Source organism: Aneurinibacillus sp. REN35, from assembly GCF_041379945.2.
GTDB lineage: Bacteria > Bacillota > Bacilli > Aneurinibacillales > Aneurinibacillaceae > Aneurinibacillus.
The window spans coordinates 1-57,671 of the sequence record NZ_JBFTXJ020000017.1 but is presented as its reverse complement, the minus strand read 5'-3'; the positions used below and the strand labels follow the sequence as shown (position 1 = coordinate 57,671).

Sequence of the window (57,671 nt, the reverse complement as noted above, 5' to 3'; positions counted from 1 at the left end):
TCAGCACAAGCAGCACAACCACCCTTTTTATAAACATCCCCTCCAGCATCCTTTTTTATAAAATGATACGTCCCGCCCGCCTTATTATACGAAAGACATTTGTGCATCTCGTGTGGTATTTGTGAAAGAAGTGTGAGGCCGTACATCCATACGTGGGCGGTTATGGACGCACTTCAATGTCCGTCTTATCCATGCTGTGCATGCCGCGAGCCGTCACATGGTACATAACGTAATAGGAGCCGGATGCTGTAAACGTATGCTCGATGGCGTACGTTCCCTCTTCGGTCTTTTGCGCAGGAATCATCTGCACATTCTTTTTATCGCCCTGCCCGATCTCGAACTTCACTTCCTCCGCATCGCTGACAGGTGCTCCATTTTGTGTAACGACAACAGAAATGCGCACCGCTTTATTGACGTTGACCGCCGCAGGGTCCAGCTTCAGTGACACGGCGATCGGCATCGGCTTTTGTCTCTCCTGCGGCTGCGCATTCTGACCGCAGCCGGACAGCAGCGTCATAGCGAAGATCAGTACCACACTCATCATCATGCTTGCCTTTTTCACTTCACATGCTCCTTTCCTATTCATCTAGCAGTGCCAGCATATCTTCTACAATTCTGTCGTTGTCCATACCGTCTCCCATCTGATATATGGCACGAATGTTTCTCTCTTTATCTACAAGAAACAGTTCATTGGAGTGGGTAAGCAATCCGTTTCCCTGATCCTGTACATACAGTTTGAACCCATCAAGCACTTGCTTGGTTTGTTGTGGTGTGCCGCGTAGAAACGTCCAGCCATCCGGCTGAATATTACGCGCCGCCGTATACTTCTGCAGCACATCTTCTGTATCGTTTTTCGGATCAAATGTAATGGTAATAAGATCTGCTTCCTTACCTAGCACTCCCTCTTCCTTTAATTTTTGTTGAATACGAATTAAGTTCAAGTTCGTCGTCTGACAAACATCAGGGCAGCGCACATAATGAAACGAAACTAGGCGAACGCTTCCTTCTGATTTATCAAACGAAAACGGCTGACCATACATGTCCTTCATCGTAAAAGCCGGTGCCTTCTCAATGACAGGAAGGGTACGATACCCTCCAAAGTTTTGATACAGTATGATGGCAATTACCGCAATAATTACTAATGAAGCAAGTACAGCAAATCGGTTGTGCAGTATTTTCCCCTTCATTCTCTCTTACTCCTTATATTTTTGTTATCTACATGACAAATGGTAGTAAATAAATGTGTGCAACTTGTGCGGAAGTTATGGCAGATTGGTGAATACGAAAAAAAATCCCCGTTTTCTCGAAACGGGGAAGAGGTTTATGATTTTTTACGTAGTAAAAATACAACAAGACCGACAACCAAGAGGGCAATAATAATAAAGCCAGCCATAAAGGAAGAGGTTCCTTTATCACCTGCACTATTTTCAGTATCTGCATTTGAAGGCTGCGGCGTCGGTTGCTCTTGCTGCTGCGACTGTTCCGGCTCTTCGGTCGCCTTCGGCTCGGTCGGCTTTTCTTGTGGCGCTGCCTTCACTTCAAAAGAAAAGGCGCCGCGCAGGGAATGTCCATCCTCACCAATGTTCATCCACTCCACTTTATACTTGCCATTCGGGAGCGGCTTGTCCAGCGTCGCTTTTAGCGATTTGCCGCTGGCTTGAACATCGCGCACCGCGAATGTTTGTCCCTGTTCATTTTTAACTTCCAGCTTGCTGACACGCTCAATACTGGCGCTGAATTGTACAGCAATTTCCTGCACTTGCTTTGTTACAACTTCTCCATTCTGCGGCGAACTGCTTTCAATACGGGAATGCGCAAAGACCTGTGAGGTCATCAGCATCAGCAGAAAGACAGTGAAAAACACTGTTTTCTTCATGATCTCCAACTCCTCTTTTGCTAATTTGTATAATTTTCATGTTTATTATACTAATAACATGTGTGTAAACTGTGAAATCGTATGTACCACACTTTTTGCTTTTCTAATATTATCATCATCCTTGACTATTCTAACACGAAAACCTACACTTAAAGTGTAGAGACGAGTTCGTGTATAGGCGGCGAACGATTTTATACAAAATAAGGTGATATACATGGGCATGATTTATTTAGCTTTTGGCACAGCCGGAGCCATTCTACTGATCATTATCGTCGGTCTCATTATCGGCTTTATTCTCAGCCGGAAAGATAAGAAAAAGCAGCGACCTGAGCAATAAGACTGCTGCTGTGTACGCTACAATCACAACTGTATCAACACGTCATGTTTTCTAGGGTTCCGCGATGCTATCATCGGCCTGGTCCGAGAGAAAACTCACGGCCGCGCCGTGCCACGGAGGGATAAAAGCCCGGGAGATTGCCTTGTGTACAAGGACATCTCCCGGGCTTTTTATCGATCTGATTTATGTAGTACAACAGACAAATCATCTTGAAAGGAAAAACACCATATGAATTGGGAATGGACAAAAGTTTTTATTGCTGCATTTTTTGAAGTATTTTGGGTGGTCGGACTTAAGCACGCCAATGATATATGGACATGGCTCGGAACCGGGATCGCAATCCTTATCAGCTTCTACCTTATGATTATGGCCGGTGAAAAACTTCCGGTTGGTACGGTCTATGCGGTTTTCGTTGGCCTAGGAACCGCTGGCACTGTGTTTTCTGAAATTGTTTTCTTTGGTGAGCCGCTCAAAACCGCAAAGCTGCTCCTTATTCTTCTGTTACTAGTCGGTGTTATTGGTCTGAAAATGGTGACGAAAGAGAACGAACAGCAGCCTAAAGGAGGTGCTTCATAATGGCCTGGATCTATCTTATCTTCGCCGGAATCTTTGAGATGACGGGCGTTGCTATGATCAATAAATTGCACAGGGACAGAAACTGGCAGGCATTCGTAATGATGCTGGCCGGATTTAGCGCTAGCTTTTTGTTCCTTGCATTGGCTATGAAGACACTGCCAATGGGAACCGCCTATGCCGTCTGGACAGGAATTGGCGCAGCGGGGGGCGCTATTCTTGGGATGTTGCTGTACGGGGAGTCAAAAGACTGGCGCCGAATGCTGTTCATTCTTTTGGTTCTTGGTGCAGCTGTCGGCTTGAAGTTGATTTCATAACATAGCGCTTAAAAAGTAAAGCCGCTTGAACCGGCGGCTTTACAACGTTTTTACATACCGGGCTGAAACGTCTTACAGTCCGTTTCTTCTGTTGTAGAAGCCTGCTTGCCTTTGTGGCTTACTACATAGATTTCATCTGCATTGCATCTGTTTCCATTTCCCCAATACGTACAGTTATTTACTTCACAAAGCACATCTTTTTCCATAGTTATCCACCTCCTTTAAAAAAGGCGCTTTTCCCTATGATACTTGTCCATACAAACGTCCCTCCCTATACATAAGATGTTGTATGTCGCATGACAGGAGGTGATTGTTATGCGTCGTCGCCCTGTACAAGTCGTTACACTGAGACCTGGTCAAAGTGTAGTGTTTCGCTGCAGAAACCGAATCGTAGTTGTTCGCTGCCGTCGTCATCGCAGCCACTAGACAGCAAAGGCCGCTCCCTCTTTTGGGACGGCCTTGTACATAATTTTATTATGCTTTAAAAGATATCATTCTAAAGGGTAGTCATATACCTTCCAGCCAGGAGCATTTCCCCCGGTCTTATCATATAGGGATTGGGCAGTACTATTGTCGGCTGCTGTTAATAGTCGAACCAACGGATATCCTTTTTCTTTTGCCAGTTGAATTGCCGATGTTAATAACGCTTCACCAATCCCCTTTCTCCTGTGTTGCGGATCTATAAATAGATCGTTCAGTAGGGCTATTTTCTGCATGCGCGTTGTGCTCCAAATCGCATTTACCGTAGTAAAGCCAAGTAACCTTCCATCCTCTTCTGCGACTAACTGAAACCCCTCCTCTGGATGATGTACGAGATGCGTAATCATTTCTTTTATTCTCTCTTCAGGTGGAATTGGTCGCTTGTAAAACGCAAGGTATCCATAGAGTAAAGAAGTCAAACCAGAAACATCCATGAGTCGTGCCTTGCGAATTGCAACTTCTGACATATCTTTCTCCTCCTCAATTCTTCAAGTTTTCTGCTTGTGTAATCATGTAAGCAAATCCCACGCCAAATCAAACAGCGTAAAAAACAGCCGACTCCATACAAAACAAGTCAAAATCGGTTGAATCACAAGTCAAAAATGAATCCTCTCAATCATTATTAATAATAATTTCAAATAAGCATTTATTTCTTATTGGTTTTCGATATTATTATGTACATGAAGGATAGATAAATGATGAGGTGATGAAGGTATGAGTTCACATAATAATAGACTTACGACAAGCTGGGGAGCCCCTGTTGGTGATAATCAGAATTCCATTACGGCCGGATCACGCGGTCCAACACTGATCCAGGATGTGCATCTTCTTGAAAAGCTGGCGCATTTTAACCGCGAGCGTGTGCCTGAACGTGTCGTTCACGCCAAAGGTGCCGGGGCGCATGGTTATTTTGAAGTAACAAATGACGTATCGAACTATACGAAGGCCGCATTTCTATCTGAGGTTGGAAAACGTACACCGGGGTTTGTCCGCTTCTCCACGGTAGCGGGTGAAAACGGCTCTGCCGATACCGTGCGTGACCCACGTGGATTCGCTGTAAAACTCTATACAGAAGACGGAAACTATGACCTGGTCGGCAACAATACACCCGTGTTCTTCATCCGAGATGCGATTAAATTCCCTGACTTCATTCATACGCAAAAACGCCATCCGCAAGCGCATTTGAAAAACTCGGATGCGGTATGGGATTTCTGGTCACTGTCCCCTGAATCGCTGCATCAGGTAACCATTCTTATGTCTGACCGCGGCATTCCTGCCACGTTCCGTCATATGCACGGCTTTGGCAGCCATACATTCAAATGGGTAAATGCGGAAGGCGAAGCGGTCTGGGTAAAATACCACTTCAAGACACAGCAGGGCATCCAAAACCTTAGTGCGGATGTCGCCGCAAAAATCGCCGGTGAAAACCCAGATTACCATACGGAAGACTTATTTAACGCCATTGAAAATGGGGATTACCCGGAGTGGAACAGGCAACGTTTTCTCCCGGAACACTCGTACCCGGCATTGATGTTTCACCTGACAAAATGCTGCAGGGTCGCCTCTTCGCCTATGCGGATGCACACCGCTACCGTGTCGGTGCAAACCACAACGCCCTTCCGATCAACCGTCCGAAGGTTATGGTGAATAACTATCAGCGCGACGGACAGATGCGCCCGGATCATAATTATACCGTCTCTTAAGCGAAGAAGAACGCATCCGCCTTGTGCAGACTATCGTTGACGCCATGAAGCCGGTCACAAGGGACGAGATTAAGCTGCGGCAAATTCAGCACTTCTATAAGGCTGATCCTGAATATGGAGCACGTATTGCAGAGGGACTTGGCCTGTCTGTCCCTGAGATGGTCTAATTCCCCACTGAAAAACAATAAAAAACAGGTACCCAATAAAAGAAACGGGTACCTGTTTTTATAGTAGGAAGCTAGACAACAAGAAGAGGTACTTTTTCATCTACCACCGCTAACAGTAATTGTTTCCCCCACAATATAATTGGATGCATCTGATGCAAGGAAACAAATCACCTCTGCTATTTCTAATGGAGTTGCAGCACGTTTCATGGGAACAGAGGCCACTAATCGTTCGAGACGATTATCATTAGGAGCAAATTTGTCATGAAATGAGGTTTCAACCATTCCAGGAGCGATTCCATTTACAATAATCCCATGCTCAATAAATTCCCTGGACATCCCAACCGTCATCGTATTTACTGCACCTTTTGTTGAAGCATAGTGGATGCTTTCACCTGCCCCTCCAATACGGGCTGCTGCCGAAGAAAGATTAATGATTTTGCCGTTTTTTCGCGGAAGCATGTCCTTTAATACTGCCTGTGAGCAAAAGAGAACTCCTTTAACATTCAATGCATATGTCTCATCCCAAAGCTCCTCATCTATATCCATGAATGCGCTTTGTCTAATGCCTCCACCTGCATTATTTACCAGCACATGGACGGCTCCGTAAATTGAAACAACTTCTTGAACCATTCTTTCAACTTGGTCTTTCTTCGTAACATCCGCTTGGATTGCCGTACACTCCCCTCCCTTTTCTTGAATCGTTTGCATCGTTTCGTTTGCTCCCTTTTCGTTTGTATGGTAGTTAATAACCACTTTTGCACCTTTGGACGCCAGCAGTTCTGCTGCCGCACGTCCAATTCCAGAACTCGCTCCCGTAATAACGACAACTTTCCCGTACAAATCCTGCACAATGCCCCCCCTATTTTAGATGCGATTCAGATCGTATTACTATTATATAAGAGGGGCTCTGATTATTGTTACTTTTTACTCACATACTCCATAACATCTACGGCCGCTTGATATTCCTGCTGAAGCACTTCTGGTAGCTTTTCTATTTCAATCGGACCTGCACTTGGGTCAATACCACTCTGTGCCATCACTTTTTCATGCGTCATTAACGCGTCAATATAGCGCTCATATTCCTGCGCTGTCAGTACATCCCGGCTCGATTTTTTACCATTTAACTTATCAAAATACGGCAGCACAGCCAGCAGTGCCTGCTTGATCTCCTCTTTTTTCACCTCACCGATGCGATCGTAGTCAATATTCCCGTATGGATCCCCATAGTTGACTTTAGCTGTGCTGATTACTTTAAGGAAGCGTTTAAACTCTGCATACTCTTCTGCTCCCAGTTCTCCCTTTGCCTGGGACAGCTTCGCATTAAACAGCATGTACCCTTCCATTGTTATGCTTGCAGCATGCTTCTTCACATTCTCAAACGAACCATATAACTCATCGGCCAGTAAGGATTGGTACGCAAATGCACTCGTCGGAATAAGTAGGGCTGCGGCTAAAATGCCCGCTACCATGCGTTTCTTCATTTTTTTCTCTCCTTTGCTGAATACAATATTGTTCATTACTTTTTCTTTTAATTCAGGGGGCGGAACAATACCCTCTGCTCTTTCATGCATGATTTTCTGCAGGCAGTTATCGGGATTCATGAATATTCTCCACCCTTCGCAATAAAATTTGTTCATTTTCCTGTTTCTGCCGCAGCTTTTTTAACGCGGCGTTAATCCTTGATTTTACGGTCCCTATCGGTATATCCAGGATAATAGCGATCTCTTCCTGTGAATGATCATGTAGATAACGAAGGATAATCACCTGCTTCAACTTATAGGGCAGCAGATCAATCGCGGTACGCAAGTGCTTGTTGGCCAGCTTATTAATCACATCGTTTGTGAAATCACTTTCCATTGGCTGCGGCTGTAGTTCTGCTTTTTTGGCGATGCGAAACCGCATCCATCTCTTCCTTCGATAGGCGCTTACCTGACGCATGACAATCCCCATCAACCACGGAAGAAAAGAGCGTGTCTGATCAAAGCCAACCAGTGAGCGGTATAGTTGAATATAAATATCCTGTATCACATCCTCCACATCAGATTTATCCTCAATCAGGAAGTGGACGGCTTTATAGACGCGGTCAATTGTTTTTTCATATAACTCACCATATGCTTCACGTTCTCCTATAAGCGTGCGTGCGATGAGTGTGCGGTATTCGTTTTGTTCCTCCATCCGTCATTCCTCCTTACGCTCTACACCTCTATATTGGCACGAAAGAAGGATCGCGTTCGCTTTTTTCACAAAAAAATGCCCATTCCGCAAAAATAAATACGAAACGGGCAAAGAAACGATAGGAGCTGTCGTTTTATTGCAGGATTAAAAAAGAAACTTTTCCTGTATCACTATAGATTACGTGACTGGCGCCTAAGCTATAGTAAAGTGTGCTGAGCCGTTTTTTGTTGGGCGTTACAAGATAGCGGCAGCAGGCTCCCTACGTTGATATCTCTTACCCTGATGATCGATTCATATCCGCATGCCCGGAAATACGCTTCGTCCTCTTCTTCATGCACCAGTGCTAAAAACGGCTGACCTACATCCTGCAGCTTCCGTAGAAATACTTCACCACCCCGGTTCGACGTACAGACAAGCACATATTCATGGCGACCCACGATAGCCCTATTCATCCTTTTCTCTCCTTTTATATCATCGATATTTCATGATGAAACAAAAAACCTGCGGTCTCTCACACGATCCCCATACCAATCGATAATCAATCGGCATCGGAATCCCACAAGAGTCCGCAGGTATACGTAACACCGGGCGCTTTGTCCGATCCCTGTGTTCAGTCTTCCTGATGAATCTATCCAACCTCTTTTATTCTCAATTCCTTTTCTAGATCACAATCAAGAATAAATACTTCGATCTGCTCTCCTAGCTTCGTGCTAATATCGCTGTGGCTGGAGATGACCTGACATCCGGTAATACCGGAGATGATCACTTTCGTCTTTTCACTGTTGGATTCACGCAGAATCCGCCGCATCTCTTTAACAAGCGGCTTCCCGCTCTCGATGCACACCAGCGCCTTCTCCTCCTGGGTCAGCACTTCCTTGAGCCGGATCATAACCATGTCTTTAATAATATATGTTTTTGTTTCTTTCGGCCCTTTGCCGAGAATTTCGCGCAAGAATTTAATATAGGCTTCACTGATTGCTGCTTCCATTTTGCTTTTGCTTGACTGCGCCATTCTCTTCCAAAACTCCTTTGTTTTTATCTTTATTTGAAGTACAAAAAAGCCGTACGAAGAGGTCTCTTCATGCGGCTTTTGCTAAGCACAGCAAAGAAGCTGTCATGGTATCACAACAACACCCTCCTCTCTCTACACGCTTACGAGGTTAGCTGACGGATTCGGACGTGAGAGTCGCCCTACTCGGTCTCCCGAGATTCACCCCATACGGCACTGGCTGTACTATGCGCCGCGATTGGTTCCCCCGCTCCCTATTGGGACTCAGCGATCAAGCTGGAAATTTTTATTCAGTTAGCTGAAGTTGAAATCATCTTACGTCCGGCTTGAATCTTTTGTAAAGGAATAAATTTTAAAATATAACAGGCTTTATCAAATTATATCTTCTCTATTCTTATTTTTTCTCGATTTTACGCTCTTTATCTTATTTTTTCATATGCGTGTTATACCATGCACAAGCAGCTTGTTCTAGCTCATCCATGTGTTCGATAAAGCTGTGTGCAGCCCCTTCTATGACCATCAACTCAGAGTTTTTTGGCAAATACATAAGCGCACGACTTGACCGCTCCAGCAGTAGCTTCTCTTCTGCATCGCTCTCATGATTGCCATGGATCAGCAATACCGGACACGCAATCGGCTGCAAGAGGGATGCCTGGTCAATCTTCGCAAAATCATGAAGCATTTGCTGATCAAGCCTAATGATTCTTCGCACCCCTTCTTCCCTGTGTACCGTAATCAAGCCGTACTTTTCTAATTCATACATTTGTTCTTTTGTAAAATAGTCATCCCACTCGTACTGCATTGCGTCGGTTAAGGCGCCGGATAATACCATGGTTACGATATCTCGCGTATAACCTCGAAGACAGATTAAGCTGCCGAGACTATGTCCATATAGTGCAATCCTCTCATATCCTCTTCCTTTGACAAAGTGCATCGCCGCTCGCAAATCATCCACCTGCTTCTCTGCTGTGATGATCTCGTCCTCGCTTTCACCGCAGCCGCTGAAATCAAAGGCAAGCGCAGCATAACCGGCATGGTTAAATGATGCTGCCAGCCGCTCAAACCGTCCTCTTGATATTTTATCTGACATGAATCCATGAGCCATGATAATGATTGATCTTGATTCTGCCGGATATAAGTGTCCGACTAACATTTTATTACGTACATTTGTGAAGACAACTCGCTCCAATACCATCACTCCTTACTACACATACAAGTAAACACGAGAAATTGAAAGAGAAAAAGAGATTGCGTGTGAATATGTTTAATTTTACCGCTTACTTATCCACTATTGTCTAAAAAAAGTGGATTTTCCTTCGTATTTCCCGTTTTATTTTTTAATTCTTCTGCTCGTATAATAAAGCACATACAGCAACTGCATATCTGGCCTAGTTCCGAATCACTCGGAAGCGGAGGACCCAATCTTTTGGGGTTAATCCTTACACTTGTAAGGAGGGATGAGAGTTACTCTTTCGCCATCCTACCCGTCAGCTAACTTCGTCGGCTAAAGCGAGGGAGGTCTAAAGACCGCCTATTTGAGGAGGTTTTTTTGTTGCCGCATTACGGAAACAAAGAACCCCTTCAAGATACTTGCAGGTCTTTTTGTTTTGCCATAATTTCATAGCACTGTTTTGATGAAGAAGAACAGGTGGACAGAGTGTAGGCCCGCACCCGGGGTGATGGGCAGGCATTCCGTAGACCGGTGACGCTTTTTCTCCGACAGATAACCGCAAGCAAGCCATTAGGCCGGCAAGCGTTGGTGTTTCGTTGATCCTTTTCTTGGATTGACTGCACAGCGCTCGTCCCCTGGCTCTCTTTCCCTATGCGGTTCATCGGATAAAAGCGGCATCGGTCTATTTTTTTTGCGGATATGTAGGAGAAAGGGGGCTTTCGTTATGTTTAATGATGTTGTGATCATCGGAGTATTCATATTGTCATTTTTACTTTTCATCGGTTTTACAGAATTCTGTGACCGTACATGAAGGAGGTGAATGAAGTGGGCATGATCCTGCTGATTGCTTTGGCTATGATTTTGTACTTATGCTTTGTTCTTATCAAACCAGAAAAATTTTAATGTGATGTCTTTATATTTAGGAGGCTCGCCAATGAGTACAGGAATTCTTCAGGTAGCTGCTACACTGCTTCTGATCATCCTGCTGGTAAAACCGGCAGGCAGCTATCTCGTTCGCGTATTTGATTATGAAAAAACAACGCTAGACCGAATATTCGGTCCCATCGAACGCCTCTTCTATCGCGTGATGGGTGTTCGTGAGACCGAGACAATGAACTGGAAACAGTATGTAACTGCGATGCTGCTCTCTAACTTCGTTATGGTGCTGCTGATGTATGCCGTACTTCGCCTGCAGAAGTACCTGCCGCTTAATCCAGACGGCATCGACAATATGCCAAGCGCGCTTGCCTTTAATACCGCCGCTTCGTTTATTACCAACACAAACTGGCAGGCCTACAGCGGTGAGAATGGGCTTTCGTATCTATCGCAAATGCTTGCGATCACATTCCCGATGTTTACATCGGCAGCGACCGGTCTGGTCGTGGCAATCGCCTTCATTCGCGGAATCAGCGCACGCCAGATACATCTTGGAAACTTCTATGTGGATCTGGTTCGCTCGCTGTTCCGTGTGTTTCTTCCGCTTTCCCTAATCGTGGCCCTATTTCTCGTATTTCAGGGAGCGCCACAAACACTCGATAGCGCCCAGACAACAACAACCATCGAAGGTGCACAGCAGACGATCACACGCGGCCCGGTCGCTTCGCTTGAATCCATTAAGCATATCGGAACAAACGGCGGGGGCTACTTCGGTATGAACGCCTCCCATCCGTTCGAGAATCCGACGCCGCTGACCAATCTGGTGCATATTCTCTGCATGATGCTTGTACCGACAGCTCTCGTCTATGCCTTTGGTGTCATGATCAAAAACAAGCGCCAGGGTTGGACGGTATTCGCCACCATGGCAATCCTGTTTCTTATGATGCTCTCTGTCGTCTTTCTTTCGGAATACAAAGGGACACCGGCCCTGGATGCACTAGGCATCTCCGGCAACATGGAAGGCAAGGAGGTACGATTTGGTTATTCCCAATCCGCGCTGTTCACGACGGTAACGACAGCGGCCACAACGGGATCTGTCAACAACATGCATGACTCTCTTACACCGCTGGGCGGGCTGGTGCCACTTGCTCAGATGATGCTTAACAACGTCTTTGGCGGTGACGGTGTCGGCCTATTAAACGGATTGCTGTACGTTATTCTGACGGTCTTTATCTGCGGATTAATGGTCGGTCGTACGCCAGAATTTCTTGGCAAGAAAATCGAAGGCAAGGAAATCAAGCTGGCTTCCATCGCACTGCTCGCTCATCCGGTCATTATTCTGGTGCCGACCGCTATCGCGTTCCTGCGGCCTGAATCCATGGCCTCAATCCTTAACCCCGGCTCGCACGGCATCTCTGAAGTGCTGTATGCTTTTACATCTGGAGCCGCAAATAACGGATCGGCATTTGCAGGTCTTAGTGCGAATACGAACTTTTACAATATGGCAATCGGGCTTGTCATGCTGTTTGGTCGCTACATCTCGATCGTGGCTCTGCTGGCGATTGCAGGCTCACTGGCCGCCAAGCGTCTGGTTCCGGCAACAGCCGGGACATTTCGGACCGATTCAGCACTGTTTACGTTTATTCTGTTGGTAATGATTCTTGTGATCGGCGCACTTACCTTCTTCCCTGCTCTTGCGCTCGGGCCGATCGCAGAACATTTGAGCATGTGGAAATAAGGAGGATGCTATATGGGGAGTAAGCAGAAAAAAATGCTCACAAGTGAGCTTGTCACGCAGGCAATCGTTGACTCATTTAAAAAGTTACATCCATTTGTGATGATCAAAAACCCTGTCATGTTTATCGTCGAAGTGGGTACATTCATTACGCTCATTCTTTCGTTTGCACCGGATGCATTCGGTGCAAGCACGGTAAGCCGCGGGTACAATGTTTCCGTTTTTCTCATTCTCTTGTTTACTGTGCTGTTTGCTAATTTTGCGGAAGCATTGGCGGAAGGCCGAGGCAAGGCACAGGCGGATACGCTGCGCAAAACCAAAGCAGATACGATGGCTAAGTTGCTGCAAAAAGATGGCAGCACCAAGGAAGTAGCATCGACCGAGCTTCGCAAAGGAGACATCGTCCGAGTTGATACCGGAGATTTGATCCCTTCGGACGGCGAAATCATCGAGGGTCTCGCCTCCATTGACGAATCGGCCATCACTGGGGAATCCGCCCCGGTGATTAAGGAAGCCGGCGGCGATTTTTCTTCTGTTACCGGCGGTACACGCGTCGTCTCCGACTATATTATCGTAAAAGTGACGACGGACCCCGGTGAATCGTTCCTTGATCGCATGATCTCACTTGTCGAAGGCGCTTCGCGTCAGAAGACACCGAATGAAATCGCACTGACCACACTGCTTGCTGTGCTGACCCTTATCTTTCTTATCGTCATTATTACGCTTGTACCATTGGCTAACTACCTACATGTACAGCTTGATGTTGCGACGTTAATCGCTTTGCTTGTCTGCCTCATTCCGACGACAATCGGCGGCTTATTGTCCGCGATTGGCATTGCCGGTATGAATCGCGTGACACAATTCAATGTATTGGCCATGTCAGGAAAAGCTGTGGAAGCGGCTGGCGACATTGACACAATGATCCTTGATAAAACTGGCACCATCACATTCGGAAATCGCATGGCAGCCGAATTCATCCCAGTAAGCGGCCTGTCCGAGCGGGACATTACGTTTGCCGCACTGCAATCATCCGTCAAAGACGAAACGCCTGAGGGGCGCTCCATTGTTGATTTGGCGAATCGTCTTGGGAGCGATTGGGGCGAGCCGAACTACAGCCAGGCTGAGGTGATCGACTTTACCGCAGAGACCCGCATGTCCGGGCTTGATCTACCCGACGGAACCCGCATTCGAAAAGGGGCCGTAGATGCCATCAAATCGTATATAAGCGCACAAAGCGGAAGTGTCCCTATGGATCTTGAAGAAAAGGCTGCACGCATCGCCAAGGCAGGTGGTACACCGCTGGCTGTAGCGGTGAATAACCGAATTATTGGTTTGATTCATTTGAAAGATACTGTCAAACCGGGATTAAAGGAACGCTTCGCTGAGCTTCGGGCAATGGGTATCAAAACCGTCATGTGTACAGGTGATAATCCACTCACCGCTGCGACCATCGCTCAAGAAGCCGGTGTAGATGAATATATCGCTGAAGCAAAACCAGAAGATAAAATCGAAGCCATCAAGCGCGAACAGGCTCAGGGTAAATTGGTGGCAATGACCGGGGACGGCACGAATGATGCCCCAGCGCTTGCTCAAGCGGATGTAGGACTTGCGATGAATTCCGGTACGATGGCGGCGAAGGAAGCGGCCAATATGATTGACCTTGATTCCGATCCGACGAAGCTGCTGTCGGTTATCGAAATCGGCAAGCAGTTGCTCATTACGCGCGGCACGCTGACCACGTTCTCCATCGCTAATGACATCGCCAAATACTTTGCCATCATTCCGGCGCTGTTCATTCTCGCTCTGCCGCAATTAGACGCACTGAACATCATGCATCTCGCATCGCCGCAATCCGCTATTTTATCGGCGCTGCTCTTTAATGCAGTGATCATTCCTCTGCTCATTCCAATTGCGATGAAAGGTGCCAAATACAAGCCGATGAGCGCCAACCGCCTGCTGGGCCGAAATCTATTCATCTACGGCCTTGGTGGTGTAGTGGTTCCGTTCATCGGGATCAAACTCATCGATATGATCATAACCGTCTTTATATAATTCGACAAAAGGAAATGAGGAGAAGATGATGAAGTCATTACTTGTCGCCCTACGCTCATCTATCGTGCTGATGCTTATATGCGGCCTGTTCTATCCGCTTCTTACCACCGGCATTGCACAAGTTATATTCCCACACCAGGCACAGGGAAGCATTGTTGAAAAGGATGGAAAGGCAGTGGGTTCAGAGCTGTTGGCCCAAGAATTTACATCACAAGGATTGTTCCATCCACGCCTGTCCGCCGCATCCTACGACCCGACCGCTTCGGCAGCTACCAATATCGCTGTAGCTTCTGAAGACTATATCAAGGGAATACAAGAAGCAGCCAAGACTGCAAGTAAAGAAAACGCGGCCCTATCCGGAAATATTCCTGCCGATCTGCTGACAACGTCCGCATCCGGCTTCGATCCGCATCTCTCACCGGAAGCGGCCAAAGCGCAGATTCCACGCATTGCTAAGGCTACCGGCATGAGCACTCAAGCGCTTGCGGCACTCGTTGACGAACATACTGAGGGCAGGCAGCTAGGTATTTTCGGTGAGCCGCGTGTGAATGTACTACACTTGAATATCGCTCTGCAAAAGCAGGGCAAACAATAGAAAACAAGCCGCAGGCTGCACTCAGCCTGCGGCTTTTGGAGGTTTAGGCTATGCGTCAGGAAGGCAAAAAAAAGACGCCGGAAGATTTCTTACAAATGATTGAAAAAGAACAGCACGGCTATTTGAAAATTTTTATCGGCGCTGCTCCCGGCGTAGGTAAGACCTACATGATGCTTAAAGAAGGCAACGAAATGCTCGAGAAAGGCATCGATATTGTCATTGGCCTAATCGAGACACACGGCCGAGTGGAAACGGCCACACAGATTGGGAAGCTGCCGATTTTCCCATTAAAAAAAGTTGTATATAAAGAAAAAGAATTCGAAGAGATGGACCTTGAGGGCTTGCTTGCTCGACGTCCATCTTATGTGATTGTCGATGAATTGGCCCATACGAATGTTCCTGGCTCCACCCACAAAAAACGATATGAAGATGTCATGGCACTCGTCAGGGCTGGCATTAACGTGATTACAGCTATGAATATCCAGCACCTTGAGAGCTTAAATGATACAGTGGAACAACTCACAGGGATTAAGGTACGGGAGCGCGTACCGGATTGGATGCTTGATAAGGCAAATGAAATTCAGCTTATTGACACCTCACCCGAAAAGCTGCGAGAGCGCCTTACGTCAGGGCTCATTTATAAGCCGGAAAAAATTGAACAATCGCTGAACAACTTTTTTCGTCCCGGCAATCTAAATGCCTTGCGGGAAATTGCCCTCCGAGAAGTCGCTGATGATGTGGATGAACGATTAGAATCTTACAAGCAGGAAAAAGGCATTGACGGCATGAAGGGTGCCAATGAAAAAATCCTTGTCTGCGTCAATTACCGACCGAATGCGGAGCGTCTCATCCGCCGAGGATGGCGCATCGCAAGCCGTTTGAAATGCCAGCTCTACATCTTAAACATTCCCCTTGTTCCCGTGCAAAAAATGGATACGTGTACCAGGAAACAAATGCGGGTATTGGAGGATATCGCAAAAGACCTGCATGCGGAGTTTCACATCCGCGCCTCAGCCGGACGCAAGCCTGAACAGATCATTATCGACTTCACCAATGAAAAAGGGATCACACAGATCGTGCTCGGACAATCCGCCCGTTCGCGTTGGGAAGAAATTACGAAAGGGTCGATCGTTAACCGGATTATGAAATACACGCGGCACGTTGACATTCTCATCGTAGCAGATGGTGTAGACCACCGGGAATAAAAGAGTGATATAATGGAAGAGAAGAACATGTAACGCAGCGGGATTCTCCTGCGAATGAAAGGAACAGCAGTATGCCAATCTTACGCTTTAAAGGGGTCCGTAAACAATCGCTTCAGGACATGGCCCCTATGCTGATTAAGGAAGTGGCCCGGATCATTGAAATTCCACAGGACATTGTCAAAATCGAGCTTCTTCCCATCGAACTCATTACCGACACGCCTCCTACCTTAGAGATTCTGATGTTTCAACGGGAACAGGAGAAACACGACGCTTTGGCCGCAAGCCTGTATCAGATGCTGCGCCAGCACGGATATGATACGATCCATATTTTCTACATTCCGCTTACGCACTCCCTCTACTATAAAGAGGGGCAGCCGCTGTCAGGCATTCCGAAAAACGAACGCACGGCCACATACATGTACCCATAAGCAGCAGCGTATGAAGGCTTTCGCTGCTTCTCAGGCTGTCATGGACAGCAAAAAAACGACCCAAGCCGTATGCTTCGGGTCGTTTCTCTTTTGTTCGTTTACTTTCCAGCCTGCAGACGGGCAATGCGATCTTCTAAATCCGGGTGGCTCGCAAACAAGCCGAGGAATCTACCCTTTTTGCCGCTAATTTTAAGGGCAGCTACCGATTGCTGCTCCGTATCCACCAGCTGTACCGTTTGTCGAAGAGATTGCAGCGCATGCACCATCTTTTCTTTTCCTGCAAGACGTGCACCGCCTGCATCTGCATGGTATTCGCGATAACGTGAGAACGCCATGACAACAATACTCCCAAGAATCGAGAATAGGATATCAAATATAATGACCGCAACGAAATGAACAACCGGCGCCACATCTTCCCGCACAAAACGAGAAGCAATATATGCACAAATACGGGAGAGAAATACGACAAATGTGTTGATTACACCCTGTAAGAGCGTCATCGTCACCATATCTCCATTCACAATATGCGCAATTTCATGTGCCAGCACACCGGACACCGCATCATCGTCCATCCGCTCTAAAAGCCCGCTTGATACCGCAACGAGCGAACGACTTTTACTCGGTCCGGTTGCGAATGCGTTTACTTCCATTGAATCATAAATCCCAACCTGCGGCATCGTCTTCATACCCGCTTTACGTGCCAGGCTGTATACTTCATCAAGCAGCGCTTTTTCTGTCGGATGCATCGGTCCGTTCGGATCGATCACACGAACACCCATCGTCCACTTCGCCATTACTCTAGATAGCGCTAAAGAAATTAAGGCTCCCGAGAAGCCGACGACACCGCTAAAAATAAGCAGCGAACTAAAATCAATTCCTTGAGACGTGACATATCCCCGCACGCCCAAGAGACTGGTCACAATGCCGATGGTAACAATCACCAGCGCATTTACCAGCACAAACAACCCGATCCGTTTGAACATCTTGCCTTTCTTGCCTCCTCTTTAGTAACTCCCTGCTCGATTTGCAACCAATGCAGAGATTAACTTTGTCTCTCACCTACAATACATACGGAAAGGCGGCAAAATGGTTGCATGTTTTCTATTCCAGACAAGCAAAAAGCGCCTATGACTCAGGCGCTTTTTGCTTTCTTTAGTATTTTACATCCTTTGGTTTGTTTCCTTTTGGCCAGTCATTTTTCTTGCCCTCAAATTCTGGACGCTCCTGCGCCAATAAGTATGCAGCTAAATCAGCAGCCTGCTGCTTGCTTAATCCACCCGGCTTCACGCCGCCCATCTCCACCTTTGGCATGTTTTTCTGAATATATCCTGTCATCTGGGAAATTCTCGCCAGTCCAGCTCCATCGTTGAAGGAGTCTTGGCCCCATACGGCCGGCCCTGTAGCCGGGCCTGTTCCTTCACCGTTCGCGCCATGACAAGCCAGACAGGACTGCTGATACAGCTTTTCACCGTTTGCTTTATCCGGTGTGATGCCATCTAACGATACTTTGCTTTTCCCACGCCATGGCATATCAGCACCTGTTGGCACACCTGTTGAAATATACGTAAGATAAGAAATCATTGCAGTCATTTCTTTACTACCAGCTTCCAATGGCTTTCCGTTCATGCTTCGTCTGAAGCATTCATTAATCCTGTCCTCCATCGTGATGACCTTGCCTTCCCGGTCGCGATACTGCGGGTGCGCTGCCGTTACTCCGACTAGCGGAGAAGCAATTTTATTTGTGCCGCCATCGGCATGACAGCTAATGCATGAGAGATTGTTGCCTACATTGTTCGGCACGGTTGCTTTTGTCTCTGTAATGATTTTATGACCGAGCTGAATCGATTCACCCAGTTCTCCCTTTGGTGCATCCTCTAGCTTCGGCGGATTGAATGCGAGCTCCTTGGGCTGTGCTGCCTGTTCTCCGCCGTTTTGAGTAGCTGTTTGCTTAGCATCGTTTTTGGCCGGCTCACTCTGGCTTGTTGGAGCCGCACCGCATCCGGCAAAAACAACCGAGGCAGCTAATAACATAAGAGTCATTCCATATCCTTTTCTTATTCTCTGTTTGTACATTTGCTTCCACTCTCCTCAAACGGTAATTTCTGTGACTCACTTATTGCTATAAGCAAAAACAATGCCAAATAAAAAAAGCAGAGAACGCACGGAGTGTGCAGTTCTCTGCTTTCAATTACTATGACATTTTGTCAGAGCATAAAGACAAATTGACATAGCTAGTACCCGAGTTCAATACTTACAATTGGTATTCTTCCAGTTTCCGATATAGATTGCGCACGCTAATCCCCAATAGCCGGGCCGCTCGTGTTTTGTTTCCCTGGCAGTGCTCCATTGCAAGCGCAATATGCCGCCGCTCCATCTGAGAGAGCGTGAGCTGCCACTCTTCTTGATCTTCCTCCTGTAAGGCTCCGCTCGCATGCGGGATAAGCAGATCTTCGGCTGTAATAACATCCTCTCGCGCCAAAATTGCTCCTCTCTCTAACATATAAGCCAGCTCCCTTACATTCCCCGGAAATCCATACCTCATCAGCATCGATAACGCCTGTGCGTCGATCCGAATCCGCTCTCCCTTTCTCTGTTCCAGAAAGTGCTCAACCAACAGAGGAATATCCTCTTTTCTCTCCCGCAGGGGCGGTACAGAGAGCTGCATAGCATTCAGTCGATAAAACAAGTCTTCCCGAAAGCGCCCCTGGGCTACTTCTTCCTCCAAATTCCGATTCGTTGCCGCCACAATCCGAACATTCACCCATCGTAGCGCCGAGTCCCCAACTCTGCGGAACTCCTCACTTTCTAAAAAACGCAGCAGTTTTACCTGAACATTGAGCGGCATTTCTCCGATCTCATCAAGAAATAGCGTACCTCTATCCGCCAACTCAACAATACCCTTCTTGTCGGATACAGCACCTGTAAATGCACCTCTCACATGGCCAAATAATTCAGATTCAAGCAACCCTTCAGGCAAGGCTCCTGAATTTACCGTAATAAACGGCTCTTCAGCTCGATCCCCCCAAAAGTGAAGAGCACGAGCCACCAGTTCTTTCCCAGTACCGCTCTCTCCTTCAATCAGCACCGGGATCTCACTGCTGGCAAGCCTTTGCGTTAATTCCATGAGACGCTTCATACATAAGCTTTCACCAACCATGGAAAACTGCTTTTCTTTTGACAATAAAACACGTTTAAGCCCGGTATTTGTTTCACTTAGCTGTTTTTTCTCAAATGCTTTGTCTAACACCGCTTCCAATTCAGATAAAGCATACGGTTTACTAATATAGTCATATGCCCCTATTTTCATGGACTCGATGGCTGTCTCTAGTGTACCGTGCCCTGTCAGCATGATGACCTCCATGCTCGGCTGCTTTTCCTTCGTATATTTCAGCAGTTCAACTCCATTCATGCCCGGCAGCTTAATATCATATATCCCCACATCAAAAGAAGTACCCGCAAGAAGCGAGACGGCCTCCTCTGCTGAAGCAGCCGCCTCTGCCTGATGACCCTTTCTCCCCATTCGACGCATAAGTAAATTCAATAATTCCGGTTCATCATCAACTACAAGTATCCGTATTTTTGTACCCATCCAATCCCTCCCTTTGAACTGCCGGAAGAATAATCCGTATGGCAGTTCCCTGCGGCGCGGCGCTTTGTACTGCAATGCTTCCTCCCATTCTTGTAATCATACCGTAGCAAATCGACAGCCCAAGTCCGGTTCCCTGACCCACAGGCTTTGTTGTAAAAAAGGGGTCGAATACTTTTCCTACATCAGAAGGATCAATGCCGCTCCCATCATCTATGACGGCAATCTGAACGTTTTGTGCTGTGGAGCTAACCATAATGCGAACCGTTCCTCCCCTGTCCACCGCATCAAGAGCATTTTGTAGAAGATTAATAAGGACTTGTGTTAACTGCAGCGCATCGCCTCTAATATACGGGATCTCTGGTTCAACTGTACAGGATATCTCCACTTGCTTTTTGCTAAATGCATAAGCAAGAAGAGATATGCTCTCCTGGCATACCGTTGGCACATGAATATTCTCCTCCCGCCACTCCGATTTCCGCGAGAAATTCAACAGTTTTTGCGTAATTTCCTTTGCCCTGTTTACATTTTTGCAGATAATACGCAAATACTCCTCCACATCATCTCCATGCTGTTGTCCTGCTGCGGTCTGATCCGCTAAATCCTCGGCATACACCTGAATGGTAGCGAGCGGATTATTAATCTCATGCGCAAAACCGGATGCCATTAATCCAAGGGCAGATAGCTTGTCTGCCTGTACCGCAATCTCTTCCATCTTTCTCTGTTCTGTAATATCTTCAATCACAAGCAGATAATCCGGCTCTCCTTCAGCAACATGGCGAAGCGGATATACGTTATGCCTAAAGACCTTCTCTTTGTTCATCAGGGACAAATGCGTAATAATATCAGCATTTATCCCTTCCGCCTTGCTTCCTTGAAGCGGACACCGTTTACAGGTAACAGGTGTTCCCTTCAATGTCTGATAGCAGAGCGTGTCTGTCTGCGCACCTTCACCCTCAATCCAATCCGAGAGAACCGGATTCTTCCACACAATACGACAATCCTTCGTTAATAACGCAAGTCCGATGCCCATTCCCCCTACAATTGCATCGAGTCTCTCTTTTTCCTGCAGCAGCTTTTTCGCTTGACTATCCAAGCGTTCCGTCATCTCACCAAAAACCGTAATCAAGCGGCCAAGCTCATCCTTGCGTGTAGTAAATACCGGCTCTCTTGTCTGTACACGTCCTACGCTTCGCACAGCCCGCTCCAAGTATTCAATCGGCTTCGTAAAGGACAACCCCAGCAAGATGCTAATTAAGAAGGCTGCCAGAATGATCAGAAATAAAAAGGCAAGCAATTTTAAGAACAATGCCCAGATCGAAGCAAAGGCACTCTCTATTGGTTCCTCCACTACAATACCCCATCCGGTTCGCGACACGATTGAATATACCCCAAGCACTTCTTCCTGCTCGCTGTTCTCATAACGATTCGGGATGGGGAGAGCAGCCGCGCTGCCTTTATCCATAAAATGCTTAACAATAAAGCTATGGTTAACCTTCTTCTCCTGCAATATGGATGAAAAATCACTATGTGTAATCAGCGTTCCTTTAGCATCCACAATGAACGCGACCTGTTTCTTCTTATTGCCAAGCTCTTCAAGCTGTGTAAAGAGACTTTGCAAGCGCACTTTTACACCCACACCGCCTAAGAATGTTTTTCCGTCTTCCGAAAAAATAGGAACAGCCACTTGCAGATACGGTATGTGATCCGCTTGGAATTGAACCGGGCTATAATACTCTTTCTTCTGCGTTAATGTGAGGAGCAGGGCGTCTGTCTGCCATTCTTTCTCCTGCAGTTTGTCCATGACCAAGAAACGATGTTCTCCATACTCTACTCTCCCCCGGTCATCAAACACAACAGCCTCTTCAGCGAGCGGGATTTTTTTGAGCATTCGATACAAAATCGCCTGCTTATCCTCCGCTGTATGGGATGCCAGCAGTGAAAAACGCGCCGTTTTCAATCTTTCTTCTGTGCGAAACAGGAAGAAATTCAACTGCTGTGCATATCGCTCCGCAACCGCTTCATTTTGCGATTGAACGCTTTTTTCCAGGTCATGCTTCGTTACATATATAATGTACATACCGATTACAAGAGCCGGAATCACAGACATAAGCATACCTACCAACAGTACGCGAACCTTGATCCTATGAAACCACGGAATACGGGAGATATCCATCTTTTCACTCTCCTCCCGTAAACACATCATCACCGTAGCTCATTCCGATTTTAGATACGGACTCACCAATTTTATCTACCGTGGCAAAATTAATCTTTAACGCGACAATGTCAGGCATCTCAAATGGAATGCCTCCCCTTAGTTCTTCTCCTACCATACGAAGCAGCAGCTTAGCTGCCTGATAGCCTTGATGTTCATATGATACACCGTACGATAAGGTATAGCCTGCCTTTACCTGTGCTTCATTCAATCCCATTACCGGTACCTTTCGCTGCAAAGAAAGCTGCTGGATGGCTGCGGTCTGCGCTTCGATATAATGACTGGGTAGTATAAGGATAGATTCGTGCTTCGTAAAGCTTCTTTCATACAATCTTTTGATATCCGCATCCTCTCCGACAGGCATCGTATCAATAGCATACCCTTGTTGATTCGCTGTCTCCTTTGCAAGCACCAACGCCCACTCGCTTGCCTTGACATTCGGATCATATAATACAACCATCTGATCCCTGTGCGGAAAAGCAAGCCGTAAAAGTTCCATTCGCTTCGGTGTCAGAGCGATATGGCCATTCTCTACACCCGCAACAGAAATTCCCTTCCTTTGGCAAAGCGACTGAATCTCAGAAGCATAGGGAGAGGCAACACCAATTAGCACGACAGGCTTACGGGTGGCGTTCTTCATCTCTTGTGCAAGAGCCATCCCTTCCGCTACACCTGTTCCTACCACCACATCCACATTCTCTCCTGCCAGCTTTTGCGCCTGCCTCGTTAACTCTCGGATGTCGTTTTTGGCGTTGTAGATTTTATAGATAACTTCCTTCTCCTGCATCCCTAGATCACGCAGCCCCTGCTTCATTCCTTCCGCTTTCTCCAGGCGTGCATCCCCAGCTACCAAAATACCGACACGCAGAGGTTCTCGCTCCGGCGATGATACTGAACAGCCCGCAAGAAGACAAACAACAAACACCGCATACATCATAGCGCGATAATATTTCATCTCTAGACTCCCTGCAATCCGAATTCTCTTTACTATTATAAAGAAAATTTTTTAGCAGAACTGTAACAATATGCAAAACAAAACACAAAAAAGCAGGAAGACCCCTGCTTTTTTGTGTTTTATATCGTCTCATTTGTTAAATAATAGCCTTTGACTGTAAATCCTTGCTTCTGAAGAAACCGAACGCTCATGTTTTTCGTTACCGGTTCTGATGCAATCACAATAAGCTCTTGATACGGAATCGTCTGATAATGACGTCTTAAATAAGCATGCGGCAAATTCAATGCGTTCGATACAGGGCTGCGTGTAGCTACATTATAATCCCGTACATCAAGAAGCAGTGCCTTGCTGCTTACCTTCTTATCCTCACACGATAACTCCTGTACTCCTGCAACGGGGAGATATCGCCTGCTATAGAATACTCCTACAATAATCAGGAATACACCAACTAAAAAACTCATGCTTCCCCTCCCAATCTATCGACTTTTCACTAATAGATCTACAGATTCTTTTATCACATCATCAGGACGGTTCCCCTGTTCTAGCTCTTTACGAATACACTCTTCCATGTTTTGAGCGACAATCAATGCAATCGCACGATCCGTTGCAGAACGGATTGCAGTAAGCTGTGTAATGACCTCTTTACAGTCCTTTTCATTCTCTAACATTTTTAATACACCACGTACCTGCCCTTCCATTCTTCGCAAACGATGTTGAATGGCCTTGTTCATTTTTTATTCCCCCTTCCTCTATCGTTTACAATAACATTATACCCTATAGGGTATAAAAAGTAAACAGGACAGGCCTTCCTATAATTGGATAACTTATGTATAAAAAAACGTCTTCCGCATGAAGCGGATAGACGCTTTTTTTGTCTTTATGCTTTTTTCACATGAAAACGGTACACACCGTTATCTTCTTCTGTACTCAACATCTCATGATTCATTTGCTTGACCCAGCTTTGGAAGTCGTTGATCGAGCCTTTATCTGTTGCTTCAAGAATCATGGTTTGGCCGCTTTGTAAACCATCCATCGCTTTTTTCGCCCGCACGATTGGCATTGGGCAGGATAATCCTTTTGCATCTACAACAATATCTGCATTCATATATATGCCTCCTCTTTATTTATCTGTGTCTTTTTTAATCGGACCTTCCCAAGCTGACATGCCTGGAACAACATTTTTTACATTTTGGAATCCCTTTTGCGCAAGCAATTGGGATGCCATGTCACTCCGGTTTCCTGTACGGCAAACCACGTATATATCTTTCCCTTTATGAGCTTCCAATTCAGCAAGCTTTTCTTCCAATTGGCCAAATGGCACCAAAGAAGCGCCTGGAATATGGCCGAATGCATATTCCATCGGCTCACGCACATCAAGAATGACAGGCTGCTCACCAAGCTTCCCCTGCAGTTCTTCATTAGAGACTACATGCGGATGCTTTGTCTCCGGCTTTGTTTCATCAGGAGCGGATTTACGAATGTAATGCTTGAACAATTCTCCTTCTTCTACCGTTCCAAGAAATTGGTGTCCGGTGCGTGTAGCCCAGCTTCGAACGTCCGCTACAGAACCTGGGTCTGTGGCGATCACTTCTAGAACCTCACCCGCTCCAATTTCTTCGATTGCTTTTTTGGTTCGCACGATTGGCATCGGACATGCCAATCCCTTGCAATCCACTGTCTTGTCTACTGTGTATGCGCTCATCTGCGTCCCCTCCTCCTTATACATAAATGATTTCTTTTATACTTGTATGGATCGATTAGAACGTAAGCGTAACGTCGGCATCATACGCAAAGTCAAGGAACGTCACAGCACCGCCTACATCAATACCTTTAACAAAATCTTCTTTTTTCAAATTCATTACATCCATTGTCATCTGGCAGGCAATTACTTTGACGCCCATCTCTAGTGCCATATTCAACAGTTCTGGGATTCCCGGTACATTGGCCGCTTTAAACCCTTCCGCGAAGTGTTCTTTTCCAGCTGGCATCGGCAATTGTGTATGTGCGTCTTTGTGAATAAGATTCAACCCTTCAAATGTAAAGAAAATCGCAACCTCTGCATCGGTGGCAGCTGCCGCTGTCGCAATGTTAAATACTTTGTATGCGTCAAACATACCTCCGTTACTTGCGATAATTGCTACTTTTTTTGCCATGTTGTATCTCTCCTTTTTATATAGTTGAAAAGTTGAGTTGCGCACACCCCTTATCTATAGGATGCGCATTTCACAACCTTCTATACAGCTGTACCTATACGTGTAGCCGTATAATACCACTCAAAAAAATTGCAGGCTATTTAGCTAACGGCCCCTGCCAACCTGCTATGCCTGTTTGCAGATGACTAATATCATCAAATCCTTGCTTGCGCAGCATTTTAGCAGCCTGACGGCTTCTCATGCCGCTGCGGCAGGTTAGAACGATGGATTTCTCTTTCGGAATGTTTGCGATCTGACTTGTCAGCTGGCTTAACGGGATATTCCGGAAGCCTTTAATATGCCCATTTTTGTATTCATGTACTTCCCGCACATCAATAAAAGCATACTGCTTAGGTTGGCCCAGCTTCTCCTGTACATCTTGGGCGGATAAGTTCTTCAATCCCTTTGCAGGCATGAATCGCTTCACTAACAACCATACTACTACCGCAAACAACACATATTGTATCCACTCCATTTTCTCACCTCTTTACCTCATGGGGTATATACCGCTATGGGTATATAATAAGATGAATTACGTCTTTTGTCAACATTGCTTTACGATAATATCCCAAAAATATCGAACCAAATTTTAGCTGCGATGAGTATAATCAACCCCGTGAGTACTCCTCGCAGCGCTTTAGTATTCATCACTTTACCCAGTCGGGTTCCAAGCGGGGCTGCAGCAATGCTTCCCAATACTAAAATTATGGTTGGCCAAAGCAGCACATGTCCGGCTGCCAGCTTGCCGATACTTGTTCCAATAGATGAGATGAATGTTACCGCCAAGGAAGAAGCGATCGCCACTCTTGTCGGGATCTTTAACAGCGAGATCATAATTGGCAGAAGAACAAAGGAGCCGCCCGCACCGACAATTCCAGAACCAATTCCCACTAACAGCGCAGTTACACTCGCGATGCCTTTATGAAACGTATATGCTTTTTCCACTGTTTTTTCATGCTCTTTTCTTGGAATAAACATTAGAATGGCTGCCAGCGTAGCCAATATCGCATACAGGGCATTAATTGCACGTTCCGATAAAAAAGTACCGCCATAGGCACCTGCAAGACTGCCAATCACAATGGCCACGCCCATATAGCCAACCAGTGTATAATCAATTACATTGTCCTTACGCAAAGCCAGCACCCCGCTTAGACATGAGAAAAAAACCTGAATAGCAACCATCGCAGAGACTTCATATGCGCTATATTCCGCTACCCCTAAGGCTGAAGGAACAAACAAAAGCAGTGGATAGCTAACTATCGCCCCTCCAATTCCTAACAAGCCAGATAAAAAAGCTCCGATGCCTCCAATGATAAGCAATACAACAATACTTTCTATCTCCACTTCATCTCCTCCTTTCATATGTAATAATAAACCAACCGCCAATACTCCTCCACATACCCCTAAGTGTATAGTGTGAAACAAGCCAGTATAGCAAAGGGGATGAAATATATATATTCGATTACCAATCACAAAATACAAAACACGAACAACGCCAGGCGATGATCACCTGGCGTTGTTTTTTGCTATTCTTTATGCTATTAGTCAGCGTGGTGCACAGCACAGCGGTTTGGACCAATCTCAAGTGTAGTCGCTACATCGAGCGGCACTTGCATATCTCCACGGTTGATTTTTATAATGTCTTCATAATTCGGCGGTGTTGCCCCCGCTGCACCTGCCACCATGTCTGTAAACTTGGCACGATCCTGTGTACGCATCACTTCATTATTGGCCCGAATCTCGCCTAAATACGCGCCCACAACCCCTTGTTCATTTATTTCTTTGATGTCGGCATAGTGCGTAGGTAGAACTAGCGTCTCATCCGACATATTCGCAATATGTGTAAAGACGGTATCATATAGAGATTGCGCCCATTCACGCGCTTTTCCTCCAAGGTCAGGACGTCCCAGTCCGCCGACGAAAATAGTATCGCCTGAGAGCAGGTACCGGTCCTCTACAAGGAATGAAACACTGCCTGGTGTATGGCCTGGTGTTGGAATAGATAGTACCTTTACCTTCACATCGCCTACCTGGATTTGCTGCTCATCTTCCAGCGCCTCATAGGCAATGGCTTCTGAGCCCTGCATTTCGCTGCGGGAGATATGATATACAGCACCTGTATGCTTTGCCAGTCCCGGTCCACCTGAGATATGATCCGCATGAAGATGCGTATCCATAATATGCATGATCTGCGCTTGCTCCTGCTCTGCCAGCTTTATATATTCTTCATAATGCCGACCTGGATCTACCACCATTGCTTTACCGTCAGAAATCATCATATAGGATAGACAGCCCTTAGCAAGACGGTTAACTTGAATGATTTTCATGTCTTTCTCATCCACCACGGTAACCGGTTGGTAGAACTGGCTCCACTCCTGCATTCCTTCGGTTAAATAGCCCACACGATAGCCCCGCTCATCCAACATCTCAGCTACCATTTTTGCACTGCCGCCCTTGGCACATACTACAACAATCTCAGTATCCTTCGGCAGCGACGTATAGATCTCTTCATTGTCATCAAGGAAATCAAAATACGGAATGTTGATATCGGTGAGATGCTTATGTTCAATTTTCCAATCACTATAATCTTCACTGTTACGTACGTCAAGGATAAATACTGCTTCTCCACTATCCACTTTATCATGCAATTGTTTTGCGCTAATTTCTGCTACTGCCATCTTACATTCCTCCTTATTTTTTATCGTTTTATAGGATTATCCTAAAATATCAAGCCAAATTTTGATCGCCGATGCGACGATCAGTACGGATAGGATGGTACGAAGAATTTTTGTGTTCACTTTTGTACTCAATTTTGCACCGATTGGGGCGGCAATCACACTGGCAATGACCATAACAACAGAGGGCCAAAACAGTACTTCCCCCGCAAGCACTTTACCTGTTGTCGCTCCGATTGAAGAAATGAACGTGATTGCAAGCGACGATGCAATCGTAATACGTGTTGGAATCTTCAGGATGAGAAGCATAATCGGCACCAGTATGAAGGCGCCTGCCGCTCCGACAATGCCGGAGCCAATCCCTACAATAAGCGCAGCCGCCACTGCAATCGTACGATTGAATGTTACTTCCTCGAGCGGAATATCGTCACGACCCTTTCTCGGAACAAACATCATAATTGCAGCGATCGTGGCCAGAACTCCATATACGAGATTAATGGCATCCGCTGATAAAAATCTGCCGCCATATCCGCCCACGAAGCTTCCGATAATAATGGCCACACCCATGTAACCCACAAGCTTATAGTGGACTAGGTTCTCTTTTCGCAGCGCCAGTACCCCCGAGATGCTTGCGAAAAATACCTGTACCGCACTAATGCCTGCAACTTCATGCGCCGTATAAGCAGCTACGCCGAGAAGCGGTGGAATATACAGAAGCATTGGATACTTAATAATGGAGCCTCCAATACCCACCAATCCTGAAATAAACGAGCCAACAAATCCGATCAGGAATAGCGTAACAATTAAACTTAAGGTCATTACTCTCCCTCCTTGCTTCAGTTAATCCTTGTTGTTTTTTCTTTATTACCCCACAGGGTATATACGGTTATGGGTATATTATTCACTTTCTTTCTCCTTTTGTCAACCTTTTGTGCTGGATTTTTTCTTTAGTATGCACAAATCCTCTATTCGCTACGCTTCTATAGGAGTTGGAGCGATGGTCTCTTTCTTTTCCCGCTTTTCGTATGATTTCCACAGAAAAAGACGGGCTATGGTTGTACTACTATGCCCGTCTTACATATAAAAAATATTCTATATACTTTTATTCCGGCTTCTGGACAACCACCTGAATGACATGGGAGAGGCCATTGTGCAGCTCCCCCTCATGGCGCTCCACTTCTCCCATGAAGAAATGAAGAAAGCGCCAGCCCTTAAACACATCAAGGAATTCCTCCGGCTGATATAATAACTGCTTCTCCTTCGGTCCTCCGCTGTTATACGGCAATTGATCCACGGAATATACCTCGCTTACATACAGTCCGCCCGGCTTCACAGCCTCCCTTACGCCCATAAGTGTTTGCAGACGAAGCGCCGGCGGAAAATGGCCAAACACACATATAATTTGATCCCACACTTCCTTCTCCCATGCTGCCGTTTGCAAATCGACAAGCTCCGTATGAATGGATACGCCGCGTTCCTTTGCAAGTCTTTGCGCTTTTTCAATACCTGATGGGGCATAGTCCCAAGCTGTAACGTCGAATCCTTTCTCTGCCAGAAAAACGGCATTACGCCCTTCTCCTTCTGCAATCGCTAAGGTTTTTCCTTTCGCAATCAGCCGTGATTCCATACTTGAGAGAAAAACATTCGGCTGTGTACCATATACATAGTCCTCCGCCCGAAAGCGGGCATCCCACGGATTTATCGGCTCACTCATTTTATCTTCCTCCTCTGCTGTCCTATGTTTTATTATTTAAATAATCGCCGGGCAATCTTCAACCCGTTTTTTGCAGACGGGTACCGGAATGAAAAGTCAAATACATTCGTCTGCTTCAATACGCTTTTAAAATGAGAAAATGTATGGAAGCTCTTAGCCCCATGATAGCTTCCCATGCCGCTCTCTCCCACACCGCCAAACGGCAAATACGGAGTAGCCACATGCATGATTGTATCATTAATGCATCCACCGCCGTATGAGATGCTTCCGTTTATGGTGCGCTCTACTTCCTTATTCTGAGTGAATAAATACAGTGCGAGCGGCTTGGGACGCCGATTGACCGTATCAATCACTTCCTGTAGCTGCTCATACTCCATCACAGGAAGGATGGGGCCGAAAATCTCCTCCTGCATCACTGGCGCATCCCAACTGACGTCCGTAAGCAGCGTAGGAGCAATTCTAAGCCGCTCCTTATCGGCTTCTCCACCAAAATAAACGGTACCATCCTGCAAATATGAAAGAATCCGCGTGAAATGCCTTTCGTTTATTATTTTTCCATACTTCTCATGGGTAATCGGGTGTGCACCATAAAACTCAAAAATGACAGCCTGAAGAGCTTCCAATAGTTGCTGTTTTACATCTTTGTGTACAAATAAGTAGTCAGGTGCGATACACGTTTGCCCTGCATTTGTATACTTGCCAAAAGCAATTCGTTTGGCGGCCAAAGGAATGTTGGCATCTTTATGCACAATACACGGGCTTTTTCCGCCGAGTTCTAGTGTGACAGGGATGAGGCGCTTCGCAGCAGCCTCCATCACAACTTTCCCTACAGCCACACTGCCTGTGAAAAACATATAATCGACCGGCTGCTTTAGCAAAAGCTGACTGGTTGACACACCTCCGGGGATGACAGCCACCAATTCATCAGAAAACACTGTGCCGATCATAGCAGCTAGCACATTCGCTGTATGAGGCGCAAGCTCCGATGGCTTAATGATGACTGTATTTCCGGCGGCAATCGCTCCAATCAACGGCGAGATCGCCAATTGAAATGGGTAATTCCATGGCGCAATCACCAGCACTGTACCGTATGGCTCTGGGATTATCCAACCTTTTGAGCCTAGATGTGTACGCGCGGTTTTGACGCGTTTGGGCTTAGCCCATTTACGCAAACGCTTCATGGTAAATGTAATTTCCTCTAACAAGATTCCGACCTCTGTCGTATAGGCCTCAAATTCCGATTTATGCAAATCTTGATGCAGTGCAGAGAGGATGTCGCTTTCATACTGCTTAATTCCATCTCGAAGGCGCTGCAGCTGCTTCAAACGAAAGGAAAGCGGTTTGGTATGCTGGTTTTGAAAATATGCTTTTTGCTTCTCCACAATGGATTTGATTTCTTGTTCCGCAGCATCTTGTACAGATGAGCTTATCATGTGTTGTATTCCTCCCCATCTTTTCCGACCATATTCTTACGCATACTTATATTGTACAAGCAAGCTGATAAAAAATCCGCTCTTACAAAAACGCAGAGCGGATTTTGACTAGTCGTCTATGCTTCGATAACAAACCCGATTTTCCCGAATTGAGCCGCCTCATCCATCCGTGTAAAAGCTTCCTCAAATCGCTGTAGTGGATACATCCGGTCAAGAATCGGCTTGATTTGATGCTGCTCAATAAAGCGAATCATCTCTCTATACTCTTCCGCACTCCCCATCGTAGTGCCTAATAGATTGTATTGCCCATAGAAAAACTTGCGGATATCGATCTGAATCTCATCACCTGCCGAAGCACCGAACGTAACAACAGTTCCACCGGGGCGCAATTGATCCAATGATTTTGTAAAAGTGGCAGCTCCTACACTTTCAATGACCAGATGCACCTTTTCCCCACTCAACTGCTCATCCCAATTACCCGCGCTGTCAATTGCTTTATCAGCACCAAGTGCAAGTGCGCTTTTACACTTATCTTCTGAGCGGGATGTTACATACACGGTGGCGCCTGCCGCCTTTGCAAATTGCAGCAAAAATGTTGCAACCCCGCTTCCGGCTCCCGGAATTAATACCGTCTGATCGGCTGTAAGACCGCCTCTTGTAAACAGCGCCCGGTATGCAGTAAGCGCAGCTAACGAAAACACGCCCGCTTCCTCCCATGTTAAGTATGCTGGCTTCGGCTCTACATTCGCTGCGGGAATCGTAATCTGCTCTGCGAATGTACCATGATCTGGAAGACCGATGATTTCAAATCCCGCAGGAGGGGCGGCACTCTTCGTCTCCCATCCGAGACTTGGATTGATGACAACTTCATCACCGACTCGCACGTTCGTAACACCCTCGCCGACCGCATCAATCACGCCCGCTCCATCCGAACCGATAACAAGCGGCGGATCGGTGGGCTTATGTCGATGAAGGACAAACAAATCACGATGATTTAGACCAACGGCTTTAAGCTTGACCCGTACTTCACCGACGCTGGGCTGCCTATTATCTATGTCACGATAAGCAAGGCCTGCCATACCTGTCTGTTCTGTGTGTACTAGCGCTTTCATCCAATCACTCCACTTCCGTATGTATTTGTACTTATTCTATCAACCTTCCCCTAACCAAACAATGAGGAGCAGCACACTTCACAACCATCGGTGACTGTCTCACTCTCTGCTCTAGACCCGGATAAGACAGCAAAAAAAGAGAAAGGCCATCGCCTTCCTCTTTTTGGATGTATCGCTATTCTTTTCTTTCCTTAATGCACAAATAGATTCCCATCCCTAACGAGACCAATACGGAGAGATAGAAGAATGCTGGAACATTTGCTATCAAACCGGTCACATGACGACTATCCCCATTCATGAAATCAATCATTTCAGTGAACATCGCCATAAACACAACAGACAACAAAACAACTGTTACCATAGATACTTTAAGCATTCTATACATAATCTTTCTCCTCTATTCCCTCGCATTAAAGCTATATTCAACACAAGCACTGTTGATATTCCGACGGTTACAAGGGCACAGCCTACTATCCCGCACTATTTCTTCTGCAAGTTCATATTTTCGTCACATTTATCTTACCATGAAATTTATACTATTTAAAGAGGAAAAAAAGCCTTTCCATTTATAACTATTTTCACAGTGTCAACAACCAATTCGTAAAAAGATTGGTGGCATCCGATAAAAATAAGCAAGCCAGCTATGTGATACCGGCTTGCTTACTATTTATGTTCTGCTCCTTTACCTGTTCTCGAAGCTGTTCGAGCTCAGCAAGCAGCATCATAATTGTCTCATCGCTTTTTCGCAACTCTTCATGCAGCATGCGAATCGTATGCTCTTCCCATGTAAAAGGATCGCCATGAACCGGCGTCACCGGAAGATTCTCATATACATCGCCGGCTTCCTCTCCTTCCGGCGTGAAGTATACGGCCACCTCACAGCCTGCATGGCCAAGTGCAATTCGTTTGCGCAGGCTCACCCGCCCATACCCGAATTTACGTGCAGCCATGCCGCCAAATACGCTTGATGTCATCGTGCACAAATGGGGCGCATCACGCACTGCCTCACCAAAAGGACAGGCGCTTGCTTTTACTACCACATGGTTAGGATGAACCTCAGCAATTTCAAAGCATCCGCCAATCGTATTCTTCATATCAACAATCACCTGTACGTACCGATCTACCGTCCATGCTTCCGTTCGATCGCCATAAAAACCTTCAATCCATTCACCTGTACGAATTCCGATTTGTGTGATATATTCTCTGGCTGCAGGCCCTATTGTTTTTTCATGGAGCGCTGCATATTGTGTAATCAGCTTGGAAAGAAACAAGTGTCCATCCAGTGCAGTGTGTTGATCTGTCATGCTTGCCACCTTTTTTAAAAAATATTCAAAAAAATAATCAAATCAATATGTTACATACCCATTTCAATAGAAAGTAAAACATCTTTAATCAAACCAAGGAGGACACCGCTTAATGAAAATGGTGTCCTCCTTGGTTTGAACATCAATATAAATGTTTTAGATGCAGAGAAGCATCATACGTTTCAAGCATGGTTCTGTTTTTTATCTGTTGAATAAAATTTGGATTGGCAAGTAACGGTCGACCGAATGCAGCTAAATCAATGGTGCCCTCAGCAATCACCTGCGAAGCTGCAGCAGGATGTAAATTTCCAACCCCTATTATTGTTCCATCCCAATATTTGCGTACCATTTGGTGAAATGTCAACCCGTTGGCGAAGACTTCAGTGAAGCTATTGACCGATGGATGGAGAATGGTTAGTCCGATTTCTTTATACATGCGGAGAAATGCCTTTAGAGTTTCTTCAGGGTTCTCCCACTTAAACTCCGGTACATCTTGTCCCTGATGTCCAAGACGAATCTTTATGAATAAATAGATAAATGTCGCTAAAAATAAATTGCATGCTGCCCATAGACAATGTATCCAACGACTATGGGCAGCTTTTTTGCTTGCGATTTATCAATCCCAAGCGCGTACGGTAGAATTTCCTCTCGTATCCTTAGTCAATTTGAATTCAGCCTGGTTATCTCTTCCATCAACAAAACCACCAATATCCCTATACACATAACAACCTTTGGAATCAAAGTCACCATTCGGGAATCCACCCCCATAATACTGCAGCGGAGGAAGCACCCAATCATCCTCAATCGGGTCATCTTCATTCAACCAATACGTTCCTGGTCGACTGTCCTTGCTTATGCAAATTTTAAAATCGCCTCCACCTGATTTAAAAACTCGACTTTCTTTCGTGAACACATCGCTACCGACATAGTCCCATGAGCCCGCTCCTAGTGCATCGACACCATTTGCTGATACACTAGTAGTTGTCAGCATCCATACAAACGTAATGATCATGAGTTTAACTCTCTTCATTAAAAAGAAGCCTCCTTGTTTGCGGTGTATTGTTATTTCACCTTTTTTCACACACGACCTGCTTTTGTTGACAAGTTGTCCATGCAAACATCTCCCTCGATTCCTTTTTTTACAACAACATCCAAAATGTACAATAAATTGAATTGTTAGAAAATGGACAGTTGTATATACTTACAAAAAGACAGTTGGGAGGATATGACTACAGAATGCAGAATAAAAACCTTTTTATTTATTCAGGATTTATTTGGTGTCTGATGTTTGCATGCATGAGCTTTTATTGGGCAAGTGGCGGAATGGTCGGGGTAAAATCTTTAGGCGGTGTTATTTATCAAAAAGCGATGGCAAGAGACGCAGCGTTCCTTTCAATCGTCTGGTTGACTGGCTTTATAAAAGTAGGGGGCGGGCTTTTCTTACTATTGCTTCTTAAAAAGCGGTCGAAAGTCCCGAAGAGAATTCTGTATTCCCTCTCTGTAGCAGGCGGAATTCTTCTGTTTTTATATGGGCTGGCAAACTTCGTTACTCTCATCCTTACGAGTCTGGGGTGGTTGCACCTTACGATTGATTCCTTCGCCCTTACATGGCGGCTTCTGTTCTGGGAACCGTTCTGGATGGTTGGGGGAGCGCTGTTCATCCTCTCTGGGATTGCGTTTAGGAAAAGCCATGCAAATTACAATATATCTCACCAAATGGAGGAGAAGCCGGACCCTCTCTAACACTCAGGAGTCCGGCTTTTCTCTGTTGCTTTCCCATGTCCGTCAACAAAACGCGAATGGCAGTTCAAAAAGCACACGTGCTATTGTTCATATTGTATAGCAGCCATTTTCTCCTTAGCCCAACTATAATTTCCGTTAAAGCTGTACACCTCTTGTGATGTAATCCAATAAATCCTCTCAAATAACTTATTAAGAAAATACCGGTCATGAGAAACACCTAGAATCGTTCCGTTATACTCTTCAAGAGCTTCTTCTAATACTTCCCGAGATTCAATATCTAAATGGTTCGTTGGCTCATCCAAAATAAGCAAATTCGTATCTTGATACATTAGCTGAGCTAAGCGCAGCCTCATTTTTTCTCCACCACTAAGCTGAGCAACCCTGCGAAAGACCATATGGCCATAAAATAAAAATCTCGCTAAAATTCGTCTTGCCTCTCCCTCCGTAACGTTTACTTCATTACGAAATGTCTCGATGATGGTCTCATCTGCAGCGTCAGAAAAAATATGTTGTGATAAGTAGCCGATTTTCACGTTACTTCCTATTTTCACCTCCCCTTCATCTGGATGTACTTGCTGAAGAATCAATTTAAGCAACGTTGATTTCCCTACTCCATTTTCACCAACAATCGCTACTCTCTGCTGATAAGCCACCTGCATGTAGACATTTTTGAATAACATTTTTTCTCCAAAACTCTTTGACACACCTTGGAGCTTGATCACATCATTCCCGCTCCTTTCGGCCGATTCCATGTCCAGTTTCATTTTCTTTTGTTCAAGCCTAGGTCGATTTAACTTTTCCATTCGTTCTAATGCTCTTTCCATATTCCTTGCTCGTTTATGAAGGCCTTCACTAGGCGGATTGGCTCTATTCGCCCAGTCCCGCAGACGTTTAATCGCTTCTTTCATTTTCTTTATTTTCTTTTGCTGCTCTTCATAGGCATGGAACTCTCTTAGCAGTCGCTCTTCCTTTTCTTTCACATAGCCAGAAAAATTTGTAGGGTAACAATCAACCTCGCCATTCTCTACATCCAAAATCTTATGGACAACTTCATCCAAAAAATAACGATCATGCGAGACAACGACAACGGTTCCATTATAATTTTGTAAAAAGCTGCCTAGCCATTCCACTGCCGCTAAATCTAAATGATTCGTCGGTTCATCTAACAATAAAAAATCAGGACGTTTAAGCAGCATAAGCGCTAGACCGACCTTTGTTTTTTCTCCACCGCTAAGAAAGAAAAATGGTTGATCTACTAAGTGTGTAATATGCAAACCATGAACGATTTTTCTAATGTTGGCATCGATTTCATACCCGCCCTTTACCGTGAAATGCTCTTGAAAATCACCGTACTCATGCATCAACTTTTGCAGTTTCTCCCCGTTTGTTTCTTTACTCATCTTCACCTCCAGTTTCTTCATCTTTTCTTCGATTTGCAAAAGCTCTATGAAGGCCGTCTTTAAAACTTCTTTCGTGGTTGATTTGTTGTTTGCGTCTGGAATTTGTACAAGATAGCCAATTTGGGACCCTTTTTTCCAGTGGATTTGACCAGAGTCTGGCGCTTCCTCTCCGGCTAATAACTTTACTAACGTCGTCTTCCCGCTCCCATTCCGACCAACCAGACCCACTCGATCCCTTTCTTGAATTTCAAACGATATGTTTTCAAAAACAGCGTTGCCGCCATACATCTTTTTCACTTGATTCACACTGCATGCAATCATGTCTGTTCTTCCTCCTTTACTTAAAAAAACGCGCAAAAAAGCCATGGGAAAGACACACTTCCCCATGGCTTCACTTAACAAATAAGGGTACAAAAAAAAGAGGAGCATGAAAAGCTCCTCGTACACCATCGTTATATATTGTGGGTATAGAGATGTTTTCACCGTTTTAGATTTGCTATGAAGTTGCTAAAAAAGGGCATACGTATCCCGTTAACAACTGAGACAGCAAATTTTGCACGGCTTAGATATAAAAATTCAGTCCAAAATCCGTGCACTAAAACAGCTTGATGTAACATCCTTACCCACCTCCGTCTCCTGTATATTCAATTGTATTTTATTCGTTTCAAAATAAAATTTCAAGTTTTGCAAAGCACTCATTTATGAAATGCCATGGTATTTTCATGCACAGTGTCTTCTAACATTTTTCTTGTTCTCCGATGATGTAAAAAATAATATAAAACAGCGGCAAAGGAAACTTCAATAGCCGAGAATACATACATATCCTGATACGTAGCAGCCGATGCAATACTTCCTAAAATAACCGAGCCCAGTCCAATACCAATGTCATAAAATAAAAGGTATGTGCCTGTAGCCAATCCCCGCCGATGCATCGGTGTCAGCCGCAGGGCGACGGTCTGGAAGCTTGGAAACAGTGTTCCAAAGCCTAATCCAATAACCGCTCCAGCCGTTAAAAACATCGCAGCGGTGTGCGCCTGACTTAACGCAATCAATCCCACTACATAAAGGAAAATACTCGGATATATAATGACATGTTCACCAAAACGATCAAACAAGCGGCCAATGATCGGGCGAGAGAGCACAATCATAATCGCATAAATCACATAAAAATAACTGGCAGCTTCCACCAAGCCCAGTTCCTTAGCATAGACAGGGATGAACGTCAGAATCCCGCTATAAGCAAAAGACAAGAGAAGCGCCGTCAGAGACAGCGGTACCGCCTTTGGCTCAATGAAATTCTTCCAGTGAAGCGAAGCATGCTGCCGCTCTTTTTGTGCCGCTGCCTTTTTCGGAATGCGGACCGCATTGCCGAACAGAAGCGCCATAAGAGCAAACGCTGACAGGGTGATGAACAAAACAAAAAAGCCGTAGCGGCTCGCCAGCGTCAGTCCTAAAAACGGACCCAGTACCATCGCCAGATTCATGGACATCGCAAAATAGCCGATGCCTTCACCTTTCCGCTCTTCGGGTACAAGATCGCTCGCAATCGCTCCGGTTGCCGTCGTAGCCACACCGAAGCTAATCCCGTGCACAAAACGCAGCGCCAGCAGAAATGCCACGCTGGCAACACTCAAATACAAAAAGGTAGCAAGAACAAATACAGTAACAAAAATAAGCAGCACTTTTTTTCTTCCCAGCTCATCCACCCATTTTCCCGCAATGGGCCGGAAAAGTACCGCTGCAATAATGAAGGATGTCATCACCAGACCGACCTGCTGCTCAGTTCCATCCAATGTCTCCATCACAAACATCGGCAGCGTAGCCAATAATGTGTAAAACGTAGTGAAAATAAAAAAGTTACTCAAAAAAATCGCGATAAAATCACGATTCCACAATCGTTGTTTTTGCAATACAATCTCTCCTCTATTCTCCTGTCCCACTCTTCCGATCAGCATGCAGGATATTTGCATTCATCTGAGCTAACACCTGCCTGAATATGTATAACTCATCCTCAGATATATTCTCTAGCAGCACTTTCTCAAACATCTCTTCAACAAGCGGATAGAGCTCTTCCTTTATCTCTCTGCCCTTCTCTGTGAGATAAATCAAAAATGAACGTCGATCTTCCTTATTCATTTGTTTTTGAATAAGTTCTTTGCGCTCTAGAATATCGAGTATTCTGGTTAGCGTTGCTTGATCTTTATCCACGTTACAGGACAATTCTTTCTGGCTAATGCCATCTCGGTCCGCCAAGCGCTTGATTACAGTCCACTGTTCCGGTGTAATGTCAAAGTCTTTTAGAAACGCGGCTAAAAATCGCGTAATGTTCCGCCCTGTTTGCACAGTACAATATCCAAATGATTCTTCCCAGGATGTGTTCATCTCCCGCCTCCTGCTCTATAAATACTTGCTATGCTAATTATATGTCTACAATATATTTTGTCAAATCAGCAGCTCAGTATAAACGAAAAAAGCCAGCAATTTATGCCAGCTTTTATTCATCCTTATATTTACTTATTTCGAAATTTCCTCAAGGGTTGGAGTTGATGCCGGAACTCTTCTAGGTTGGGCAGCTATTTCATAAGCATGGGCCAGTTTCAACAGCGTCGTCTCATTAAATTGCTTGCTGATCATCTCCACTCCTACTGGGATGCCTTTCTCCGTAAAGCCGGCAGGCATCGAGATGGACGGCAACCCTGTTTGGGAAGCAATCAATGTATTGGTTGGAAAAGAAAGGACCGTCCATTTTTCTTCATATAACTCGCTTTTGGTTGGAGGAAGCAGTTGTACGGTTGGAAATAAGATGGCATCTAATTGATGAGATGCCATTACATTTACAATGGCTCGACGAAATTGCTCTTGAGCTAGCATACCCTTGTAGTATTCTGGATCTTGCTCCGGATGATCCGGTCCACCAGCAATGTCTTTAAATAGATCCAGTAGCTCATGGTACTGTTGCGAGTTATACAACTCTTCGACTGTTTTGCCGCCAGGCTTTGAGGCTAAAAATTCATTGAAGTCATGCTTGGATTGCAGTAAATACATTGCACTGGCTCCGATATAGTCAGTCAATTGAGGAACACTAATTGGGTCGATAATGTGCGCCCCGGCAGCTTCCATTTTTTCTATCGCTTGTTGGACAACTTGATTAACTTGAGCTGATTCTGTATGAGAGTCAGATCCGAACGCTTCACGCAGTATACCAATGCGAGCGCCTTGCAGACCGTCTGCTGTCAACTGCTTGGCATAATTACCGGCATTTCCTCCTTGGTAGGCGGCAGCAGTAAATGAATCAGCAGGATCATAGCCAACGAGCACATCCAGTAAAATGGCGGCATCACGTACGGAGCGTGTCATCGGCCCAGGTGTATCCTGAAAATGAACGAGGGGCGACATGCCGGTCCGGCTGATCAAACCGGTTGTCACACGGACACCAAATAGATTGGTGAACGAGGCCGGAAGCCGGATTGAGCCACCAGTATCTTCACCAATGCCCACCGCACCCAAGTTGGCAGCGATAGCGGCAGCTGTACCACTGCTTGAGCCTCCAGGATCGCGGGAAAGATCATAAGGGTTTTTGGTCTCCCCTGCAGCCGAAGAGAAAGCGAACCATGAAGTAGCGAAATCAGGCAAGGTTGTTTTCCCAAGAATAATCGCACCGGCCTCACGCAATTTTTTAATTGCTGTCGCATCTTCTTCAGGGACATAATCTTTGAAAGCAACCGAGCCAAAGGTAGTCGTGATACCTTTTGTTTCAGCTTGGTCCTTTACTAGAATAGGAATTCCATGTAACGCTCCGGCAAATTCACCTGTCAACTGAAAATGCTCATCCATCTCTTGTGCTTCTTTTACTACATTTGAATTAATCGTAATGATCGAATTAATGGCAGGACCGTTTTTATCGTATGCTTCGATACGGGCCAGATACATTTCCACCAACTGTTTACATGTCATTTCACCAGAACGAATTGCAGCATGAATAGAGTCAATCGTTGCTTCCATTAATTGAAAGGGAACAGATGCCATGAGTTAACCTCCTGCGTATGTTTAGAAAGAATAGTTACAATTTTTATTTAAGCAAAATGAATGCCAATGAAAAAAGGAAATATAGAACGATAAAGTAGTAGATTTACTAAAACATTGAATCAAAAATGAAACAATTCGTTTCTATAATGAGACAAATTAGTATGAACTGTTCTTCTCTTGTTGTTTTTTGGTATAAAGTTTAAGATATGTTACAAATATGAAATAAATGGTTTATGTAGCTGACAAGGGGGAACTTAATTGATTATCTGGGAAAATATCCTACAGCCACTTTCTGCTGCTCTTCCTTATGATAGTTCGCTAATTGACGCAATCATTCATATGAAGTCACACCAGCTCACACTCAGTATAGTAACGCAAGGTGATCTGATTGTTGGTTATATCGAACTACCATTTCTTCTTGAACAGTTCACCACAGCTAACACATCAAAGCAGTCGATTTGCTACAAAAAAGATATGTTAAGAGTTCCAGCGACACATCCAGTTGAATTTTTTCATAACATCTCTTTGTATCTCGGTATTAATGATACAGGGAAAATAATTGGATATTGTAAGGCCCAAGAAGCTCAAGATCAAATGAATCGACTTCATTTGCAACATATGAACCATATTTTGGATAGTGCAGCTGTTGGTATTATTACGACTAATATGGATTTTGAGATCACGTTTGCAAATGGGTCCGCTGAGTCAATTATAGGACTGTCTAGTAACATACTTCTAAATAGAAATTATAAGCACCTTATTCACTGCGGCCGCGATATTGAAGAAGTTCTGAAAGGAAAGTCTTTTGTTAGTGTCGAGAGTACTATTAACTTCAAAAAAATGAGCGGGAACTTTTCTCCCCTTTATTATGAAGATAAAATCTATGGAATCATTCATGTATTTTTTCTAAAAGAAAAATTCGAAGAAGCTATTCAAGAACTAGAATTCGTGCGTAATTTACTTGAAGACTTCCAAGCTGTACACGCATTATCCAACGAACAAATTACAGTAGTGAATCCTTTAGGAGAGATCATCCGTGTAGCAGGTACATTCTTACAAAATTTTTGGTCGCTTAAAGACGAACAGGAATTGATTGGAATGAATTTGTTTGACATGGAAAAGGAAGGGATTTTGACTCCTAATATTTTTTTGAATTGCATGCAAAGCATGACTCGTGTATCAATCATTCAGGAACATCGACACGGGAGAAAAATATGGTCGTTAGCGACCCCTATTTTTCATGAAAAAAAATTAGAAAAGGTCATTATTGTCTCGCGAGAAATAACAGATATTGAAAGATTTCAAGATCCACTTGCAAATAGTCAAATAGAGAAAAAAAACGCTGATCAAACTGGTGACTTTGAAAAAGAATCGCTAGATCTCAACATCGTGTATCGGTCTACAATCATTGAGGACTTAGTAGAAGAGATAAAATTGATCGCGGAGGTTGATTCGACGGTTATTCTACGTGGAGAATCAGGAGTGGGTAAAGAAGTTTTTGCACACGCTATCCATATACATAGTCTTCGACATAAAGCACCCTTTATTAAAGTGAACTGCGGGGCGCTCCCTGACAATCTCATAGAAAGTGAATTGTTCGGCTACGAGAGAGGAGCTTTCACAGGGGCAGATCAGCGAGGAAAACCCGGCCTATTTGAAATGGCCCAGAACGGGACTATTTTCTTGGATGAAATAACGGAATTACCACTTCATTTGCAAGTAAAACTCTTACGGGTTTTACAAGAGAAGGAGATTATGCGTATTGGAGGAGTCAAGCCGACGAAAGTAAACTTTCGGGTAATTGCCGCAACCAATAAGGATCTTTGGGAGCTAGTCAAGCAAAATAAATTTCGAGAAGATTTGTATTATCGTATACATGTGATTCCAATCGAAATTCCTCCTTTACGAGAACGTAGGGAAGATATCATTCCTCTGGCCTTTCATTTTCTCCATACTCTCAATACGTTATACAAAAAAGAGAAAAGTTTGTCCCATGAAGCAGCGCAAGTTATGGAGAGTTATGATTGGCCAGGTAATGTGCGGGAATTACAAAATATTGTGGAGCGCCTCTATGTAACGTGTAAACATTCAATTATCACTGAAGAACAGATAATTCGCGTATTATACAAAAATACGAAAGAAAAGCCTGTTTCGCTACGTGTGGAAGGAATTATGCCTTTGAAACAAGCAGTAGAGGAAGTAGAAAGTCAATTGATTCAGATGGCTTTAAAGGAGTATCGAACAGTGACCCGAGCGGCTCAAATCTTGGGCGTTAGCAAGGCAACGCTAAGTCGTAGAATAAATAGAAACTTCATGTAATGGGAGGCGGTATATATTGTTCACGTTAAGTAAAACGAAATTCCAGTTTATCGGTGATGAATATATTTTCGCCGAAATTTCTCGTGATATGAGCCTAGAAAGCAATTTTAAAGCACTGGCAATTACCAATGATATACGAAGAAGAAATATTCCGGGCATTATCGATATTTGTCCAGCCAATGCTTCTTATTTAGTCCGATTTAATCCAGAAATTATCTCACCTATCGACTTGCAAGATTATTTAAAAGAAATTGATATTACGAAGAGCAATCCTTCTGAGTTGAATCTAAAAGTTAAGATTGTAGAAATTCCAACTTGGTATGATGATCCTGTCACTCGCGAATATTCACAGCGTTACAAATTACATCATCAAACCTCAGATTTTTCTAATTTTGAATTTGTAATGAAGATTAATGGATTTTCTGATAAACAAGCGTTTATTAACGCGCACTCTCAGATGCCTTATTTGATCACGATGGTTGGATTCAGTCCAGGTACAGCTTGGGAATTCCCACTTGGTTTACACAAAGATGAGATTATTCAAACTCCAAAGTATGTAAGCCCTAGAACGGAAACACCACGTAATTCGGTAGGAATCGGTGGAGCATTTACGGTTGTATATCCTGACTCTTTGCCGGGAGGTTATCAATTAATAGGGATGTCAGCAGTTCCGGTAATTAACATAAAAAATAGTTTAGAGGATTTGAAAGACACTTATTTTCTAGCACGCCCCGGTGATATGTGGAAACATCGACCGATTGATGAAAGTGAATACCAGCGAATCGTTACGGAGGTAAGTAAAGGAACATATCGATACCATATGAAATCCATTACCTTTGTTGCAGAAGAGTACTTGGTAAAAGGCAAGCATTATATCAAGCAATTAATGGAGGATTTTTGAATGTTAAAAATATGGGATGCCGGTGCACAAGTGACTATTCAAGATTTAGGACGTAATGGTTACCGACATTTGGGCGTATCAGCTTCCGGTGCTGCCGATCAGTATTCTTTTACGCTAGGTAACTTATTATTAGGTAATCCGCTTAATTTTGCAGGAATTGAAATTTCTCAAACCAATCTTATAGCTGAATTTCAAAAAAAAACCGTTATTGCAGTAACAGGAGCTCTAGCTGATGTTTATGTAAATAATAAAAAGAAAGCGATGTGGGAAACGATCGCGGTAAATGAAGGAGACGTGATCTCCATCAAAGTAACCGATCAGGGAGTGAATACATACTTATGCAATTCCGGTGGAGTTAATTCTAAGGAAATGTTCGGAAGTCGTGCCACATACATACTGAATACTTCTGGGATCTCTCTGGGACAAAAAATTGAAAAAGATCAAGAAATTCCGCTGGGTGAAAATTTGCCGGGAGTATTCAAACAACTGGGTAAAAGAATTCCACAGGAATATATCCCGACCTTTCCCTCTATGATCGAAGTACGTGCTGTATTTGGTCTTTCTAGCTACCGAATCTCGGATCAAGGACTCCAATCATTCTTAAATGCTGAATGGATAGTAATGCCAGATTCAAATCGTGTCTCTTATCAATATAAAGGAACAAATGTATACTTTCAGGAATACGATGCCCCATTCGGTGCTGGTAGCAATTCATCCAACGTGGTTGATATCGCCTATCCAATGGGCGTCATCATGGTTCCAAATAATCAGGAAGTAATCGTGATGCTTAGGGATGGGATGACAGGAGGAGGCTTTGTCACAATTGGAGCTGTAATTACACCTGACCTCGATTTAATTTCACAGTCTATACCAGGCCAACAGACTCGCTTTATTGCTGTGACTGTTGAGCAGGCGGTTACGGCAAGATTAGAGAAGAAAAAAAGGATTGAAGAAGTAGGACAGTTACTCAGGTTTTGAAATTAAAAGCCACATTAAAAGGTCTAATTTCCTTATTTCAGAGAAAATTGGACCTTTTAGTGTAACGATTAGAACTAGTACGACATATTAAATTGAGATCCTTACTTCTCATCTACATTTTGTTGACTCTCTCTTCTCGCTCTTACAAACAACATATAGCATAACAACGCTCCAACATCCGCACTGGCAATAACCACTCCCATCGGTACTGCTGTTTGGCTCCCTCCGATACCGACCAGCGGCGCCAAAATTGCACCGAAAATAAAGGAAAGCAGACCAAGCAAAGCAGAAGCGCTTCCCGCTGCCTCTTTTTGATCCTGCATGGCAAGCGAGAATCCTGCCGTTGTGACCACACCAACGCTTGATACGACTAGGAACAACGGTAATAAAATCGCCAGCAGCCCCGCCCCCATTCCAATCATCACAAGCAGTGTCACACCGCCGCATGCTGCAATAACTAATCCACTTACAAATAGTGTCGCTTCACGCACTTGACCAGCAAGCCTTCCGGTCACCTGACTGGCAATAATAATTCCTACACCATTGATTGCAAAGAATAAGCTGAACATCTGGGGTGAAGCACCGAAAATGTCCTGGATCACAAAAGGCGAGCCGGATATGTAGGCAAACATTGCAGCAACCACAAGCCCTTGTGAGAGAGCATATCCCATAAACGTACGGTTGCGCAGCAGCTTCGCAAATACGGTCAACGTAGGAAGAATGCCCGCTTCTGAGCGTCGTTCTGCAGGAAGTGTCTCCGGCAAACCAAAACGGACAGCCGCAAACATGACCATTCCAATTACACTGAGCACAATAAAAATCCCCGGCCATGAAACAATGCGAAGGAGCTGCCCACCTATGACTGGAGCCAGAATAGGAGCCGCTCCATTTACAAGCATCAAGAGTGAGAAAAACTTAGTTAACTCCACTCCCGAATACAGATCGCGCACAACCGCACGTGAAATCACAATCCCCGCCGAGCCAGCCATCCCCTGAATAAAACGGAGCGCAATCAATATGCCGACCGAGGGTGCAAATGCACATAACAGAGAAGACACCGCATACACAATAAGGGCGATAAGCAGCGGACCTCGTCTGCCGCGCATATCGCTTAACGGACCTGCCAGCAGCTGACCAAACGAAAGACCGAGCAGACAAAAGGTAAGGCTAAGCTGAGCTAACGATGTGGTTGTATTCAGCTCCTTGGCAAGTGCTGGCAAGGACGGTAAATACATATCCAGCGATAGCGGTCCAAAGGCCGACAAAGAACCCAGCACGAATGCAAGCCATATTCTATAGGATCGTGCGGAAGGCTGTTCTCTGCTCTCTACCTCACTTGTAAAATGATTCATCCTTACGTTCCTCTCCGATTTTTTTCATGTAACTATATTTATTACATGAAAATTGTAGGCGATATTCCTCGTTTTGTCACCTGGAAGACGTTTCTTCTCGCTGGTTTCTTTCCACAACCGATGTCGACGTATCAAAATAAAAGAAGATCACCCTATTTATGCAGGATGATCTCCTCTTTATTCTTCCTTAGACTTGTACGGTAGCCGGAACGCCGCCAATATCCAATGCAGCAGTCATTCCCTCGTACGTGGCTTCTTCTAGCGTACGCGGTGCGAGACAATCCCCAATCTGCCGAACAAGCGGTGCCAAATCCTTCACTCGTTCATATAGTTCTATATTAGGAACTCGCCCTAGCGATAAGACAACCGTATCCCATTGCTCTATCTTCTCGACCTCATGGGTAAATAAGTTTCGAATAAGCACATGGTCTTCCTGAATACCGCCAAAATCATAATGCGGGCGCAAAGACACCTGAAGCTCATAAAGCCGCTTCAAGTATTCATTTCGAAGATATTGATGAATGTCTTGTCCAATATGAAGCTTAGCGGAGACAAGTGTAACCTCATGCCCGCTCTCCGCCAGGAATACCGCTGCCTCAACCCCAGGCCAATCACCGGCAAAATCAAATACAAGCACACGCTTTCCTATGTTCTGCGGCGTTCCACTAAACAGACCATCCACAGACAATACACGCGGATCATTCACTCCCTCTACATGCGGTAGATATGGTTTTGAGCCGACTGCACAAATGATGGCGTCCGGCTGCAGCTGGGCAATATCATCCCGGCCTACCTGCCGTCCTAGCTTTACGTGTACGGTACTGCGCTCTAGCTTCTTTGTATAGTTATCGAGCATCGTCTCCGCCACTTCCTGGCGCATAGGTGCCCGCCGCATCGTCCGCAGCAAGCCGCCAACGGCATCATCCCGGTCAATTAACGTTACCTCATGCCCCTGTTCATCCGCAGTTAAGGCGGCCTGTAATCCAGCGGGGCCTGCACCGATAACGAGAACACGCTGCTTATCCTTTGGACGCTGTATAAGCGGCAGCAGTGCAGCCTCTTTGCCTGTCACCGGATTCTGTACGCACCCGATCGCAATGCCTTTATGATAGTGGCCGATACACGCCTGCAGACAGCCAAGGCATGCATCGATGGATTGAAGATCTCCCTGCATCGCTTTGTTTGGCATACCAGGGTCTACAATCAGCGCCCGTGTCATCCCCACTACATCGGCCTTTCCGGATGCTACAATCTGCTCGGCTTCTACCGGATCAACAATGCGTGAGCCAACGAATACAGGAACGGCCCCAGCCATCCGAATCTTAAATCCATGCGCAGCAAGATAGGCATGCTTCATAGGAGATGGTGGCACGATATGTGTAGAACCAGCATACGTACTCGAATCACCTGCCGTAACATTGATGAAATCAACCCGTGTCTGCTCAACCAGGTATTCCACAATACGTACAGCATCTGCTACTGTTGCCCCGTCCATCGTCATCTCATCCGCACTCATGCGGATGCCCACCGTATACTCTTCTCCTACTGCCTTCCATACACGCTTCATCACTTCTACAATGAAGCGCATCCGGTTCTCAAAGGAACCTCCATATTGGTCTGTGCGATGATTAATCTGACTGGACCAAAATTGCGCGGGAAGATACCCATGTGAACAACAGACTTCTACCCCATCTAGTCCCGCTTCTTTGGCTAGTTTAGCTGATATGGCAAACCCTTCAATCACCGCTTCAATCTCTTCTAGATTCATCGGCTTTGGCATCGCGCCGAATCGCAAGCTAGGTTCAGCGGACGGTGCCCATGCCGCATTGCGGTAATCACTTGATACTACTTCCCGACCACCGTGAAATAGCTGGGCAAATACCTTTGTTCCGTATTTATGCATCTGCCTGGCAATATCCGTGTAAGCCGGCACAATCCTTTCATCGTAACCAGCAATCGTATGCGTCGTCAGCATACCGGATGTGTGCACGGCCGCCGCTTCTAATACAATCAGACCGACTCCACCTTTGGCGCGGGCCATATGATAAGCGGTCATATCCGTTGTCGGAATTCCATCTACCACATGATTGGTCTGATGCGCCGTACTTAGAATTCTGTTTTTTAATTCGGTTGTCCCGATGGTTACCTTTTCAAATAAATGTTTAAATTGAGCCACTATCTGTTCACTCCTCCGCAAATATACTTCCAATCCTCTTTCTATAAACAAAACTTGCAGCCAAATGAGCTGTGGTAATTTTATGTAGAAGCAATGATCATGCCAGATTCGTACCAACAACCCAAAAAATGTATGCATGTATCCAGACACAAACGAAACACGTACCTCTGCTTCGTTGCTAATTAGCTGGATCGCTGATGCAATTTATTCTCTCTTCAAAAATCGAACCTTTTATGCAACGATGTGTTGCATAAAAGGTTCGAATTTAACCCCATTACAAAATTTATTTTTTGCACAATAAAGCGTTTACAAAACAACGTATTCGAGAGAAAATAAAAAAATAAAAAATATTCTATCTTTTCTATTTTTAGAGAGGAATCGATGCAAATTGTGTTCACTTTAATCCGTACTACAGAATAAGGAGGCTTCATATGACCAAATTACCAGCAAATGAGACGCTTACCGTCTTTTCCGATACAAGTTTGTTGGAATTAAAGGGGCTGGCAGCTCTTAATGCTTTCCCGATCCTTATTGTCGATGATGCTCTGCACATTATCGGTATTCTAGAGGAATACATTTTTTGGAAAACGATCGCTCTAGGAGGCTGTGAAAAACCGCTGGATCATTACTTAAATACAAGCTTCTACATAGTTCGTTCATTGGATGACATCAATGAAGAGATGAGCTGCTCGTACGACTACTTCATTATCGAGGACCATAAACACTATCAATGTTATACCGCGTTGGAGGTTACTACCTACCAGCAGCAGCAAAAAGTCGACAGCCTGTTAAAATTAAATGAATCGCTGCACGAGCAGCTAGAAAACGCCCGGAAGGAGAATAAAGAATGGATACAAATTCTGCACTCCTCCTATGACGAAATCTACGTAACAGACGCACAGGGGAAGACACTTTTTGTCAGCGAATCCTGTAAGAAGTTCACGGGCCTTCCCCCGGAGGCTTATGTGAATAAGAGTATTGAGGAGCTCGTAAAAAAGGGACTAATCGTGAATTCCGTTACACTAAGAACGATGAAAACAAAAACAGTACAATCCGCCGAGCAAACCTATCCGAACGGAAAGACCGTCTTTACAACAGCTAAGCCTGTATTTGATGAAGAAGGCAAGCTATACCGTATCGTCTCCAATGCCCGTGATATTTCCGAGCTGGTAGAGATTAAGCATAAGCTTAAGCAGACTGATGCACGAATGAAGCAGCATAATCTCACAAAACATCCACAGGAGAAAACAATCTTCTTTAACAAGCTGATTACCCAATCGGACAATATGATTTCTGTCATTGAGATGGCGGAAAAGGTGGCACCGATGGACTCCTCAATCTTCATTCATGGTGAATCAGGTGTCGGGAAAGGGGTGCTGGCAAAGATTATCCATGAATTAAGTCCACGTAAAGACAAACGATTTGTGCAGGTAAACTGCGGAGCGATCCCGCCCAATCTGATCGAATCGGAACTATTCGGCTATGAATCAGGGGCCTTTACCGGAGCAAGCAAGCAGGGGAAAACCGGACTCGTAGAGATGGCAGACGGAGGTACATTGTTTCTTGACGAGATCGGAGAAATGCCGCTTGATCTTCAAGTAAAAATCCTTCATCTCGTTCAAGAAAAAACCTTCAAAAAGGTAGGTGGAACGAAGGAAAAACAAACGGATATCCGCATTATTTCTGCGACCAATAAAAACCTGCGTCAAATGATTCAGGAGAAAACATTCCGACAGGATCTATACTATCGTCTTCATGTCGTGCCCATCCGCATTCCTCCGCTTCGCGAAAGGAAAGAGGATATCGGACTGCTTATTGACCGCTTTCTCGATAAGTTCAATGAAAAATACAATCAGTCTATCACATTAGATGAGAGCTCTCGCCTCATTCTTCAACTGCACGAGTGGCCGGGCAACATTAGAGAACTGGAGAATCTAATCGAACAAATGGTTGTAACGTCAAGGAAACCTATCGTCTCTATTGAAGATCTGCCATTTCATTTTAATAAAGAAGGCCGTCCATCCATGGTTCAAGTATCAGGAATTATGCCGCTCAAACAAGCGGTTGAAGAAACGGAGAAGCAAGTGCTTTCTTATGCGCTGACCAAACACAAAACAACAAGAAAAATGGCCAAGGCATTGGACGTAAATCAGACGACAATCATGCGCAAGCTGCATAAATACCAGCTTACCTCCAGCCAATCGTTAGAATAATCAAAACATGGTATAAAAATTGCTACAGTAAACAGTAGACACGAATAATTTATTGTAGCGAGGAGGTCCACAAATGGGCGAATTTCTTTTCAGTATTGGCTATGGAGGGTCCCTGCTGATTATCGGGCTTTGTACACGTGCGTTTCTTCGGAGAATGGAGCAGCAAGCTACTTGTGCACAACAGGAGATGGAGTTGGAGAAGAAAAGAGAAAATACCGACGCTGCTGCTTCGTACGGAAAGGTAGGGATGTAAATGATTTTTACGGTTGGTATTATTATCTCGTTTATCGTGTATGTATTGATCGGTGTCTTCTTATCACAAAAAGTAAAAAGCTCCGAAGAATATTATGTATCGGGGCGCAGCGGTTCGACGCTCATGATCACAGGGACATTGGTCGCCTCTTTTCTAAGTACGGTTTCCTTTATGGGCGAAGCCGGTTTTTCGTATGAAGGCTATCCTATTCTTTTGCTTATCCTCGTTATCTTTAATGCGAGCGGATACGTATTCGGAGTCTTCTTGTTCGGACGGTATTTACGCAGAAGCCAGTCCTTAACGGTTCCTGAGTATTTTGGCAATCGCTTTCAATCCAATAAGGTTCGCATGGCGGCGGCCATTACTACCGTGCTTGGGGTCGCTGCTTACCTCGTGGCGGTTACGCAGGGTGCCGCTGTCTTGCTGTCTGAGATTTCGGGAGTATCCTATACGGTCGCTTTATTAATTATGTGGATCGTCTATTCTTCCTTTACCATACTCTCTGGCGCAAAAGGTGTTATGGTAAATGATACAGTCATGTTCTTTTTATTCTCTATTGCCACCTATCTTGCTTTTCCCTTCATTATTAAAGCGGCCGGTGGCTTCCCTTGGGCGATTACGAAGGCGGCGCAATCAACGACCCGCCCTGATCTGCTAAGCTGGCACGGCATTACCGGACCTCAAGCGTCTATGGGTACACCGTGGGAAGCGTTGGCCTGGGCTGTTATTTTCGGATTGGTATGGGGAGCTGTTATCGCCATCAGCCCATGGCAGAGCAGCCGTTATCTGATGGCAAGAAATGAACATGTCGCCATCCGTTCCGGTGTATGGGCAACCATCTCCATTATTACAATCTATTTATTTCTTCATATCAGTATCTCTACCATTACAACAATCAAGTCCGACATCGCTCCACCCGAAAAAGTATTCATCTGGGCGGCCATGAATATTGTTCCCACCTGGCTTGGTGTCATTATTGTCAGCGGTATTATGGCAGCAGCTCTCTCTTCGGCTTCAAGCTTTCTACAGCTTATCGGCAGCAGCATTACAAGGGATCTGATGGAGCAGGCACGCAATAAAACGTATTCAGATAAACAACTGCTGCGAGCGAGTCGTATCTCCATGATTGTCATCAGTATTGTCATCCTGCTGATCGGATTATGGCAGCCGCCGTCCGTCATGTGGATCGGATACTTCGCGGCTACGCTGTTCGCCGCCTCATGGGGGCCGGTGGCATTTGCAAGTGTATATTCAAAAAAAGTAACCAAAAGCGGTGCCTTCTGGAGCATCATTGTTGGATTTTTGGGTGTCATTCTCGGAGAAAGTCTTAAATCTCTTGGTGTGCCCCTTCCTGTATACGCCAATCCGGTTATTATTGGTGTGCTCCTCAGCACAGTAACATTATTTACCGTATCTAGATTCGGTATCGTAAGCGATGGGGAACGAGCCTATCAGGAGAGAATTCTAAAACGTCCGATTGATCCGAATGAGTCAGAAGAGATGACCATAACGCGCAGGTATCCCGGCTATCTAATGATGAGCGGCATTGTTATTATTGCAATTACATTCGCTTTCTATTATTGGCCTATCTCTCTCGCCATGCCGTAAGTCCATATAAAAGCGAAAAGAACCCGCAGCCAACAAAAAAGGGCTGCGGGTTCTTTTCACTTCGTTCACAACTTCCCTATCTCAAGACATAAACCCCATCCATCTCCACCAGGTAGCAGCCGTCAATAACGTAATGACTATGGAAGCCAGCGTGGCCCATAAGCCAGGCAGGAAGAATTCGCGCTGTCTGATATAACCGCTGGCCTGTACCAACACATTCGGCATTGTCTCTACTACAAGAATAAAGCCGAATAGACAGGTCAATGCCGCCGTAAAAGCAACCACGACCGGATCGGCTCCCGCTTTGCTGGCGATACCGATTAGAATGGGCAAAAGAGTAACGATAGCGGTTGAGACATTTGACACGCCAAGATGGTAAATCTGTGTAAGCAATACCACAAACAAAACGCCGAGCAGCGGGGTATGCAGACCGTTCGTCAGCCATCCGTGCTCTAATAGGCCGCTAATATAATCAATGGCTCCTGTCTCGTTTAATACTCTGCCAAGCGATAGTGTAATTCCTAGAATAAATACGGTGTCGAGACTGATCTTGGTGGTATGCTCCCATTTGGTTACGCCGATACGCGGCATACTAAGCACAACAACAGCAAGAATCGCTGGGATAGCCGGGACCATATGATGCAGAGATTCCGTCATCCACAATGCTACGGTACCTCCAAGAATAAGCAGGCATCGCTTCTCCGGCGCTGTTAGGGGACCAAGCTCGCGGTATCGCCGCTCCATCTCTTCTTGTATGCCTACAATCTCTTTCACTTCCGCCGGATAGGAACGCAGCAGGATGTACCATACTGCAGGAATAAGCAAAAACCAGATGGGAAAAGCAAGCAGGAACCACTGCATATAGGAAATATTAGTATGAAGGTACATATTTAGAATCTCAACCGCTAATACATTGCCGATCGCTGCCGGTAAAATAGCCGTACCGCTGATATTCCCGCCAAAGGCAACGCCAAGCATGAATTGTCTGCGAATGTTAGGGTGGGCCTGATAATCGAATGTTTTCATCACATGAATGATAGCCGGAAGCAATAAACTCGTACGTACTGCCGTAGCAGGAATGAATAAGGCCTGAATCTGTGAGATCATCAGAATGCCCGCTAGGATGCGTGATGTCGAAGAGCCTACTTTCATTAACACATAATAGGTTAGGCGCTGAATCAACAGTGTATCATTTACAGCCTTCGCCATCATCATCCCTGCAATAATAAGAAAAATAGCCCCGGAAGCAAATCCGCTTAATGCGGTATCAAGTGGTACCACCCCCGTGATACTGATGAGCAAAAGAATTAAAAAGGATGTCTGGCCAATAGGAAATGTCTCTGCAATCCACAATACAATCGCAAGCCCTGTAACCGCAAGGGTCATGCGCGCTGCATAGCCTACTTCCTCCGGCAATAGAAAAAAGAGTGCGCCAAACACAAACGCACCCGCTACTCCGCCCATCCACTTTTGCTTAGCCTCTTTATTCATATCCACTTCAGCCTCTCTATCCTCTCTCTTTATCCGCTACCTATGTCTGTATTGATTCTCCCCCTGCTCATATAGATCATGACCATGCGTATCGTTGATCACAATTGCAGGAAAGTGATCTACCTCCAACCGATATATGGCCTCTGTTCCTAAATCTTCGTATGCTATAACGTTCGCTGAGCGAATGGTTTTAGCGATCAAAGCCGCCGCTCCACCCACCGCCGCAAAGTATACGGCGCGGTGGGCCATCATCGCTTGCTTGACGGCCTCACTTCGTTTTCCTTTTCCAATCATACCCCGCAGACCTTCCGCAAGCAGATCTGGCGTATAGGCATCCATCCGGCTGCTTGTCGTAGGACCTGCCGAACCGATGACCTCCCCCGGTTTGGGCGGTGTCGGTCCGACATAGTAGATGATCTGACCGTCCATCTCGATGGGAAGCGACTCTCCCCGATCAAGTGCCTCCTGCATTCTTTTATGTGCGGCATCTCTCGCCGTATAAAGAATACCCGTCAGCTCCACTCGATCACCCGATCGCAACTCTGCTGCCTGTTCTTCTGTCAGCGGAAGCTGTATGTGCTTCATATACACCCTCCTTATACGACAGCCGTTTTGTGACGGCTCGCGTGACAATTAATGTTGACGGCAACCGGCAGACCCGCAATATGAGTCGCAAATACTTCAATATGCACATCCAATGCGGTGGTTCGCCCGCCCATTCCTTGCGGTCCAATACCAAGGCGATTGATATCTGCCATTACTTCTTCTTCTAGCTTTGCGATGTCAGCCCGCTCATGCCGCTGACCAAGCGGACGCAGTAACGACTTTTTTGCAAGGTAGGCTGACTTCTCGAATGTACCGCCCAATCCAACCCCGACAACCATCGGTGGACATGCGCTGGGTCCTGCTAGCTTTACCGTCTCAATAATAAATGCCTTCACACCTTCAATTCCATCGGAAGGCTTTAGCATTTGCAAGCGGCTCATATTCTCACTTCCGAATCCTTTGGCTGTCATATGCAGCGTACACGTATCGCCTTCTACAAGTTCTACATGAATGATCCCAGGCGTATTATCGCCTGTATTCTGTCTTCGCAGCGGATCCTCTATGACAGAAGCCCGCAGGTATCCTTCTCCATAGCCTTGTCGAATTCCTTCATTAATGGCGTCATATAGCCGCCCTCCCGTAATCCGACAATCCTGACCTAATTCAACAAAGAAGATCGCCATCCCCGTATCCTGGCACATCGGTACACGCTCTGCCGCAGCGATCTCGGCATTAGCAATCAACTGATCGATGACGCTTTTGCCGACCGGTGATTCTTCTGCTTGAGCCGCCTCTTGAAATGCGGCTACTACGTCACCGCTTAACTCGTAATTTGCATCCATGCACAGCTTTTTTACTGCGGCCGTAATCTGATCTACATTTACTTCTCGCATAATTCTTCTCCGACGAACTGTACTACCCATACATCACTAGCGGCCGCCGCCTTCTCTATGCTCATAACCGCTTGAATCAATCGTTCACGTTCCTCTTCTGCAAGAGCTGCGGTCAACACGCGGAACTTCTCTATTAATTCAGCGGCTGATACCGGATTCTCCGGATCACCTTTCGGATAATCGGTAGTAAACTCCATACACTCCCCATTTTCTAGCTCCACTTCTACTCTTGCGCCCCACTTGTTCGGATAGGCTGCATGAATAGCAGGATCAACTTGGACGGAAATTCTCGGCATAACCGCTCGAATGTCACGATCATAAAGCGCCTCCTCCGTAAAATCAGGAAGAGATGTCTTCCCGGTAACTAACGTCAGCGCAACACAATATTGAAGGCTGAACTTCGATGCATAGACAGTGTGTGGATCAGGGTTATCGGTAATATTGACAACATCCTGATACGTGTAGACCCGGATAGATTTTACATCATCAGGTTGTATGCGTTTATCCATACGCAGCAATTTTATAAGATCCATCGCATGATGAGTATGGCGGCAGGACGCATGTACCTTGAATGAATTTTCCATAATTTTAAATACACGGCCGAGCTGACTCGTCATCTTATCTGCATCATACGATTCAGACATCGCTTCAAAAAATCCCCGCTTACCTTCAAAGATTTTTTCTGCCCCCGTAAATCCCTTCTCTGCAAGAAGGGCGGCAAGCACGCCATTCATCGCAGCCTTTCCAGGATGCAGCTGCTTAGACATCGCGCCTGTTTCAATGAACTCCCATAGACCGGCGGCCTGTGTTCCGGCATTGCCCAATGCATGCACCATCTGCTCTTCATTGAGGCCAAGTAATTTTCCCGCTGCCGCCGCCGCACCAAACGTTCCGCAGGTGGCTGTATTATGCCAATGATAATAATGCGACGGTCCAACTGCTTCCCCCACCCGATAACATACTTCATAGCCAAGGGCGATGGATACTAATAGCTCCTGTCCGCTCGCTCCCCGCCATTCTGCTACTGCGAGCGCAGCAGGAATAACGACGGTCGCCGCATGGACGATGGACGCTTTATGAATATCATCAAGCTCCACGATATGACTTGACGCTCCATTGATAAACGCCGCTTGCTGAACTGAAGACTTGCCACCTGTTATAAGGGTAGCTTGCGGATGACCGCCTGCCTCCTCTACCATCTCTTGAATCATGCGGATCGGTGGTGTATTCCGGCCGGCAATGGCAGAGCCCAACCAATCCAGCATACATAACTTCGTATATTCTATAGCCTCCGCAGGCATGTCTTCATATGTTGCTTGCACAAGGTAAGAAGCAAGCTGTCGACTTATACTCATCGTATCTCTTCCTTTCTACTCTATTATTCCATCATACCCGGCAGCCAGAGAGAGAGCTGCGGGAAGATCACAAATAAGGCCAGCACCACAATGAATAACAGGATAAACGGGATGACCCCGCGTACGACCACTTCGAGCTTCTCCTTCGCAATCCCGCCTACCACAAACAAGTTCAGACCGACCGGCGGCGTAATCATCGCCAGCTCCATGTTCACCGTCATCACGATCGCGAAGTGAATCGGATCGATCCCCAGGTGCTTGATGATCGGCAGCAGGATCGGCAGCGTGATCAGAATGACTGAGACCGCCTCAAGGAACGTACCCATAATAAAGAACAAGATATTGACGATTAAGAAGAACACCCATTTATTCATGTCGCTTTCCGCAATCCAAGCACCGACAATTTGTGGTACCTGTTCATTGGTCAGGTACAGACCAAACAGGCTGGCGGCAGCAATAATCAAGAAAATCATCGATGTAATATTGATCGTCTCGACCATAATCGGGCGAATATCCTTCCAGCCCATCTCCC

61 protein-coding genes, 1 pseudogene and 3 riboswitches (1 of these 65 running past the window's edge) are annotated in these 57,671 nt (G+C 45.4%); of the genes and pseudogenes, 17 read left to right on the top strand and 45 right to left on the bottom strand.

Features of this window, described 5'->3' with window-relative positions; translation table 11 throughout:
• The 4 genes from nosD to AB3351_RS21265 form a co-directional block, all read right to left on the bottom strand.
• On the bottom strand, window positions 1-37 hold the 5' end (the start) of the coding sequence (gene nosD, locus AB3351_RS21280; protein ID WP_371149123.1) for a nitrous oxide reductase family maturation protein NosD. 1,211 nt of this gene lie to the left of the window's left edge; 37 of the gene's 1,248 nt are visible here — the first part of the coding sequence; it begins with the start codon at window positions 35-37; its stop codon lies off the left edge, out of view.
• Between the two features lie 123 nt (window positions 38-160).
• Complete coding sequence (locus AB3351_RS21275; protein ID WP_371149122.1) at window positions 161-562, bottom strand: FixH family protein; 402 nt, start codon at window positions 560-562, stop codon at window positions 161-163.
• A 16-nt stretch (window positions 563-578) separates the two neighbouring features.
• Window positions 579-1,187, bottom strand: coding sequence for an SCO family protein (locus AB3351_RS21270; RefSeq protein ID WP_371149121.1), 609 nt, complete (start codon window positions 1,185-1,187; stop codon window positions 579-581).
• Window positions 1,188-1,321: 134 nt separating this feature from the next.
• Complete coding sequence (locus AB3351_RS21265; protein ID WP_371149120.1) at window positions 1,322-1,876, bottom strand: copper resistance CopC family protein; 555 nt, start codon at window positions 1,874-1,876, stop codon at window positions 1,322-1,324.
• Window positions 1,877-2,090: 214 nt separating this feature from the next.
• Between AB3351_RS21265 and AB3351_RS21260 the strand changes: the two genes are divergently transcribed.
• The 3 genes from AB3351_RS21260 to AB3351_RS21250 all read left to right on the top strand — a co-directional run bounded on the left by AB3351_RS21260 (window position 2,091) and on the right by AB3351_RS21250 (window position 3,103).
• The gene (locus AB3351_RS21260; RefSeq protein ID WP_371149119.1) at window positions 2,091-2,213 is read left to right on the top strand and encodes a hypothetical protein; all 123 of its coding nucleotides are present in this window, start codon (window positions 2,091-2,093) and stop codon (window positions 2,211-2,213) included.
• A gap of 40 nt (window positions 2,214-2,253) precedes the next feature.
• A riboswitch (guanidine-I (ykkC/yxkD leader) is annotated at window positions 2,254-2,351 on the top strand.
• 90 nt (window positions 2,352-2,441) lie between these two features.
• On the top strand, window positions 2,442-2,789 hold the full coding sequence (locus AB3351_RS21255) for a DMT family transporter (RefSeq protein WP_371149118.1): 348 nt from the start codon (window positions 2,442-2,444) through the stop codon (window positions 2,787-2,789).
• Window positions 2,789-3,103 (top strand): DMT family transporter, encoded by a 315-nt coding sequence (locus AB3351_RS21250; RefSeq protein WP_371149117.1) that lies wholly within the window; start codon window positions 2,789-2,791, stop codon window positions 3,101-3,103. The genes AB3351_RS21255 and AB3351_RS21250 overlap by 1 nt, the downstream gene beginning before the upstream one ends.
• A 50-nt stretch (window positions 3,104-3,153) precedes the next feature.
• Here the strand turns inward: AB3351_RS21250 and AB3351_RS21245 are convergent, their stop codons facing one another.
• Together AB3351_RS21245 and AB3351_RS21240 are read right to left on the bottom strand one after the other, a co-directional pair.
• On the bottom strand, window positions 3,154-3,309 hold the full coding sequence (locus AB3351_RS21245) for a DUF1540 domain-containing protein (protein WP_371149116.1): 156 nt from the start codon (window positions 3,307-3,309) through the stop codon (window positions 3,154-3,156).
• A 285-nt stretch (window positions 3,310-3,594) separates the two neighbouring features.
• Window positions 3,595-4,050, bottom strand: coding sequence for a GNAT family N-acetyltransferase (locus AB3351_RS21240; RefSeq protein WP_371149115.1), 456 nt, complete (start codon window positions 4,048-4,050; stop codon window positions 3,595-3,597).
• A gap of 247 nt (window positions 4,051-4,297) precedes the next feature.
• On the opposite strand from AB3351_RS21240, the pseudogene AB3351_RS21235 reads away from it, so the two are divergent.
• Window positions 4,298-5,453 (top strand): annotated as a pseudogene (locus AB3351_RS21235) (catalase).
• Window positions 5,454-5,549: 96 nt separating this feature from the next.
• Here the strand turns inward: AB3351_RS21235 and AB3351_RS21230 are convergent.
• The 6 genes from AB3351_RS21230 to AB3351_RS21205 all read right to left on the bottom strand — a co-directional run bounded on the left by AB3351_RS21230 (window position 5,550) and on the right by AB3351_RS21205 (window position 9,826).
• Entirely contained in the window at window positions 5,550-6,302 is a 753-nt protein-coding gene (locus AB3351_RS21230; protein WP_371149114.1) for an SDR family NAD(P)-dependent oxidoreductase, read from the bottom strand.
• 68 nt (window positions 6,303-6,370) lie between these two features.
• The gene (locus tag AB3351_RS21225) at window positions 6,371-7,054 is read right to left on the bottom strand and encodes a DUF3600 domain-containing protein (RefSeq protein ID WP_371149113.1); all 684 of its coding nucleotides are present in this window, start codon (window positions 7,052-7,054) and stop codon (window positions 6,371-6,373) included.
• Window positions 7,041-7,628 (bottom strand): sigma-70 family RNA polymerase sigma factor, encoded by a 588-nt coding sequence (locus AB3351_RS21220; protein ID WP_371149112.1) that lies wholly within the window; start codon window positions 7,626-7,628, stop codon window positions 7,041-7,043. Before AB3351_RS21220 ends, AB3351_RS21225 begins: the two co-directional genes overlap by 14 nt.
• A gap of 197 nt (window positions 7,629-7,825) precedes the next feature.
• Window positions 7,826-8,080, bottom strand: a complete 255-nt coding sequence (locus AB3351_RS21215) for a hypothetical protein (protein ID WP_371149111.1) — start codon at window positions 8,078-8,080, stop codon at window positions 7,826-7,828.
• Between the two features lie 176 nt (window positions 8,081-8,256).
• The gene (locus AB3351_RS21210) at window positions 8,257-8,640 is read right to left on the bottom strand and encodes a Na-translocating system protein MpsC family protein (protein ID WP_371149110.1); all 384 of its coding nucleotides are present in this window, start codon (window positions 8,638-8,640) and stop codon (window positions 8,257-8,259) included.
• 121 nt (window positions 8,641-8,761) lie between these two features.
• A riboswitch (cyclic di-AMP (ydaO/yuaA leader) is annotated at window positions 8,762-8,917 on the bottom strand.
• A 144-nt stretch (window positions 8,918-9,061) separates the two neighbouring features.
• Window positions 9,062-9,826, bottom strand: coding sequence for an alpha/beta hydrolase (locus AB3351_RS21205; protein ID WP_371149109.1), 765 nt, complete (start codon window positions 9,824-9,826; stop codon window positions 9,062-9,064).
• A 186-nt stretch (window positions 9,827-10,012) separates the two neighbouring features.
• Window positions 10,013-10,158: riboswitch (cyclic di-AMP (ydaO/yuaA leader) on the top strand.
• 457 nt (window positions 10,159-10,615) lie between these two features.
• On the opposite strand from AB3351_RS21205, the gene AB3351_RS21200 reads away from it, so the two are divergent.
• The 6 genes from AB3351_RS21200 (at window position 10,616) to AB3351_RS21175 (ending at window position 16,699) form a co-directional block, all read left to right on the top strand.
• The gene (locus tag AB3351_RS21200; protein ID WP_371149108.1) at window positions 10,616-10,711 is read left to right on the top strand and encodes a potassium-transporting ATPase subunit F; all 96 of its coding nucleotides are present in this window, start codon (window positions 10,616-10,618) and stop codon (window positions 10,709-10,711) included.
• Between the two features lie 31 nt (window positions 10,712-10,742).
• Window positions 10,743-12,422, top strand: coding sequence for a potassium-transporting ATPase subunit KdpA (kdpA, locus tag AB3351_RS21195; protein ID WP_371149107.1), 1,680 nt, complete (start codon window positions 10,743-10,745; stop codon window positions 12,420-12,422).
• A 12-nt stretch (window positions 12,423-12,434) separates the two neighbouring features.
• A complete protein-coding gene (gene kdpB, locus AB3351_RS21190; RefSeq protein WP_371149106.1) occupies window positions 12,435-14,471 on the top strand; it encodes a potassium-transporting ATPase subunit KdpB in 2,037 nt (678 codons plus the stop codon).
• A 25-nt stretch (window positions 14,472-14,496) separates the two neighbouring features.
• The gene (gene kdpC / locus AB3351_RS21185; RefSeq protein ID WP_371149105.1) at window positions 14,497-15,066 is read left to right on the top strand and encodes a potassium-transporting ATPase subunit KdpC; all 570 of its coding nucleotides are present in this window, start codon (window positions 14,497-14,499) and stop codon (window positions 15,064-15,066) included.
• Between the two features lie 50 nt (window positions 15,067-15,116).
• Window positions 15,117-16,271, top strand: coding sequence for a universal stress protein (locus AB3351_RS21180; RefSeq protein ID WP_371149104.1), 1,155 nt, complete (start codon window positions 15,117-15,119; stop codon window positions 16,269-16,271).
• A 71-nt stretch (window positions 16,272-16,342) separates the two neighbouring features.
• Entirely contained in the window at window positions 16,343-16,699 is a 357-nt protein-coding gene (locus AB3351_RS21175) for a DUF1904 family protein (protein WP_371149103.1), read from the top strand.
• Between the two features lie 98 nt (window positions 16,700-16,797).
• Here AB3351_RS21175 and htpX read toward each other — a convergent pair whose 3' ends face one another.
• The 21 genes from htpX to AB3351_RS21070 all read right to left on the bottom strand — a co-directional run bounded on the left by htpX (window position 16,798) and on the right by AB3351_RS21070 (window position 34,915).
• Window positions 16,798-17,682 (bottom strand): protease HtpX, encoded by an 885-nt coding sequence (gene htpX / locus AB3351_RS21170; protein ID WP_371149102.1) that lies wholly within the window; start codon window positions 17,680-17,682, stop codon window positions 16,798-16,800.
• Window positions 17,683-17,851: 169 nt separating this feature from the next.
• Window positions 17,852-18,772, bottom strand: coding sequence for a c-type cytochrome (locus AB3351_RS21165; protein ID WP_371149101.1), 921 nt, complete (start codon window positions 18,770-18,772; stop codon window positions 17,852-17,854).
• 178 nt (window positions 18,773-18,950) lie between these two features.
• Window positions 18,951-20,288, bottom strand: a complete 1,338-nt coding sequence (locus AB3351_RS21160) for a sigma-54-dependent transcriptional regulator (RefSeq protein WP_371149100.1) — start codon at window positions 20,286-20,288, stop codon at window positions 18,951-18,953.
• Window positions 20,257-22,461 carry an ATP-binding protein gene (locus tag AB3351_RS21155; RefSeq protein WP_371149099.1) on the bottom strand — a complete coding sequence of 735 codons (2,205 nt, stop codon included), beginning with the start codon at window positions 22,459-22,461 and terminating at the stop codon, window positions 20,257-20,259. Before AB3351_RS21155 ends, AB3351_RS21160 begins: the two co-directional genes overlap by 32 nt.
• Window positions 22,462-22,465: 4 nt before the next feature.
• A complete protein-coding gene (locus AB3351_RS21150) occupies window positions 22,466-23,455 on the bottom strand; it encodes an ABC transporter substrate-binding protein (protein WP_371149098.1) in 990 nt (329 codons plus the stop codon).
• Window positions 23,456-23,574: 119 nt separating this feature from the next.
• The gene (locus AB3351_RS21145) at window positions 23,575-23,916 is read right to left on the bottom strand and encodes a sulfurtransferase (protein ID WP_371149097.1); all 342 of its coding nucleotides are present in this window, start codon (window positions 23,914-23,916) and stop codon (window positions 23,575-23,577) included.
• Window positions 23,917-23,931: 15 nt separating this feature from the next.
• Entirely contained in the window at window positions 23,932-24,186 is a 255-nt protein-coding gene (locus tag AB3351_RS21140) for a metal-sensitive transcriptional regulator (RefSeq protein ID WP_371149096.1), read from the bottom strand.
• A gap of 146 nt (window positions 24,187-24,332) precedes the next feature.
• The gene (locus AB3351_RS21135) at window positions 24,333-24,560 is read right to left on the bottom strand and encodes a sulfurtransferase TusA family protein (RefSeq protein WP_371149095.1); all 228 of its coding nucleotides are present in this window, start codon (window positions 24,558-24,560) and stop codon (window positions 24,333-24,335) included.
• Window positions 24,561-24,575: 15 nt separating this feature from the next.
• Entirely contained in the window at window positions 24,576-25,157 is a 582-nt protein-coding gene (locus tag AB3351_RS21130) for a sulfurtransferase TusA family protein (RefSeq protein ID WP_371149094.1), read from the bottom strand.
• 55 nt (window positions 25,158-25,212) lie between these two features.
• Window positions 25,213-25,608 carry a DsrE/DsrF/DrsH-like family protein gene (locus AB3351_RS21125; protein ID WP_371149093.1) on the bottom strand — a complete coding sequence of 132 codons (396 nt, stop codon included), beginning with the start codon at window positions 25,606-25,608 and terminating at the stop codon, window positions 25,213-25,215.
• Between the two features lie 136 nt (window positions 25,609-25,744).
• Window positions 25,745-26,122 carry a rhodanese-like domain-containing protein gene (locus AB3351_RS21120; protein WP_371149092.1) on the bottom strand — a complete coding sequence of 126 codons (378 nt, stop codon included), beginning with the start codon at window positions 26,120-26,122 and terminating at the stop codon, window positions 25,745-25,747.
• Window positions 26,123-26,202: 80 nt separating this feature from the next.
• Complete coding sequence (locus AB3351_RS21115; protein WP_371149091.1) at window positions 26,203-26,991, bottom strand: sulfite exporter TauE/SafE family protein; 789 nt, start codon at window positions 26,989-26,991, stop codon at window positions 26,203-26,205.
• 197 nt (window positions 26,992-27,188) lie between these two features.
• Window positions 27,189-28,325, bottom strand: coding sequence for an MBL fold metallo-hydrolase (locus tag AB3351_RS21110; RefSeq protein WP_371149090.1), 1,137 nt, complete (start codon window positions 28,323-28,325; stop codon window positions 27,189-27,191).
• Between the two features lie 36 nt (window positions 28,326-28,361).
• Window positions 28,362-29,141: a sulfite exporter TauE/SafE family protein gene (locus tag AB3351_RS21105; RefSeq protein WP_371149089.1), complete on the bottom strand. Its 780-nt coding sequence runs from the start codon at window positions 29,139-29,141 to the stop codon at window positions 28,362-28,364.
• Between the two features lie 283 nt (window positions 29,142-29,424).
• Window positions 29,425-30,024, bottom strand: a complete 600-nt coding sequence (locus AB3351_RS21100) for a class I SAM-dependent methyltransferase (RefSeq protein ID WP_371149148.1) — start codon at window positions 30,022-30,024, stop codon at window positions 29,425-29,427.
• 44 nt (window positions 30,025-30,068) lie between these two features.
• Window positions 30,069-31,469 carry an aldehyde dehydrogenase gene (locus AB3351_RS21095; protein ID WP_371149088.1) on the bottom strand — a complete coding sequence of 467 codons (1,401 nt, stop codon included), beginning with the start codon at window positions 31,467-31,469 and terminating at the stop codon, window positions 30,069-30,071.
• Window positions 31,470-31,585: 116 nt separating this feature from the next.
• Entirely contained in the window at window positions 31,586-32,581 is a 996-nt protein-coding gene (locus AB3351_RS21090) for a zinc-binding dehydrogenase (RefSeq protein WP_371149087.1), read from the bottom strand.
• A 175-nt stretch (window positions 32,582-32,756) separates the two neighbouring features.
• Entirely contained in the window at window positions 32,757-32,966 is a 210-nt protein-coding gene (locus AB3351_RS21085) for a hypothetical protein (RefSeq protein WP_371149086.1), read from the bottom strand.
• A 256-nt stretch (window positions 32,967-33,222) separates the two neighbouring features.
• Window positions 33,223-33,885 (bottom strand): methanogen output domain 1-containing protein, encoded by a 663-nt coding sequence (locus tag AB3351_RS21080; protein WP_371149085.1) that lies wholly within the window; start codon window positions 33,883-33,885, stop codon window positions 33,223-33,225.
• A 142-nt stretch (window positions 33,886-34,027) separates the two neighbouring features.
• Entirely contained in the window at window positions 34,028-34,402 is a 375-nt protein-coding gene (locus AB3351_RS21075; protein ID WP_371149147.1) for an oxidoreductase, read from the bottom strand.
• 99 nt (window positions 34,403-34,501) lie between these two features.
• Complete coding sequence (locus AB3351_RS21070; protein ID WP_371149084.1) at window positions 34,502-34,915, bottom strand: hypothetical protein; 414 nt, start codon at window positions 34,913-34,915, stop codon at window positions 34,502-34,504.
• Between the two features lie 206 nt (window positions 34,916-35,121).
• Between AB3351_RS21070 and AB3351_RS21065 the strand changes: the two genes are divergently transcribed.
• On the top strand, window positions 35,122-35,628 hold the full coding sequence (locus tag AB3351_RS21065) for a DUF3995 domain-containing protein (protein WP_371149083.1): 507 nt from the start codon (window positions 35,122-35,124) through the stop codon (window positions 35,626-35,628).
• 80 nt (window positions 35,629-35,708) lie between these two features.
• Here AB3351_RS21065 and abc-f read toward each other — a convergent pair whose 3' ends face one another.
• The 5 genes from abc-f to AB3351_RS21040 all read right to left on the bottom strand — a co-directional run bounded on the left by abc-f (window position 35,709) and on the right by AB3351_RS21040 (window position 41,054).
• A complete protein-coding gene (abc-f, locus tag AB3351_RS21060; protein ID WP_371149146.1) occupies window positions 35,709-37,349 on the bottom strand; it encodes a ribosomal protection-like ABC-F family protein in 1,641 nt (546 codons plus the stop codon).
• Window positions 37,350-37,507: 158 nt separating this feature from the next.
• The gene (locus AB3351_RS21055) at window positions 37,508-37,645 is read right to left on the bottom strand and encodes an RAxF-45 family protein (protein ID WP_371149082.1); all 138 of its coding nucleotides are present in this window, start codon (window positions 37,643-37,645) and stop codon (window positions 37,508-37,510) included.
• A 78-nt stretch (window positions 37,646-37,723) separates the two neighbouring features.
• Window positions 37,724-38,938 carry an MFS transporter gene (locus AB3351_RS21050; protein WP_371149081.1) on the bottom strand — a complete coding sequence of 405 codons (1,215 nt, stop codon included), beginning with the start codon at window positions 38,936-38,938 and terminating at the stop codon, window positions 37,724-37,726.
• Between the two features lie 13 nt (window positions 38,939-38,951).
• Window positions 38,952-39,410, bottom strand: a complete 459-nt coding sequence (locus tag AB3351_RS21045) for a MarR family winged helix-turn-helix transcriptional regulator (protein ID WP_371149080.1) — start codon at window positions 39,408-39,410, stop codon at window positions 38,952-38,954.
• 132 nt (window positions 39,411-39,542) lie between these two features.
• The gene (locus tag AB3351_RS21040; protein WP_371149079.1) at window positions 39,543-41,054 is read right to left on the bottom strand and encodes an amidase; all 1,512 of its coding nucleotides are present in this window, start codon (window positions 41,052-41,054) and stop codon (window positions 39,543-39,545) included.
• A gap of 258 nt (window positions 41,055-41,312) precedes the next feature.
• On the opposite strand from AB3351_RS21040, the gene AB3351_RS21035 reads away from it, so the two are divergent.
• Genes AB3351_RS21035 through AB3351_RS21025 form a run of 3 tightly spaced genes read left to right on the top strand, consistent with a single transcriptional unit; the run spans window position 41,313 to window position 45,252 of the window.
• Complete coding sequence (locus tag AB3351_RS21035; protein ID WP_371149078.1) at window positions 41,313-43,373, top strand: sigma 54-interacting transcriptional regulator; 2,061 nt, start codon at window positions 41,313-41,315, stop codon at window positions 43,371-43,373.
• A 16-nt stretch (window positions 43,374-43,389) separates the two neighbouring features.
• On the top strand, window positions 43,390-44,274 hold the full coding sequence (locus AB3351_RS21030) for a 5-oxoprolinase subunit B family protein (RefSeq protein WP_371149077.1): 885 nt from the start codon (window positions 43,390-43,392) through the stop codon (window positions 44,272-44,274).
• The gene (locus AB3351_RS21025; protein WP_371149076.1) at window positions 44,275-45,252 is read left to right on the top strand and encodes a 5-oxoprolinase subunit C family protein; all 978 of its coding nucleotides are present in this window, start codon (window positions 44,275-44,277) and stop codon (window positions 45,250-45,252) included.
• A gap of 101 nt (window positions 45,253-45,353) precedes the next feature.
• On the opposite strand, the gene AB3351_RS21020 is transcribed toward AB3351_RS21025, so the two are convergent.
• Window positions 45,354-46,604 (bottom strand): multidrug effflux MFS transporter, encoded by a 1,251-nt coding sequence (locus AB3351_RS21020; protein ID WP_371149075.1) that lies wholly within the window; start codon window positions 46,602-46,604, stop codon window positions 45,354-45,356.
• A gap of 187 nt (window positions 46,605-46,791) precedes the next feature.
• A complete protein-coding gene (locus AB3351_RS21015; protein ID WP_371149074.1) occupies window positions 46,792-48,780 on the bottom strand; it encodes an oxidoreductase in 1,989 nt (662 codons plus the stop codon).
• Window positions 48,781-49,211: 431 nt separating this feature from the next.
• Between AB3351_RS21015 and AB3351_RS21010 the strand changes: the two genes are divergently transcribed.
• From AB3351_RS21010 to AB3351_RS21000, 3 genes are all read left to right on the top strand, one after another.
• Window positions 49,212-50,993, top strand: a complete 1,782-nt coding sequence (locus tag AB3351_RS21010) for a sigma-54 interaction domain-containing protein (protein ID WP_371149073.1) — start codon at window positions 49,212-49,214, stop codon at window positions 50,991-50,993.
• Between the two features lie 73 nt (window positions 50,994-51,066).
• Window positions 51,067-51,246, top strand: coding sequence for a hypothetical protein (locus AB3351_RS21005; protein ID WP_371149072.1), 180 nt, complete (start codon window positions 51,067-51,069; stop codon window positions 51,244-51,246).
• Window positions 51,247-52,854 carry a sodium:solute symporter family protein gene (locus AB3351_RS21000; protein ID WP_371149071.1) on the top strand — a complete coding sequence of 536 codons (1,608 nt, stop codon included), beginning with the start codon at window positions 51,247-51,249 and terminating at the stop codon, window positions 52,852-52,854.
• An 81-nt stretch (window positions 52,855-52,935) separates the two neighbouring features.
• On the opposite strand, the gene AB3351_RS20995 is transcribed toward AB3351_RS21000, so the two are convergent.
• The 5 genes from AB3351_RS20995 to AB3351_RS20975 all read right to left on the bottom strand — a co-directional run.
• Window positions 52,936-54,345, bottom strand: a complete 1,410-nt coding sequence (locus tag AB3351_RS20995; RefSeq protein WP_371149145.1) for an SLC13 family permease — start codon at window positions 54,343-54,345, stop codon at window positions 52,936-52,938.
• Window positions 54,346-54,381: 36 nt separating this feature from the next.
• The gene (locus tag AB3351_RS20990) at window positions 54,382-54,930 is read right to left on the bottom strand and encodes a Fe-S-containing hydro-lyase (RefSeq protein ID WP_371149070.1); all 549 of its coding nucleotides are present in this window, start codon (window positions 54,928-54,930) and stop codon (window positions 54,382-54,384) included.
• Window positions 54,931-54,941: 11 nt separating this feature from the next.
• Window positions 54,942-55,784 carry a fumarate hydratase gene (locus AB3351_RS20985; protein WP_371149069.1) on the bottom strand — a complete coding sequence of 281 codons (843 nt, stop codon included), beginning with the start codon at window positions 55,782-55,784 and terminating at the stop codon, window positions 54,942-54,944.
• Entirely contained in the window at window positions 55,772-57,139 is a 1,368-nt protein-coding gene (locus AB3351_RS20980; protein WP_371149068.1) for an MmgE/PrpD family protein, read from the bottom strand. Before AB3351_RS20980 ends, AB3351_RS20985 begins: the two co-directional genes overlap by 13 nt.
• Window positions 57,140-57,162: 23 nt before the next feature.
• The coding region (locus tag AB3351_RS20975) for a TRAP transporter large permease subunit (protein WP_371149067.1) at window positions 57,163-57,671 on the bottom strand (509 nt) is incomplete at its 5' end.

Bases quoted from the DNA above. Each gene is read 5' to 3' on its own strand.
- AB3351_RS21045 (WP_371149080.1), bottom strand. From the start codon at position 39,410: ATGAACACATCCTGGGAAGAATCATTTGGATATTGTACTGTGCAAACA.
- AB3351_RS21270 (WP_371149121.1), bottom strand. From the start codon at position 1,187: ATGAAGGGGAAAATACTGCACAACCGATTTGCTGTACTTGCTTCATTA.
- AB3351_RS21260 (WP_371149119.1), top strand. From the start codon at position 2,091: ATGGGCATGATTTATTTAGCTTTTGGCACAGCCGGAGCCATTCTACTG.
- AB3351_RS21160 (WP_371149100.1), bottom strand. From the start codon at position 20,288: ATGGGTACAAAAATACGGATACTTGTAGTTGATGATGAACCGGAATTA.
- kdpB (WP_371149106.1), top strand. From the start codon at position 12,435: ATGGGGAGTAAGCAGAAAAAAATGCTCACAAGTGAGCTTGTCACGCAG.
- AB3351_RS21265 (WP_371149120.1), bottom strand. From the start codon at position 1,876: ATGAAGAAAACAGTGTTTTTCACTGTCTTTCTGCTGATGCTGATGACC.
- AB3351_RS21245 (WP_371149116.1), bottom strand. From the start codon at position 3,309: ATGGAAAAAGATGTGCTTTGTGAAGTAAATAACTGTACGTATTGGGGA.
- AB3351_RS21055 (WP_371149082.1), bottom strand. From the start codon at position 37,645: ATGTTACATCAAGCTGTTTTAGTGCACGGATTTTGGACTGAATTTTTA.
- AB3351_RS21215 (WP_371149111.1), bottom strand. From the start codon at position 8,080: ATGAATAGGGCTATCGTGGGTCGCCATGAATATGTGCTTGTCTGTACG.
- AB3351_RS21150 (WP_371149098.1), bottom strand. From the start codon at position 23,455: ATGAAATATTATCGCGCTATGATGTATGCGGTGTTTGTTGTTTGTCTT.
- AB3351_RS21020 (WP_371149075.1), bottom strand. From the start codon at position 46,604: ATGAATCATTTTACAAGTGAGGTAGAGAGCAGAGAACAGCCTTCCGCA.
- AB3351_RS21220 (WP_371149112.1), bottom strand. From the start codon at position 7,628: ATGGAGGAACAAAACGAATACCGCACACTCATCGCACGCACGCTTATA.
- AB3351_RS21175 (WP_371149103.1), top strand. From the start codon at position 16,343: ATGCCAATCTTACGCTTTAAAGGGGTCCGTAAACAATCGCTTCAGGAC.
- AB3351_RS21000 (WP_371149071.1), top strand. From the start codon at position 51,247: ATGATTTTTACGGTTGGTATTATTATCTCGTTTATCGTGTATGTATTG.
- AB3351_RS21140 (WP_371149096.1), bottom strand. From the start codon at position 24,186: ATGAACAAGGCCATTCAACATCGTTTGCGAAGAATGGAAGGGCAGGTA.
- abc-f (WP_371149146.1), bottom strand. From the start codon at position 37,349: ATGATTGCATGCAGTGTGAATCAAGTGAAAAAGATGTATGGCGGCAAC.
- AB3351_RS21120 (WP_371149092.1), bottom strand. From the start codon at position 26,122: ATGGAGTGGATACAATATGTGTTGTTTGCGGTAGTAGTATGGTTGTTA.
- AB3351_RS20985 (WP_371149069.1), bottom strand. From the start codon at position 55,784: ATGCGAGAAGTAAATGTAGATCAGATTACGGCCGCAGTAAAAAAGCTG.
- AB3351_RS21240 (WP_371149115.1), bottom strand. From the start codon at position 4,050: ATGTCAGAAGTTGCAATTCGCAAGGCACGACTCATGGATGTTTCTGGT.
- AB3351_RS21080 (WP_371149085.1), bottom strand. From the start codon at position 33,885: ATGACAGATCAACACACTGCACTGGATGGACACTTGTTTCTTTCCAAG.
- AB3351_RS20995 (WP_371149145.1), bottom strand. From the start codon at position 54,345: ATGAATAAAGAGGCTAAGCAAAAGTGGATGGGCGGAGTAGCGGGTGCG.
- AB3351_RS21005 (WP_371149072.1), top strand. From the start codon at position 51,067: ATGGGCGAATTTCTTTTCAGTATTGGCTATGGAGGGTCCCTGCTGATT.
- AB3351_RS21130 (WP_371149094.1), bottom strand. From the start codon at position 25,157: ATGAGCGCATACACAGTAGACAAGACAGTGGATTGCAAGGGATTGGCA.
- AB3351_RS21025 (WP_371149076.1), top strand. From the start codon at position 44,275: ATGTTAAAAATATGGGATGCCGGTGCACAAGTGACTATTCAAGATTTA.
- AB3351_RS21010 (WP_371149073.1), top strand. From the start codon at position 49,212: ATGACCAAATTACCAGCAAATGAGACGCTTACCGTCTTTTCCGATACA.
- kdpA (WP_371149107.1), top strand. From the start codon at position 10,743: ATGAGTACAGGAATTCTTCAGGTAGCTGCTACACTGCTTCTGATCATC.
- AB3351_RS20980 (WP_371149068.1), bottom strand. From the start codon at position 57,139: ATGAGTATAAGTCGACAGCTTGCTTCTTACCTTGTGCAAGCAACATAT.
- AB3351_RS21065 (WP_371149083.1), top strand. From the start codon at position 35,122: ATGCAGAATAAAAACCTTTTTATTTATTCAGGATTTATTTGGTGTCTG.
- AB3351_RS21125 (WP_371149093.1), bottom strand. From the start codon at position 25,608: ATGGCAAAAAAAGTAGCAATTATCGCAAGTAACGGAGGTATGTTTGAC.
- AB3351_RS21145 (WP_371149097.1), bottom strand. From the start codon at position 23,916: ATGAGTTTTTTAGTTGGTGTATTCCTGATTATTGTAGGAGTATTCTAT.
- AB3351_RS20990 (WP_371149070.1), bottom strand. From the start codon at position 54,930: ATGAAGCACATACAGCTTCCGCTGACAGAAGAACAGGCAGCAGAGTTG.
- AB3351_RS21155 (WP_371149099.1), bottom strand. From the start codon at position 22,461: ATGGATATCTCCCGTATTCCGTGGTTTCATAGGATCAAGGTTCGCGTA.
- AB3351_RS21200 (WP_371149108.1), top strand. From the start codon at position 10,616: ATGAAGGAGGTGAATGAAGTGGGCATGATCCTGCTGATTGCTTTGGCT.
- AB3351_RS21135 (WP_371149095.1), bottom strand. From the start codon at position 24,560: ATGAATGCAGATATTGTTGTAGATGCAAAAGGATTATCCTGCCCAATG.
- AB3351_RS21210 (WP_371149110.1), bottom strand. From the start codon at position 8,640: ATGGCGCAGTCAAGCAAAAGCAAAATGGAAGCAGCAATCAGTGAAGCC.
- AB3351_RS21110 (WP_371149090.1), bottom strand. From the start codon at position 28,325: ATGGCAGTAGCAGAAATTAGCGCAAAACAATTGCATGATAAAGTGGAT.
- AB3351_RS21040 (WP_371149079.1), bottom strand. From the start codon at position 41,054: ATGGCATCTGTTCCCTTTCAATTAATGGAAGCAACGATTGACTCTATT.
- AB3351_RS21180 (WP_371149104.1), top strand. From the start codon at position 15,117: ATGCGTCAGGAAGGCAAAAAAAAGACGCCGGAAGATTTCTTACAAATG.
- kdpC (WP_371149105.1), top strand. From the start codon at position 14,497: ATGATGAAGTCATTACTTGTCGCCCTACGCTCATCTATCGTGCTGATG.
- AB3351_RS21095 (WP_371149088.1), bottom strand. From the start codon at position 31,469: ATGATAAGCTCATCTGTACAAGATGCTGCGGAACAAGAAATCAAATCC.
- AB3351_RS21255 (WP_371149118.1), top strand. From the start codon at position 2,442: ATGAATTGGGAATGGACAAAAGTTTTTATTGCTGCATTTTTTGAAGTA.
- AB3351_RS21225 (WP_371149113.1), bottom strand. From the start codon at position 7,054: ATGAATCCCGATAACTGCCTGCAGAAAATCATGCATGAAAGAGCAGAG.
- AB3351_RS21165 (WP_371149101.1), bottom strand. From the start codon at position 18,772: ATGTACAAACAGAGAATAAGAAAAGGATATGGAATGACTCTTATGTTA.
- AB3351_RS21090 (WP_371149087.1), bottom strand. From the start codon at position 32,581: ATGAAAGCGCTAGTACACACAGAACAGACAGGTATGGCAGGCCTTGCT.
- AB3351_RS21085 (WP_371149086.1), bottom strand. From the start codon at position 32,966: ATGTATAGAATGCTTAAAGTATCTATGGTAACAGTTGTTTTGTTGTCT.
- htpX (WP_371149102.1), bottom strand. From the start codon at position 17,682: ATGTTCAAACGGATCGGGTTGTTTGTGCTGGTAAATGCGCTGGTGATT.
- AB3351_RS21070 (WP_371149084.1), bottom strand. From the start codon at position 34,915: ATGAAGAGAGTTAAACTCATGATCATTACGTTTGTATGGATGCTGACA.
- AB3351_RS21250 (WP_371149117.1), top strand. From the start codon at position 2,789: ATGGCCTGGATCTATCTTATCTTCGCCGGAATCTTTGAGATGACGGGC.
- AB3351_RS21105 (WP_371149089.1), bottom strand. From the start codon at position 29,141: ATGACCTTAAGTTTAATTGTTACGCTATTCCTGATCGGATTTGTTGGC.